We start from the raw sequence: 57357 nt of genomic DNA, 5'->3' as shown, positions 1-57357 counted from the left end.
GTCACGCAATCCATGCCGAGCCTCCAGCACCGAAAACCCGTATGGGCCGACGTTGGCCCTCTTCCTGACGCATGTTGCTATTCGCCATGAGATGGATACGAATCTGAGCGGAATCGGGGGCCGATTTGATGCGGACGACGCTGTGCATACCCTCTCCAGGTGTAGCGCGAAGGGGCTACTTATCCATTGACCACCATCTCACCGTCGATACGGAACTTCGATCGCGTCAAAGACCGTTTCGAACGGACCTGGCGCGATCGTAGGCCACGAGATGATGGCGCAGCGCTCGGCAGGCAGTAAAAGCAGCATCATGGGTCTTCCTTCAATCTCATCTCGGACGACTACCATCTGTCGGCATCGATGATCGGATCGGCAGGACAACAGCAAGTGTCGTACCAGTTGCAAAAACCGCTGAAAGTCGGTCCAAAGCATTGGTTTGGCAGACTCTAGAAATAGCCGCTGATACCGTGGACACGACCAGTCCAGACATGGGTCGGGAATACGACAGGCGCCGCTCGGGTCATGGCGGCAGAGAGTTGACCCGGATGAAGACGAAGGCCCCACATCGGGTTGCCACGGCGCCCCGTCGGGCAAACCTTGCTTGCAGTGGAGCGCGAGATCACTTCAGCTCGCTCAACGGGACAAAGGCCGCGGCCTTCTTAGGCTCTGCGACGGCATCCTTCAAAACCTTGAACACTCGCTGGTCGATCGGTGTCGATGCCACGAAATCGGAATAGGCCTGCTCCAGCATCGCCTTGCACCGAGCTCTGATTTCCGGCTCTGCCGCACCAGTAAATTGCTCTTTGGCAAAATATTGTCCCATGCGCTTTAAGATGTGAAGGCGCGCGACATTCACGATTTTAGGGTCGTAATCGACGCCAAGCAGCGAAAAAAAATCCTCTGCCGACGAGGCCTTGCTGAGCCGATCCAGGATACCGGCTGCCGGGGATGAGTTGAGCATCGAAAATTCTCCTTCGGATTAGCTCTGGACGGTCAATGAGATGGGGTCGCGCCCGTTCACTGCTGCCGTCCTGCCTCGCACAGCTGGTGCGCATCGCCAAAGCCTGACGCCGGAAAGCGATGCCCTCAACTTCGCTGCCCAGATCGGCAGGCCCGCCGGTGACGACGTCAGTCCCGATGAAGATCCGGGATCAATGGCGAGACCACGATCGAGGTTGACGCTCGTCAGGACGGTCGCCGGACCGGAAATCAGCCGCGCGAGAAGACGCCGATTGGCAGTCCGGGGACGGCTCGCCATTGGATAGGAGATCACAGCATGTATGGCGCAACGATAAGTAAGATCTGGAGGTGACATCGCGCCCGGGATCTGCCGTACGAAAGCTGGGCGCCGTTCGTCCCCATCAGCGACATCAAACGCCCTCCTTGCGGCGCGTCTGTTTGCGAATGGTCGACGCAAACGCTGCTGGACACGGCTTTTCACGCGGGGTGGGTTGCTAGGCATCCGCACACGTCGCGCCAGATCGCCGCCACGGTTTCGCGCTCGACCGGCAGCTTGTGCTCGATGGCATATTTGCGGACTCGCGACAGGATCTGTCTGGCTTGATCGGTGCTGGCGACGAGCTGCAGTTCATCGAGTAACGCGGTGATCGCCGCAAGTCCGGAATGCTTGCCGATCACAAAGCGGTTGCAGCGGCCAAGCAAAACGGGATCAAGCGATTGATAGGTGCGTTGATCCTTCAAAAGGCCATCGACATGAATGCCGGATTCGTGCGTAAATACATGCTCGCCGACGATCGCCTTGTTCATAGGAATCGCACGTGCGGCCGCGGCTGCTACCACCGCGGCGACGTTCTCGAGCTCCGGGAGTATGATGCCGGTCTCGCGCCCGTAGAGCTGCTTGAGTGCGACCGCGATTTCCTCGAGCGGTGCATTTCCGGCCCGCTCGCCCAGCCCGATGACGGTCACTGAGGCGTGGCTCGCGCCAGCCTTGATGGCGGAGAGCGTGTTGGCGGTTGCGAGTCCGAGATCATCGTGACCGTGAAATTCGAGTTCGAGATCGGTGGTCGCACGCAAATTCCTGACCAGCGCGTAGGTTGCGTCGGGATCGAGCACGCTAAGCGTATCTGCAATGCGAAAGCGACGCGCGCCCGCGGCCTTTGCGGTTGCCATCAGTCTGATGAGAAAATCGATGTCGGCGCGGGAGGAGTCCTCACCACCGACGGCGACATCAAATCCGCGCTCACAGGCATAGCCTACCACTCGCTTCACCCGTTCCAGCGCCAGGTCGCGATGACCACCTAGCTTGGCCGCGATCTGGACATCGGAGGTCGGGATCGACATATTGATCATGGACACCTTTGCTTCGATCGCCGCGTCGACATCCGATTCCCGCATCCGGCACCAGCCTATGGTGGTCAGCGGAAGATCTGCTTCGACAATGGCGCGGATGGCGGCGATCTCCTCGTTGCCCATCGCGGGCGTTCCCGCCTCGATTTCCGTGACTCCGGCCCGCGCCAGCGCCTGCGCGATCGCCAGCTTTTCCTCTGTGGTGAACGCAACGCCAGGTGCCTGCTCGCCGTCGCGTAACGTCGTGTCGTTGAGCACGGTGGACCAAGACGTTTTGGCGGCGGTGCTGGCGGCAATCACGCGAGAGCTCCTCATTGTTTGACCTACCTAAGCTTCAGCAACCAGCATAATGGGTTGCCTGGGACGACGGGCTGCATGACGAAACTAACGCTTCTGTCCTCGACCTTCTTGCAAATCGATTGTCGCAAATGCGACAGGCTCATGAAGCGGACGCCTTGCCTGCTGCTACGCCGAGTTCGAACGTTAATGCAACTGCGGCGCGCCAGGATGTGAGAATTGTCGCGGAGCACTTGGGCCCGCCGCCGCCTTGGACACATGATCACTCGCTCGCATCAAAACGGCGTCAGCCGCGCCCTCAACCTCCCGCGCGGCTTACCAAATCCGGCAACGCTTTCTCGAATGACTGGGCGACAGCCGACCTTTGTGGCAGTTGAGATGGCCAGTCGCCGGCAACGACCGGCCGGGCCGCCCCCTGCGACAGAAAATCGCGCCGGCGCTCGGCCATCCGGCTCTCACCGCTTTCTTCGCCGAAGCAGATGCTAAAGTCGTCACATTGGTTGCACACGGGTGTTGTGCACATCACGAGGCCTTCATTCTCGCAAAGCATGCGGTAGAAGAAGCGCTTCCAGCGCATATTGTTGACATTGCGCGCGGCGAGCGGCGCGAAATGGCGGCTCAGCAGCCGAGAGAGTTCGCCGCGATTGCGCAAGCCGAGAGCTTCCCACAGATGGTCTGGCTCAATGGCGCGGCGCGCGATCATCGCAGCCAGCCAGCGGCCGATATCCCCTTCCGTCGAGCGTTGTTTGAGCAAGAGATCGCGCAGCATTGCGATCTCGTCGTCCTCTTCGCACTTGAAAGCCGAGAGCTGCTCCGCGAGCTTAATCTCAATCGAGGGAAAGTACTGCTCCAGCAAGGCCGCCAGTTCAAGGCCGGACAGGCCGGCCTTCTCGGGAAGGGAGCCACCATCCATTGTGGCAGCCGCCAGGATAGACGCAAGGACATGGCGATCGAAATTACTGTCGATGGCAATATCGGCATCTGCAGGAGGCACACCGGTGAGCAGACGGTAGGTTGCAATTCCCCTGTGCATCTGGGTGTGGGCATCAACGGCACAAGCCGCCATGAACGGAAGGAAGTGCGCTTCGAACATAATTTTGAGGGTTTCCACAGTGGTCAGGTTTGCGCTGCCGCATCATGGTTTTGGTCAGGGTCGATCGTCAGAATGCCGGCCTCCCGGGATGGGCAAGGGAGACCGGCATCCGTCGCGGCGCCTTCACAAGGCCGCGACTCGCGACCTTTACGAGGCCGCGAGTTCGGCGGCGGTCTTGCCGATGATGGATTCGTCCACGGGCTTCATAATGCCATGCTCCATCAGCATGTCCTCGAGCTCGTCCATGGAGATCGGAGTCGGGATGATGCCTTTGCCGCCATTGTTGTGAACCTTGGTCGCAAGATTGCGATAGTGATCGGCCTGCTTGGAATCGGGTGCATATTCGAGCACCGTCATGCGGCGTAACTCGGCATGCTGCACCACGTTGTCGCGCGGCACGAAGTAGATCAGCTGAGTGCCTAGCTTCTTGGCCAACGCTTCCGCCAGTTCCAGCTCCTTGTCGGTCTGCCGCTCGTTGCAGATCAGACCGCCCAGCCGCACGCCGCCAGAGTTCGCGTATTTCAGGATGCCCTTGGAAATGTTGTTCGCGGCATACATCGCCATCATTTCACCGGACATCACGATATAGATTTCCTGCGCCTTGTTCTCGCGGATTGGCATCGCAAAGCCACCGCAAACGACGTCGCCGAGCACGTCGTATGAGACATAGTCAATGTTCTCGTAGGCGCCGTTCTCCTCCAGGAAATTGATTGAGGTGATGACGCCGCGGCCGGCGCAGCCGACACCCGGCTCAGGACCACCGGACTCCACGCAGCGAATGTCCTTGTAGCCGACCTTCATTACGTCCTCGAGCTCGAGGTCCTCAACGCTGCCGGCGCTCGCTGCAAGGCTCAAAATCGTATCTTGCGCCTTGGCGTGCAGAATCAGGCGGGTCGAGTCCGCTTTCGGATCGCACCCTACAATCAGGATTTTCTGACCCATCTCGGCCAGCGCCGCCAGCGTGTTCTGCGAAGTGGTCGACTTGCCGATGCCGCCCTTCCCGTAGAACGCGATTTGTCTCAGTGAAGACATGTTGCTCTCCATCAACCGATTTGCCAAAAGTTGCGCGCTTCTTGCGCGCGAGCTTGTTTCTCTCTCAGAAACGGGGGCACACGGGATCGAGGGAAGGAGCGCATCGCTCGCCTTACGCGTCGGCGTGCACTCAGCCCTCACTCAGTGTTGCTGCCGCTTATTAGCAACCGCCGTGCCAACGCTTGACCGCGCTCCTTAAGCTTCTGATTACGTTTCATAAAACCAACCAGCCGCTGAGTGATCCCGGCTGTTTTGGATCTGACAGGATCTGCGGCTGTCAGAAATCGAACAACGACCACAACCATCAACGCGAAAAGCCGGTTTAGCGGGACCTGTTCCGATGCGTTCAGGTGTGGAACGTAACTTGCTGCTCTTCTTGCAAGCCGGGCGATTTGAGGAGAGTGAATATGTCGGTCGGGCTCGAAACCTGGCGGCCCAGCGGCGAGTGTTGCAAATACGGTACGGCGCTTGGTGCTTTGACATTGGAGATGATCGGGAAGAAATTCGAATGGGCTCCCGAAAGCAGCAGCGCCGTGCCAATCGTTCAGCTCAGCGCGCCTACATAGGTATATCCTGGCGACAATCATCTTTTATCAGAAGCCCGGCTGCGCCACTAACGCGCGTCAGATTCAAGTGCTAAAGTCCGCCGGCCACGACGTGATCGCCCAAGACATCCTAAAGAAGCTATGGGATGCGGAGGAATTGCGCGGGTTCTTCGGCAACATGCCCGTCGACTCCTGGTTCAACCGAGCTGCGCCCCGTATCAAGTCAGGCGAAGTCAATCCCGATACTATCGACGCGGCAAGCGCACTCGCATTGATGGTGGGCGATCCGCTCCTGATACGACGACCGCTGATCGACGTAGACGGGGCACGATGTGCCGGACTCGATCATGAGCCCGTGCTGTCGCTGCTTAGCCGCAAGACGCAAGATGATCTCGAGGGATGCTTGCACGAAGCAAACTGCACGCGTTGTCCGCAGACGTGAGGAAACGGCGGAGCGCACCCCCAGCCCATCAAACGAGGCAAAGATGACGTTTCCCACTTCCGGCTTCCTTCACGGGCAATAGACGACGGGACCTTCGCTGAGACGGCCCGCGCGAGTGGCGGCTCCGTAATGGGCATCGCCTATATTGCGCTCGAATGCCGCGCTTCTCGACCTTGTGAGAGGCCGCGACAGTTGCCGCCTTATCGCGCATGACGTCCGCGGCCTGGATTGGATCAGAGCACCAAGCCGAGAGGCGGTTTCTTGAAGAGACTCGGCTCTCTTAAATTGAATATCGATCAGAACAGATCACCACGCTTCGCGGCCGTGATCCTTATGCAACTTAGCGACATAATTGCGCTATGACCGCTCCCATTTTGATCGGTATCAAATCCTCCGCCATTCCCCGTGTGTGACAGAGATATCGCGCGGCTCTTCGCGCGGACTTTGGAATGGAGAATTCGATGAGAACAAAGACAGTTCTGACGAGGGCATCGCTCCTCGCGCTAGCGACTTCGTTGGCCAGCATCCCGGTACAGGCTGCGGATCTGGGTCGGGCGCCGATCTACTATAAAGCGCCCCCGATCGAACCCTTCAATCCATGGATGATCCGCTTGCGCGTGCTTGGCGTTTTGCCGGATACCGCAGGCAGCTCGGTCAGCGTCGTCGGGGCGCCCTCGCTGTCCTCACCAAGTTCTGGGCTTTCGATCAGCGATCAAGCCATACCCGAGCTCGATATCACCTATTTCTTCACAAAAAACGTTGCCGCCGAACTCATTCTCGGCGTGACCAGCCATCACATCAGCGGCAATGGCGCGCTCACTGGCCTCGATATCGGCAAAGCCTGGCTGTTGCCGCCAACACTGACCCTGCAATATCACTTCACCGATTTCGGCGCGCTCAAGCCCTATATCGGCGCGGGCATCAACTACACCGCATTCTTCAACCAATCGGCAGCCAACGCGTCGCTCGCCGGTCTTGCCGTGACGGATTTGCGCATCAGCAACCAATTCGGCGCGGCGGTCCAATTCGGCTTCGATTACATGCTTGATCGTAACTGGGGCCTCAACTTTGACGTGAAGAAGCTATGGCTGCGGCCGGAGTACTCCGCGACCGTAAACAACGCGATTGCCGTCACCGGGCGCGCCAACATCGACCCATGGCTCGTCAGCGGCGGCGTCACTTACAAGTTCTGACGCTAGAACAGGACCAGAAAGGGGAATCCCTTTGATCAACCCGGACGCGGCGAGCCTATCGAGCGCGTCCCCTAACCTCACCGCAGTGCAAGCAGAGCGAGATGACGCGTCAAGGACGCATCATCTCGCGAGACGCGGGGAGCCATTCGCAGCATTGCTCTCGCTGTGAGCTGCGGATCGCGCGGCATGGAGTGACGGTACACAACAGATCGACCCAGCATATGATCATATTGCTGTTTCGTCGCGCGTTGCAAAGGCGCCATTTGCATATTGGGCCGGAGAAGAAGGGCGGCAACGTCAATGACCTGCCGTTCGCAGATCCGGGGCGTGAGGGCTACGCTCAACCTCAGACGATCCGAGCTCCGAGCGGCCAGCTCGTCGCCGGACAATCCGTCGATGCTTGCTAGCCCGGGCCAGTGGCCGCTAATCGAAACCTCTAGCTTCGCTTTAGCACCATCACAAGGCGGTCCACACGTTTGCCCTGCTTGAGGTGGGAGTTTACGATTTCGTCAACATCCTCAGGCGTGGTCGCGCGATACCACACTCCATCGGGATAGACGACCATCAAGGGACCAGAGTTACAAAAGCCAAGGCAGCCTGCCATCGTGAAGCCAATATCGTTGATGCCTTGCGCTTCGATCGCCTTGCCCATTCGATCCCACAGGGCTTGCGCGCCGGAGGCGCCACAGCTGCCGTGCGGATGAGTTGGCGGACGCTGCGTGTTGCAGGCAAAGACATGATGCCTATAAAGTTGAGGAAGCTCGAATTCGGTTTCTGAGTTCATGCGCCTATCCTGTGATCAAGGGGCTTCATCTGAGAAGAGACAAGGTGCGAGCACATCGCCCCGACAATCTCTTACGATTAAACGCGGCATCGACCAATTGATGCTACTGATTCCCACTCGCGCTTGCCAAAGCAGGCGAAATGAGCGGGCGCCATCGTGATTGTCGTCGCTGAAGATCAGCGATAGATACCTTCGCGTCCGGAGCAGCCTCCTTGATCAATTCCAACCTCTTCTGCCCTCATCGCGATCTTTCTACTCCTGCATCACTTGCTCACCATCCAACTTCTCCAAAGCAAGTTGCACACCAGATGCGTAACGTTCGTTTCTGCAACGATCCCTTGCTTTGCGCGACTCACAATTATTGCCGAGGTTGCGACAATGTCGTTCGCTTCTGTTTCGGACACGACAAACCTCGCATAGCGTTTGACCTCCCGCTTCAACCTTCTGCAGTTCGTATGCAGAATAACCGAGAGTCTCGGTTATTTTGCCCAGCTCTTGCGCTACCATATCTTGGAATGATCACCGATCTTCATGACCCTCGAGCCGCCTAGCGAGGAGCTCGACGATCGCGCGGTGAATCGAGCGCTCTGTTCTGCCATGGATGATCGGCTAGCCGCATTGACCGACGCGAGCCCACAGCATCTTTTTCGCCCTGAAGCTGGACGCTGCGTTCCGCCGCTGCTCATCTATCGTTTACTCAACAGATATCGCCTGTCGCGAGAGCCCAACGAGGCAGGGACGATCGCCGAGCCAGCTTTGAGGCTGCAGACCAAGCCGGTCGCAATCCCCATCGGCAGCAACGTTAAACCGGCAACACAGCGGCCCCAGATTTGGCCCACGCTTCGCTCGATACACGTCAAGACGCGCTTGCAGCGGCAAATGCGGAACAACGAGCACGTGCTCATTAATGCATTTGCTCCTAACCGGCCCTAGCTCACGATGGTGACGCCATTCGCTAAGGGCGTCGCACGAACGGAGGTTTGGCATGGCAGTTGCACCGCCGGCAGTAACGCCAGCCGCGCCGGCCGGCCTTCTGACACAGGATCGTCATTCCTCCTGCCCAAACGGTCCTGTCAGTCTGGGTCCCGCCATTCTCTCAGCCCAGACGATGCCCTCGGCGAACTTCCAGCCGCCGGGGGCATTTCCCGCTCAAACATATCGCCGGCGGTAGGAAGCATGTCCCGCCTGCCGGCTCGATTTGACGAGCCAGCGCAAGAGCAGCTTGTTGGTGCGGCGGAGGTCGCGGAGTGCAAGGCCGCAATCCGGCGAGGTGCCCGCTTTTTTTCACAAATCAAAAGCCGTGACACGCATCTGCCAACGCTCACGAGTACGATGGCCTCGTCCGACGGCAAAGCGCCTCACGCAGCTTGAGCACAACAATGCGATAGGGCCGTTAGTCCGGATGGATCGTGATATCCATGGTTTCGTCGCTGTCCCCGAACGGGTCGGCAAACCGATCGTCCTCCAGGAGCTTGACGCCGCACAGGCAGACGTCACCTTCGATCACGGCGAGCGCTAGCGGCTCAAGCGATTGTCCATCGCAGGGGCCGTCGATGCACATCCCAGTGTCGATCTCGAATCTTGCACCGTGCCGGCCGCATCTGAGAAAGGAGCGGTCCGCCGAGAAAAACGCACCGCAGCCGATGTTGAGCCAGACGCTCTCATGCGGACAACGATTGACGTAACCAAAATAGTCGTTGCCGAAGGTGCGCACCACAATAATTGGAAACGGCCGGCTCTCGCCCCTATCATCGATCCGCGACAGGCTAAAGCCCATGGCCCCACTCCGCTCGATGGCATCGGCCGGACAGACGACAAAAACCTCGATGTGATCGCTCATCAGGTTGCCGATTATTGGTTCGCTCATCCCAGCCTCGCAGTTTCCTGCTTGAAGGCTTCGATCGCAGTCCGGCTCAGCTGAAAAATCCCACGGCCACGAGCGAGCGGCCGATAAGCCGAGCTGGCACGGGCGTTGAGGACATCAAACCACTGGTTCGGCGTGAGCTTCGCCGGACGCTCGCTGATTTGGATCACCCTCCCGTTCGGACCGAAGCGGACGTGGATGATGACTTGTTGCGAGTTCATACCGATCCCCTGTTTTGGTAACTCGAAAGATCCTGAGCGGACACCGAGAATCTCGACTGTGATGTGCTTGGTTTCAGGCACTTTTTGAGCATTTCTCTTGCGGCCTTAAGACGAGTGCATGCCTCCAGCGGGATCCGGCGCGCTCCCGCCATGTGGATCACGATGTGTGCCCGGCAACGCTGCCACAAACGACATATCCTCGGTCCGTTTGCTCATCTCTCGCGATGAGAAAAACTACGATCATCGCAGTTCAATCCTCGCTCTTCCGTGTCGTGGATGACGAGCATCTCAGTAAATCGCTGCACCCGCTCCCACGTTGATCGACGCATCTTTCATGGTCTCGACGATAAATTCGATCTTCTTGTTCGTGAGATGGGTGTGAAACGGAAGCGCCAGAGCGCGATCGGATATTTTTTCCGCAACCAGGAAATCGCCACGCCGATAGCCGAAGTCAAAGTAGTGGCGTTGCAAGTGCAGCGGCTGGCTATAGGCGGCGCATTCAACCTTTGCGCCGCGCAGATCATCGATAATGGCGTCGCGCCCCGATCGCGTAAAGCGTGTCGACAGATGAACGAGATAAAGCAACCAGTTCACCTCGGTCACATCGGGGCCAACATAAGGCGGCTTGATGCCCTCAAATGATTGCATATGCGCGTTATAAAGCTGCTCGACCAACCGACGCCGCTCCAGAATTTCATCGAGACGCTTGAGTTGCGCTAGACCCAAGGCAGCCGTGAGATCGCTCATGCCGGCCTGATAAGGTGCCGTGCTACCGACAACAACGGAGGATCGCTCGTCCAGGCGATGGGCGCGATGGCGACGCAAGCCGACCGCGATGTCGATATCGTCGGTCACCACCATTGCGCCTTCGCCACAGGTTAGGGCCACCGGCTGAGCAAAGTCGAACACCGCGATGTCGCCAAACCGGCCGGCGAGCTCACCCTTATAGCTCGATCCGATCGCCTCGGTGGAATCCTCCAAAAGCAGCAGCTGATGGCGCTGCGCGACCGCGCGCAGCTCCGACCATGGCGCTGGATGACCGTTGGGATTGCCGGCAACAATCGCCCGCGTGTTGGCCGTGATGCGCTCTTCGGCCTTCGCTGGGACTAATGCTCCCGACCAATAGTCGATATCTGCAAATACCGCTCGTGCGCCTGCGAGACTGATGGCATGCGCGGTCTCACGAAAGGAGTAGGGCGAGGCGATAACCTCCTGCCCCGGGCCAATGCCGAGCGCCCTCAGCGCAAGGAGGAGCCCGATGGTACCACTCGAGACCGCAACGGCATACTTGCGGCCAAGATAGGCGGCGAAAGCGTGCTCAAACGCCTCAGTGATCCGCCCGTTGGAGATTTGCGGCGAACACATCAGCGTTTTCACGGCAGAGAGCTCGGCGAAGGTGATATCAGGATCGGACAGTGGAATGAATGATGCATTCTCTTCCACAGTGTGCGCGCCATCAAGCCGATACTCTGCTAGTTCAGTGGTCACCGTCCAACATTCCTTTTGGCCAATACGATGCCGGTCGCCCGCGTCGGATCGGCCGTAATCTGCACGCAGTGATCCGATCCATCGATCAGATGAAGGTCGAAACGCGGAAACTGCCGGAACGGCTGATCCGCCACATCCGACGCATCACAGCACACCCAAGCAAACTGAGGAAAGCGGCGCCGCAGCTCGACAAACGGACCCATCTCGGCGCCATCGGCTGCAAGCAACCGCTCGATTTCGATCAATTCCTCCGCGGTGAGCGCCATCGTGGCTCCTCTATGACTCGTGAAAGGCGGGGCGTCATTGCCAGAACAGACGCTCCGGATCCGCATTCAATTCGTCGATTGCAGAAGTCAACCGATGGTAAAGGCTGTAAAATTCCCAGATTCCTCGCGCGTGGTTCTTGCGAAACAGCTTCCAGATCCCGCTCACGGCATCATAAAGAATCAGCGCGACATCGATGAGAGCGCCATCCTTGTCGATGTTGCGCGAGCAACAGGGGCTCTCGACGAGGTAGCCGCCCCTCACCGGCGTCACGTTCGGCGAGACGTAGAGATAGCGCTTGCGCGAGCTCAAGCCGCGCTCGATCCGTTTGCGATCGAGCTCGTTGGGGTGAGGCACCAGCCCGGCCTTTACCTTTCTCATCAGCGCAGCATTCATGGCGAAAGCCTCCATTCAAAGCATTGTGATTTCTTCTTCAAGACAGCCGATGAGCAGCTGCTCACCAAAATCGACAATATAGATCGGCATGTTCGCTTCGGTATGGATCGCGACGTTGATGATCTCGCCGGTCGCTCCGGCGGCGAGCAAGACTCCCTCGGGCTCCGTATCGGGAAATGAGTGGTCGTTGATGAGGTCGACTGCGGTTTTGACCCGCTGGCCCCGCCGATATTTCGGAAAGCCGGGCTGCGTCATGACTCCTCCGGCAATGGCAGATCATCGATCTCCTCGCAGGCGTCCACCGGCTCTAGTTCCTTGCGCTTCATGCCAACGCGGTAACCGCTTTCCAAAAACTCGACGCCGTAGATGTAGAATTGCTGCAGGAATGTGCCGATCGAGACGACGTAACCCACCTCTCCCTTCTTGACTAAAACGTCGCCAATCTCCTTGCCGCGATAGGTGCCATCGTTGCGGATGGTGCGATTGGCTCGCACCTTTTGGCCAAAGCTGAAGACAGGCGGCTCGCTGAGCTCGACGACGTCGCTGTCGCGAACGATGCTGTTCATGTACCGCGCCTCATGCATCGCTCCTTTAGAGATGCGGGGGCCGCCTCGCCCAGGCGAGATCCTGGATCACTTCATCCTCGCGCGGCATCGTCAGTCACATTGACGATGGCAGCGCTGCCTAGAAGGCCGCTCTCGGCATCGCGAAGCGCCTTTGGACCGTCGCGCGGAATGAAATGCCCACCAGGGCCGTGCTGCCGACCAGCAACAGCACGATCGCAGGACAATGCAGCGCAGTCGTCGTCCGTGATGGAGGACCGAACGTCGGCGCCTGCGCCGCCGCCAACGCGCAGCACGAAGCTTGCGACGTTTTCAGCACCAGCTCTTGGCATGCCGCTCATGGGGTTCACGCTTTAGGCTGGCGCCTGGTAGCGAGGCAAGGACGTGTCAACTACGCATGTATTGTCGACCGGACAGGCTGCGACACATTGCGGCTCGTCGAAATAGCCTACACATTCAGTGCATTTCGCCGCTTCAATGACAAAGCTTCCCCCCTTCTCCGAGATAGCAACGTTCGGGCATAAGGGTTCGCAGGCTGAGCAGCTCGTACACTGCGAGGCAATGATCTTGAATGGCACATATTCCCCCTTACGCTGCAGAGATCAGAGATCCTTGCCGGATCGCGGCGTCGCCGCGCTGCACGTGCTGGATCTCCCCGCGTTTGACCTTGTCCAGATAGGATTTGAACCAGGCGATCGCCGACTTCTCAATGAACTCATGGGCGTATTGATCGACCGGCTCGATCCCCGCCTTGATCAGATTGCTTTTCGGGCAGCCGCCGATCTTGGACACGAAGACCGCATGGCAGTCATGGATGCCACGCATGATGGCGGAAAGCCTGTCCTCCTCGCCATAACCGCCCAGGCAGTAAACGTCCACGCGGCGGTGGCCGACGAATTTGGCGCCGGATGTAGAAAGTTCGTACACCTGGAATTCCTTTGCATGCCCAAAGTGCTCGTTGATCAACCCCGAGCCCTTGGTTGCGACGGCCACTAGAAGAGTGATCGCGCTCATCTCTCCGGCAAATTCCGCAAGCTCCTTTTGGGCGGCCGCGACTTTGGCGGCACGCTCATCCTCTACCCTGCCCTGATATGCCTTGCGCATCTCTAAGTCATATTGGACGTCCATCTTCATGACCTGATCGGTGGTGAACTCTGCGCTGCGATTCTGCCCGAGTAGACCGACCGCATCGGCGCGGCACTGGCGGCAATGCCGCATCATTTTTATCTCTCCTTCGCAAGCATCTTGCAGCGCCTTCAATTCCTGCGCCGTCGGTCCGCGCTGACCGTTGAGACCAAATACTGTGCCGTGCTCGGGCGCGGAGATCAGCGGCATGATATTGTGAAGGAAGGCACCGCGCGACTTCACCGCCTTGTTGACCTCGACCAGGTGGTCGTCGTTGATGTTTGGGATCATCACCGAGTTGACCTTGCACAGGATACCCCGTTCGCTGAGCATCTCGAGGCCTTGCAGCTGGCGAGAGTTGAGTATCCTTGCCGCGTCGATGCCGGTGTAGCGCTTGTGGTTGAAGAAGATCCACGGATAGATCTTGGCGCCGATTTCGGGATCGATCATGTTGATGGTGATGGTGACGTGGTCAATTTTGGACCTGGCGATGGTATCAATATGGTCCGGCAGAGTCAGTCCGTTGGTTGACAGACACAGCTTGATGTCGGGAGCCGCCTTGGCGACCAGCTCGAACGTCTTGAACGTCTTTGCTGGATTGGCCAGGGGATCGCCGGGACCAGCGATGCCAAGCACCGTCATCTGCGGAATGGTGGTTGCGACCGCGAGCACTTTTCTTACCGCCTGCTCAGGGGTGAGCTTCTCGCTCACCACACCCGGACGCGATTCATTAGCGCAGTCGTATTTTCGGTTGCAGTAATTGCACTGCATGTTGCAGGCAGGCGCGACAGCGACATGCATGCGGGCGTAATGATGATGCGCTTCTTCGCTGTAGCAGGGATGGTTCTTGACCTTTTCCCAGATTTCGGTCGGCAGATCGCCTTGACCTGCCTGCGAGCCGCAGCTCGCCTGCCCGGTCTTGGCCGAAGCGCGGCAGGCGGCGGACTGCATCATCTTGCCGCTATCCACTGCAGCTTTGACATATTTTTCGCGTTCGACGACCGCGTTCATTTTCATTTTTCCCTGCAGGCATCATCGGCCCCCCAGGACCATCCGTGAGCGAGCCTCAAGAAGCTGAGTAGCAACTTGCATGCCATGGCGGAGACGATGAAATTGCAGCCATACGCCAACGAGTTAGCGGAAACGATCGTCGCTGGCGCATGGAAGAACAGCAATGATGCGCTTGTTGACGATGCGACAGATACGTCGTCATTCTCACGCAGAGCTCCATGGCTTGGCATTCATTCTCGCGTTGCGGCTCTCACAATATGCCGATACGAGCTGGGGTATCCGGGCTTCGCAAGGCCACTAATGGGTGAGCAGTATCTCAACCGCGCAAGGGAGCCCAATCGCAAGCGGCGTCAGACCTTGCTCGAGTAGAAAGCGGAGCTCGTTGCGAGAGAGCGCGTCCGGATCAACGATCGCATAGTGGGTGTCGGCCGAGCGCTTGATGATCTGCCGCGCATAGCTACGCAACAGCTGGTCGTTGAAGCGACAGCCGATGAAGAGAAAGGTCTGTCCGGTTCGCCTTTCCTTGATGATGTCTGGAATTGGCGTCTGAATGTCGATTTCGGTCAACGCCTCGACATAGTCAGCGTCGGAGATAAGGAAGTTGTTGGCCGGCTGCACGCTGCCATGCGGCTTGTACAACACCGTCGCCCAGCTGCCGGCCACGGCACTGTCGACCTCTTGGCCACGTGAATCGTAAAAGCGATACCAGCGATTCTCGCCAATGCCGATGCGGGTGATACCCTGCACTTCGCCCCATCCATCGCGCTTACCCAGCGCCGCGCGCATGGCGGCATCATACCACGCGTCGACTATGACGGGCAGCGACAGGGACGCAAGATGATGGTGCAACCGCGTCGGCTCGACTGGCCGAGCGAAGGCCTGCGTCATCAATGCCGTCACGGCGGACCGGTGTTTGCTGATCTCGATATGCTGCGCCGACGCCCATGCATTGCCCTTAGCCCGCCGCGGCAGCGCAACCTTGCTCGCGAAGAAGCTGGCCAACGCCTCTGGCGTGGTCGGCATATCGGATCTGCACAATTCGGCGAGGCCAGGACCGAGATAGGGAATGACGCTCGCGGCCCTCAGGCCGGCAGCGATGTCCACGAGCGTCGCCTTTGCATCGGCAGCATCGACAAAGTCGATCTGCGGGGGCGCCTTCACGGATCGTCCCCGTTCTCGCCCCGTTTTTTGGCGTTGATTGTGATCGGTAACCGTGTGTCGCTCGGCATCTCGGGCAAATCGAGCACCCAGCCATTAGCTACTTTGATCCAGCCGCCCCATAGCGTCTCGTACTCGGATTCCACGATTGGCTCTTCGAGATCCTTTTTTGGCACGTAGATCGACAGGCCCGCGTCCGGAGACCGGCGGATCATGATTTTCACGAGGTCTACTCCCTGACTGCGACGGGGGAGGTGGCGCGCAGGCGAGCCACGACGTCGGACACTGCGCACACGACCTCATCGACCTCCGCGACGGAGGTTTCACGCGACAGAGAAAAGCGCACCGCGCCACGCATCCGCCACGCCGGCACCTGCATGGCACGCAGAACATGCGATGGCTGCATTGAGCCGGCGTTGCAGGCTGATCCGAGCGACACGGCAATGCCCGCCCTATTGAGATGGTGGGCGATGGCTTCGCCTTCGAGACGATCGAAGGCAATATTGGCCGTGTTCGCTAATCGATTGCTGATATCGCCAAGCGCAACGCACTCGCCATTGTGCAAAATTCCCTGCTCAAGGCGGTCGCGCAACGCGCCAATGCGATCGCGCTCGGGTTCAAGCTGCTCCGCCGCAAGCTCGGCGGCCTTTCCCAGGCCGACAATGCCGGGAATATTCTCAGTCCCGCCGCGGCGCCCTCGTTCCTGTGATCCGCCGCAGATCAGCGGCCGGAATTTAGTCCCTTTGCGCAAATATAGCGCGCCGACCCCCTTGGGGCCGTGCAGTTTGTGCGCGGATAGCGACAGCATGTCGATCGCACTGTCCTTTAGGTTCACGCGCACCTTACCGATGGCCTGGACCGCATCAGTGTGAAACAGCGCGCCCGCCTCCCGAGTCAACCCGGCTAGAAACTCCACAGGAAACATCGTTCCGGTCTCGTTGTTGGCCCACATAACCGAGGCAATCGCTGTGCGTGGCCCGAGTGCGCAACGAAACGCCTCGATGTCGAGCCGGCCGCGAGAATCTACGGGTACGATGTGCGTCTTGACTCCTCTTGTCGCCAATTGCTCGGTTAGCGCAAGAACGGCGGAGTGCTCTACCGAGGTGGTGACGATCTCGTCGCGGTCTTCCTGCGTCGCAAGCGCAGAGAGGACCGCGGCATTATTGGCCTCGGTCCCTCCCGAGGTGAAAACGATTTCATGATCGTAAGCGTTCCCTAGCAGGATGCGCAAGCTACGCCGGGCCTGTCTCACAGCGACTGCGACCTCGCTGCCAAAGGCATGCGTGGACGAGGCATTGCCGAACTGCTCGGTGAAGAACGGCAACATGGCTTTCACGACGGATGGATCGGTCCGCGTCGTTGCATTGTTATCGAGGTAAATCGGCACTCGATTTTCGCTCAATTCACTGCCTCGCCTGCAGCAGCGACGGGGATCAGGCGAACCAATTCGCCTAGTTTATCGACCAGCCGCGCCTGAATGCCTTTCAGCGTCACGCTCGAAAGCTTACACAACGTGCAGGCACCGGTCAGCCTGACCATGACCCTGCTGCCATCGATCCCGATCAGGTGACAGTCGCCAACGTCGCGCTGCAGATTAGATCGGATCTCTTCGATTGCGCCGCGAATGCGACGCTCTCGGTCTGTCGCAGTGGACGACGATTGCCTCCGTTGTCCTGGTTCGGCCGGCATGCTTCGATGTCTTCTCCTCAGCAGCTGAACGATTTGTTTCATCAGCTGAACGATTTTCCGCATGAGCAGTTCGCGGTGGCGTTCGGGTTGTGAAAGGTAAAGCCAGAGCTCTCCAGTGCCATCACGAAATCGATGGTCGTGCCGATCAGATGCTCACAGCTCTTGTTATCGACGAACACCTTCAGACCGTCGCATTCGATCACGGTGTCGTCAGGCTTCGGTTCTTCGACCAGACCCATCTTGTATTTGAATCCATTGCAGCCGCCTGCTTCGATCATGACGCGCAGACCGCCGGTCGGATGCGTCGACGATGAAATCGCGCTCTTGATTGCATTCACTGCGCTATCCGTCAGGTTGATCACGGCTTTCCCTCATCAACTTGGATCTAGCAAGGGCAAGTCACGTGCCAGCGCGCAGACGTTTGATGATGCTCACTTTTTCGGATCGCGCCTGTTGGCTTTGGAATCGGTGTCGCGTTCCCGACAAGACTCCTTGACGCGATCGCAGCCACTGACGCGATTTCTTTCTAAGCTACGGCGAAGGCCCCTGCTCATGCGACGGCAAGCAATTTGCATCGCATCTGGCACCGGCCAAGGCGTCGGTGAAGAGCTTAGATCGAGGAAGAATTTAATGACTGCAATCGAGAACACCGCACTCGGCAGACTTGAGAAGGAGGGCCGCTTGCTCAATGCCGTACTCAAGGGCGGGACTACCAAGCCGGGCCGGTTCGGCTTTCGCGGCGACGTGGCACTAAAATTCCAGACTCAGGTCGCGGACGAGAAACGGCCGCCAGACTATTCGATTGAGCAGGTGTTGGCGATCGCGCAGGACGACGAACGCACTATTCCGGTGCTGGCCGGCTACCTGCATTCCTTCGCCTATCTTGCTGACGTCGCGACCGTCCTTGACGGCGCCTTGAGCCCAGCCGGCAGCTACTTCATGTTCTGCAACAACATTGATTTACTGGCGAAGTACCATGTGAAGTTCGGTGATATTAGCTTCCACGTCCTACCGTGCGATGAATCCACGGTTTGGAAGGAGATGATGGACCTGGTCGGGCTCAACAAGGACGAAATCAAGAAGCTCGATCCGGGCGGCAAGCTTGATTACCTCCTCGATGCCGCAAAGGATCTCGACCTATCCTATGAGGAGATCTCGTACGATGACGGGCTAAAGAGGATGGAGCCCGTGAAAAACCGCAACGAGAACCGGCCGGTCTGAGCGCGGCTTCAGTTGTTGGCCGATGCATCGTCTTCGACAAGATGCACACCAACGACGCAGATATCACCATCCAGAACTGCCAACGCGATCGGCGTGAGCGCTCTACCTTGACATGGACCTTCGACGCACCGGCCGGTGCCGAGTTCGAAGGTCGAACCATGCTTGCCGCACATCAGCCGGATACCGTATGGATCGAGGAATTCGTTCCGCTCCCAGTCCAAATTGACGCCGTTGTGCGGGCATTTGTTGACGTATCCAAGCACCTTTTTGCCCCAGCGCACCACAATGATGGACCACGGCCGGTGATTGCCGTGATCATCGACGACCATAAGGTGGAATCCCATGGCCTGGCGGCTCGGAATGTCGTTAAACCTGCAGATCGCGTAGATGGGATTTGGCTTCATTTATCGCCCATTCATTGCAAGACGCTTTTTCATTGTCGCTGTGCAATCAACCTGCAAGAACCGTACACGTGCCGGGCTGATAGTGTCTGTGGTGATCCAACGCGCAAGCCGCCATTGCTGGCTCACCCAATCACCCGACGCATAATTCAGAAGATCGACGCGAAGCTGTCGGATTATCGCGCCATCCTCCAATATCGCCACCTGGGCGAAGGATCGATGGATGTCCATGCGACCAATCAATTCGACAATTTGGGGCTTGCTGCCGTTTCCATGAAGGCCGTGCAGCTGCAGCTTTCGGGTCCAAGCCCTCTACACCATTTGCCGGATAGCTGCCTGCGGTGGCTGGTCGTTGCTGCTCGTTGATGGTCACTCCGTAGGGAGCCCCCGTTACGCCCCCTCGGATCGCATCCAACCGCAGCTTCGTCAGCGCCTTCGGAGAAAGGTTGAACGGACGTTTCAGCCGGCGGGGGCGACGCAGCGAGCGTGCGCCCCCCTTTGAAGCAAGACCGTTGAGCCCGGGATAGACGGTCAAATATCCGTCATTTCAGGCCCACTGCTGCGATTGCGGCCAATTTACTCCATGTGCATCCCCCTAAGAGCGCGCTCCAAGTAAAATGAAGGGTCATCGTCCGACGAATCCGTTTCGTAGCTTCTCTGAGGGCCGACATCACTGCCCCCATCTTTGGAAAGATACTTCGTAGGCTTGCCTACCCGCTGCCACTCGTCGTTCTCATTCTTCGCCCACACATCGGGGCGCTGGTGAGGATCAAGCACCCAGTGGTTACGACCCACGTTAACAAAACCCATGTCCGCTAGACGAGGTTCCATGCCCGCTAGGGCCGGCCGCGACAAGATCAGCGGATGGTCCCCGTCCTCTCGCAGTTGATGTTCTAGCAAGATATCGCCAGCGTTCTCGACAAGCGGATGAGTCACCCTAAGATCTACGACGGATGTGATATCGTTGCGCCCAAACTGCTGCTGAAAATGGTCTCCTTTAATCCGAGCCGGGCCTCCTGCTCTTAGAAGCCCCACAATTTCGTCGCCCAACCGGTAGCTATAAAATCGTGCTGGCTTATTTGGATCGTCGTAGGTGTTGGCGTAACTTCCAGCAACCGTCGCTGCGCGCTCAGCCTTCTGGGAGACGAAGTCCGAGTACTCTTCTGGGTTCTCGGCGATGTGCCTGATATCATTGCGTAAGAATCTCTCAACTCCGCGCAAGAAGGACTCTCGGTCGATCTCTCTAATGGGCGGTTCGGAAACGAGAGAGTATGACGCCGCTGGTTCGGATGACGACCCACCTCGTTCCATTCCTGCAACTGTTTCCGCAAAACGGGGACTATCTCCCGCTTCTGACGAATCGTCAGTTTGGTTACCGGTTGTGAACTGGCTGGATGAGCCGACGCTTCTGCCATACATGAGAGCGCTCTCCTATCGGCAAAGTTGCACGCAATTGAGCTCGTGCCGTGCAAGCCCTCGGCTAGGATAGAATTCCTAGCTGACCACAACCTGACCAAAGCACTCTGCGCGCTTCGGCGTGACTACCCGACGCACTCTGCGCGTGAGTTACAGATAGTCGCTGCGACAAGCCGCGATCTGTTGGTAGCGCACGTAAGATCGCCGGCTGCCGATCCGTCAAAGAGACCGACGTCTAATGATAATGACTCGCAGGTTCCTATCAGCAGATGGGTACCCGGTCCGACCAGGCACCCGCGCAACGACAATTAGAAACCCGCGCGCGAAGTGTTCCGTGTCCTGATTGGCGATGTGCTCTCGATGTCCACCTCCTCTATTGCAACGACTGTGTACTGGGCAGCGAAATGTCGTCCGCCACCGGGCGTGCGCAAAAAGACGAACTAAGGTGTTCCCGGCACATCACGTTCTCTATAGAATCGACCATCTAGGCAGACATCATTGTCCACGATCGGCGGCGCGGCGGACAAGTAAGCTTCTCCTGATCGTAAGCAGACATGCACAGCATCCCCTCGGATCAAATCGCCCGACGTAGTGGCTACCTGCCTTGAACTATGCTCTTCGGACTCCATCATGACAGGCACTTCGATCTACTTAGCGCTGCGGGAGGCGCGGCTCGCCTTCTACGAATAGGCTGACCTTGGAGACGAGTGGTTTGTGAGCAACGGCCATTGTATCGGCATAACATAGCGGGCGCCCAACCATCACCGGGCAATGCTTGCGCTTTAGCTCGCTCGATCTTGCTATTCGATGTTTAATCGAGATCCTTCTGGCGCGCCGTCCTCACCATGAGTTCACCTGATCAAAATTGCACCTTTCCTCACCTATATCTCGCCTGCCGCGACAGGACGAGTGTGTTCGCTCACGCCGCTTCAGGTACGACTGAAGTGTGAGTCTGGCAGTTGGCCGGGCACACCCTGGCGCATGCACCGCAGCCAATGCAGGCGCCTTGATCATTCAGAACCATAATCTTCTTTTCGATCTCATCGTCGTCGTCATCGAGGTTGACAAATTCGCCATCCTCGCTGATTCCTTTCAACGTCATGACATCTCGGCCGCAAACCTTGAAACAGCGGCCACAGCCGATGCACTTCTTGGCATCGATCGAGATCAGGTATTGCGGCGTCCAGTCGCGCCCGTCTCGTGTTTGAAACGACATGCATTGCCCCTTTAAGTCTTTTCAAGCGCCTTCAAGTCGCGGCCCTTGCGCTCAAGTTCGGCATAGGCATCGTACGCCTTCTGCGCCACCACCATGATCGAGGTCCAATTGATGGGCAATTCTTCCGAAAGGTCGTGCAAATCCATCTTGGCTTGCGTCGCCTTGGCCGACACTTTCCTTAGCTCGGCCTTCAGTGTTTCACGATCGCCCATGAGTGAGTATCCTCAATAGTTCGCCACGTCTGGGAATTTCCGAATCAGGTCAATTCCGTCGCTGACATATTTATCCCCCTCCTGAGCCAGATTGACGAAATTATCGAATCCGAAGCGATGCACGTCGCGCAGCTGCTTGTTCACGGCGATCAGCCGGCCTGCGATGAGTACTATCCGTCCGAAGCCTTCATGATGCATCTTCAGAATCGGCTGAATCATAACGCCGGTCTCCCTCTCGATCGACAGCGCGACCGCATCGAAGAACAGCTCAAGCCGCCACAGTGTATCGGGATCGGGATCACCGATAATCGGCAATGCGCGCCGTTTCTTCTTGTCCAGGATATAGGGTTCGAGCAGATCAAAATCGCCCTTCCCGTCCCAAGCTCCGTTGGCATCTTGAGCACGCCAAATCTTGACCAATTCGATGAGGAATGGCGCATTGACCGCGCTGCCCTGCTGCTCCATTTTTGCCGTCATATCACCTCATTCGTCGAACTCGAACGTTCGCCGTTGGTCTTTTGCCATAGCCTTGCGTAGCCATGGAGGTGGCGTGCCCTTCAGTACGCGCTCGAGTTTTTCGAGCAACACCAGAATGCTTTCTGGCTTGTTCACCTTGATAGGATGGATCTTGTTGGCCACCACTCGCGCGGCCCCGGCACCGCCAATGGCGGCGACGTAAAGAATCGCGCAATCCTTGATCGCCTCGATCTTCGGCGCCAACTTATCGTCCTTGCCGTCCTCCTTAAGATCGCCCTCAAACTCAATCGCTTTGAGAAACACGTGCCCGCCAGGCGCGACATCGTAAATTGCTATATTCTTTGCCCAACCAAAATGGGCATCGACTCGTCTCAGGTCCTGAGTGGCAAACGCGACCTTCATGCGATTGACCTCTCAGCCGCGCCGGTGGAGCTGCGATACCCCGAGCATCGTGGCAGTCCGGTCGTAGTCCGCCATCTATCGGGCGTAGGCTGATCGTTTTCCTCGCGGTGCGCGATCACGAGGTTGGCGATTTCGAAGATCAGATTGCGGGTACCACGATAGCCCACGGATAGTTGGTGTCCCGCGCCAAGTCGATCGAACATCGGAAAACCCGTACGATAGAACGGCAATTTCAGCCGAGCCGCCGCTTGCCTGCCATGCGAATGCGTGATCAGCAGGTCGCAATGGTGTGTTTTGGCAAGCCCCTCCAGATCCTCGAGATCGCCAATGAGTACCTCCTTGGTCTTGATCCGCTCGATCACCTCCGACTGGGTGGTCGTCACGGCCGCTGTCACCTGCGCGCCCATGTCGTGCAGCATGCCGGACAAATCGAACAGAAGGTCTGGCTCAGCGCCGATAGCAACTTTGCGACCGCCAATATGGAAGTGCGCGTCCAGCATTGCATCGGCGAGCTGACTGCGCTGGCGCCGATATTTCAAGGGTATGGGGCGGCCGCTGATCTCGCTCAAGAACGTCATGAATTCGTCGTTCGGACAGAGACCACACAGCCGCTCGAAGACGCGAAAAGGCACGCCGGTCTTGACCTGCATGACCTCTGCCGCACGCTGCATCTGCGCCCCAATTGCAATCGTCCATCCGGCGCAGCCCATGCTCGCAATTTCGTCGACGCCGATGCCGCCGATGGTCGTTGGCGTATACTCATCGGGGATATGCCCATCGAGCGATCCCGCCAGGTCAGGGAGGAAGGACGGGCACAATCCAAAATCCTCCACTATGACGCGGAGTTCATCAAGGTCGCCGGGCGTGAGGTGACATCCCGGCAGAATATTCACTTTCGATGGGTCCCGCAGGCCACTGGCGCCGGGCCCTTCCACCAGCACCTCCACAATGCGGGCCACAGCCTTCTCCCAGCCGTCCTGGAACGCGCCCTTGAAATCAGGCGTCGAGACATACACCAGTGGCAACTTTGCGAGTTGCGGTTGCTTGCTCCGGATTAGCTTGAGGTAGGCATCCACATCGTCGCCGTTGGTCTCGGTGACCCCGGTCGAGCAGATTCCGATGATCTTTGGCTTGGCACGGTTGTAGATGTTCAGTATCGCCTGCTCGAGATTCTCATAACCGCCGAATACGGTCGCGACCTCGCTCATCGCGGTGGTCTGTAGCGGTACTGCCTCTTTGAAATGCCGGACAAAGAGCGTGAGCCCGAAGGATGTGCATCCCTGGGAGCCGTGCAGAAGCGGCATCGCCCCACGCAGCCCCATGAAGGCGAATGCGCCGCCGATCGGCTGACTCATCTTCAGCGGGTTGACAGCGCAGGCTTTCGTCGGCGCCGTGACGATGGCCATGACGCCTCCCTATTCTGCGGCCTGTCGCATGGCAGATGGCTCGGACACCAAGATACCTTCGATGCGTTTTTGGCAGCAGCCACCGACCGCATTGGTATGCTCTCTGACCGCTGCGACGCTCCTCAGGCCGTGCGCGTAGATTGCATCCTCAATCGTGCCCAGATCGACCGTGTTACACACGCAGATCTTCCTCGCGCGGCGCGCGGTTTCGGCGAGCGCCGGATCGCAGGCGATCGCGGCCACCGGCGATTGCATCTGCTCCATCGCCTTGGCCAATGCCTGCCATGGTGCGGGTCGACGTAGCTGCTCCCACATGGGACTGGAGAGCGATTTATCGATCTCCTCCACCAGCTTGACCATTCCGACATAGCCCATATAGGCGTGGCAACGCTCCTGGTTGATATCGAGCCACGGCATCGCCGCTTTCAGCGCGACGAACTGCGACTTGCCGCCCGATAGCATGATGTCCGCTTTTGCGTCCTTCAACATCTTGTACAGCTCGCGCGGCGTCATGTCCTCGATCATGTGGGCATCCTGCCCCATGAGCTCCTTGATGCGCTCCTTGTCTTTGCTGGTTGATTTCTTGACGCTGGTTCCGACTAACTCAAGCCCGGCTTCCTGAAGTGCCGCAACGACCGACCATGACTTGACGCCGCCGGTAATCAACAAGGCCTTCTTGCCTTCGAATCGAGGCTTGTACGGCTCTATCGCAGCCCAGGCCCACGCTTCCTCGCGCGCGATCACCGCTTCAGTGCGTCCGAGCAGATCTGTCGGCGCGCCGCGTTTAACCAATAGGCGGGCAAGCTGACGCAGCGATTCGCTCGAATCTTGAATACCGTAGAACGACCCCTCGAAGAACGGGATCCCGTAGCGTTGCTCCATTTTGCGTGCGACGTTGATCATGGACTTTGAGCACACCAACATCGCCGCCCGCGCGCGATGAGATGAAGCGACTTCGCGATATTTGCCATCGCCGGAGATGCAGGAGAGAATCCGTACCCCAAGCTCGTCTAGCAATGGCTTTACTTGCCAGAGCTCTCCCGAAAGATTGTATTCCCCGATTAGGTTGATATCGTACGGGGTGGTGTAGTCCGGCTCTTGCGTCCCGATCACATAGTCGAGCAACGCCTCGCCGGCGAGCTTGTTACCGAGGTTCTTCGAGCCGACGAAGCCCGGGGAATTGATCGGGATCACCGGCTTTGCGAACCTTTGAGATGCTGCCTTACAGACTGCGTTGATGTCGTCGCCGATCATCGCCGGGATGCAGGTTTGATAGACGAAGATGGCGGGCGGGTCGCACTTGTCGATGATCTCCTTGATCGCTTTGCAGAGCCGCTTCTCGCCTCCGAATACAATATCGGTTTCGCTCAAATCGGTTGTGAACGCGGTGCGCCACAGATTGGAGCCTGACGAGGCCGCGCCGCGATTGTCCCAGGAATTACCTTCGCACGCGATCGGACCATGCACCAAGTGAGCGACATCGGTGAACGGCTGCAGCGCAACCTTGGCGCCATCGAAAGCACAGCCGCCGGCAGCGCTACCCGGCTGCAGTTGTTTGGTGCAGCCGTTCTTGCGTTCAGCCTCCGACTTACTGCCATTCTTGGCGCAGCCCGGCTCGTCGAAAATATTCTGGACCGTGGCCGCTAGTGAACTCATCCCTTTTTCCTCTCAGCGCAAACTAATTGCATGGTCAACCGTCGTGTGCTTGTGCCATCGTCGAGTGTTCGGGCGATGGCACGCGCACGGTCGCTCATCAACGAATGATGTCGAAGCTGTAGTCAGTTTTGCCAAGAACGTTTGTCTTCTTGTCGATCTCATCGAAGATCTTGTCCAGGATCTTCACCAGCACATTCAGGCCGCCCTGATAGCCCCATAGGGGGGAGCGGTGATGGTGATGCCGATCAAAAACCGGAAAGCCGATGCGGATCAGTGGCGTTCCAGTATCGCGCTCCAGATACTTGCCATAGGTGTTGCCAATCAGAAAATCGACTGGCTCGGTGAACAGGAGTGAGCGCATGTGCCAGAGGTCTCGGCCCGGATAGGCTTGGCAGCCCTGCCCAAATGGCGAGCTTGCAAGCAGCACCTGCATTTTTTCGTGCCATGCCTTGTTGCCGTTCGTGGACAGCACATGGGTCGGTTCGGCGCCGAGTTCGAGCAGAAACGCAGCCAACCCATAGCAAAGATCCGGATCGCCATAGATCGCGAACTTCTTGCCATGGATATGCGCGCTGGAGTCAGCGATGGCGTCGACCAGGCGGCCACGTTCTCGCGCGAGTTGCTCGGGAATCTCTTTGCCGCTGATGCGTGACAGCGCCACGATAAAGTTATCCGTTGCGGATAGGCCCACCGGGTAGTTGAAGGATACGACGTCCTGCCCATGCTCAGCCACGAATGGCAGCGTTTTTTCGGTGCACCAGTGCTGCATGGAGATTGTCGCCTTGGCGTGAACCGCGTTGGCCGCATCTTCCAGCGTCGTGCCTCCGTCATACATCCGGAATTCGCCGTCTGTCGGAGTATCGAAGACTTCAGAATTATCCGCGAGAATCGTGTGCTGGATGCCCATCAACGCCAAGATGCGCTTGATCTCGCGAAGGTTCCCGACGGTATAGCCATCGAACCCACCAATGATGTTGATCGCCCCGTTCTGCTTGCGCTCCAGCTTCGGCGCTGTTCCGGCCTTACCGTCCCAAAAATGCTCCAGAATGCCCTTGAGCGCATTGTCATAACCGGTGACGTGGCTGCCGACGAACGCCGGCGTATGGGCGAATGGCACGTCGAAGTCCGCCGGAACCGAGCCTTTTTCTTTCGACGTTTTAATGAAGGCGTTGAGGTCATCGCCGATCACCTCGGCCATGCAGGTCGTCGAGACCGCAATCATCTTGGGTTTGTACATGCTATAGCTGTTCGCGAGCCCGTCGATCATGTTGTTCAGGCCGCCGAATACGGCAGCGTCTTCCGTCATAGACGAAGAGACGCAGGAGGAAGGCTCCTTGAAGTGCCGCGACAGGTGGCTGCGGTAATAAGCCACGCAGCCTTGCGAGCCGTGGACGAAAGGCAGCGTGCCCTCAAAGCCAACGGAGGCGAATACGGCGCCGAGCGGCTGGCATGCCTTGGCCGGATTTACCGCTAGCGCCTCCCGCGCAAAGTTCTTTTCGCGATATTCGGCCGTCTTCGTCCATTCCTTGATGCGTTCGACCTCGGCGGGATCGCGAGGATTCTCGAATATCTTCTTCTTGGCCAGCATCTGCTGGTATTCTGGACCGCGGAACAGCTCGAGATGATCGAGCACGTGTTCGGCACTCTGCACCATTGTTGAAATCCTTCACTATCGAGATTGGTGTCGCCCGGCGTTCCCACAGAGCGAGATGAGTTGGTTTATTCTGCAGCTAGGAGCTTGGCTCTCGAAGCTTCCTTCCAGGGTGCCTTCGTTTTCTTCCAGACCGGCGAGTTGATGGCCATGTCCATGTCGCGCGCAAAGATCGCAAAGCCGTCATAGCCGTGATATGGGCCCGAATAATCCCAGGAGTGCATCTGCCGGAACGGCACACCCATCTTTTGAAAAACGTATTTTTCTTTGATGCCCGAGCCGACGAGGTCAGGCTGGAGCTTTTCGACGAAGCGCTCGAACTCATAGCCATTGACGTCATCGTAGATGAGCGTGCTGTCCTTTACGTAATGCTGAGCTGTGCGCTGATAGTCGTCGTTGTGACCGAACTCGTATCCGGTGCCAATAACTTCCATCCCGAGGTCCTCGTATGCGCCAATCACATGACGCGGACGGAGCCCGCCGACGTACAGCATCACCGTCTTGCCCTCCAGGCGCGGGCGATATTTTGCGATCACAGCGTTCACCAGAGGTTGGTACTTTTCAATCACCCGCTCGGCGCCTTCCTTAATCTTGTCGTCGAAATAGCCCGCAATCTTACGCAGCGACTCTGCGATCTTTGAAGGACCGAAGAAGTTGTACTCGCACCAGGGGATACCGAACTTCTCTTCCATGTGGCGTGAGATGTAGTTCATGGAACGGTAGCAATGCAGAATGTTGAGCTTTGCCTTCGGCGTTGCCTCGAGCTCAGCCAGTGAACCGTCGCCGGACCACTGCGCGATCACCCGCAGGCCCATCTCCTCCAGCAGAATTCGCGATGACCAGGCGTCGCCGCCGATATTGTAGTCTCCGATGATCGCAACATCGTACGGCGTCGGCTCAAACTTTGGTTTGCCATCGGACTCGAGCTGGTCGAAAATCCAATCGCGCACCGCGTCGTTGGCAATGTGATGGCCTAGTGACTGCGATACACCCCGAAAGCCCTCACAACGGACCGGCACGATGGTCTTGCCGCCGTATTCCTTGGATTTCGCTCTCGACACGGCCTCGATGTCGTCACCGATCAGTCCGATCGGGCATTCCGATTGGATCGTGATGCCGTTGTTGAGCGGAAACAGCTCCTGGATTTCGTCAAGAATTTTGACCAGCTTTTTGTCGCCACCGAATACGATATCCTTTTCCTGAAAGTCGGAGGTGAACTGCAGGGTCACGAAGCTATCGATGCCCGTCGTGCCAACGTAATAATTGCGTCGCGAGCCCCACGAATACTGACCGCAGCCGACCGGGCCGTGGCTGATATGGACCATGTCCTTGATCGGTCCCCAGACCACCCCCTTTGACCCTGCATAGGCGCAGCCTCTGATCGTCATCACGCCAGGTATGGATTTGATGTTGGACTTCACCCCGCAATCTGACTTGCCGGCTTGGTGAACGTTGAGGTGCTTGGCACGCCGTTTCGCGGTTTTCTCCGGATAGACCTTCAGCACCTCCTCGATCAGCTCTTTGTTGCGAGCCCTGATTTCTGCGATGCTCTGGGTCGTAGCGAGACTCATCTGATGTCCTTCAAAGGTTAGCTGTTGCGAGGGCGGCTTCTTGAGCAAGACTTCTGCAACCAGCATGCCAGCGCCTCGTGAGCACAAAAAACAGAGCAATCAAAATCGCTTAGCGCGCCTCGTGCGGTGACAGGGGGTGTTGTTGCGAACCCGACATCACGCTTTGGGCAGAGAACTCTTGGTTTGGCCCTGTTCGAAATGGAACAGGGGCTGGTTATGCGTGAAATTGCCCGCCCAATTCTCGAGCGTGTCCGCGATCGCAGTACTCTGCCATCGCGCTCGCCGAAGGCGCCAGTACAGCAAGACCGGCTCCAAGGCCGGCTAGCCGACACAGGCTTGAAAATGCTATCTATGCTTGCTGAGACCTACAGGTGCTTACCTGCTGTGATGACGATGAGGTGCATGACCTCATCCTCCAGACCTCAATGCCAGCTGCCTCGCCACCTGGACATCGTAGGCTCGCGGAATCACGAGAACAGCTGCCGCGCCTTGATAAGCGCACGCACGAGCACATCAATCTCTTCACGTGTATTGTAAAGTCCGAGGGACGCACGGCACGTCGCCAGCACGCCGAAGCGCTTGAGCAGCGGCATCGCACAATGGGTCCCCGCCCGCACCGCTACACCGGCGCGGTCGATGACGGTGGCAATATCATGCGCATGCGCACCCTTCACATCAAAGGAAATGATCGGTCCCTTGTCGGCCGGGGTCCCGATCATGCGCACGAAATTGATCTCCGCCAGCCTCTCCTGCGCGTAAGCGAGCAGTACGCTCTCGTGCCTGCGGATCTGCACCTTGCCTATTGAATTGATGTAATCGATAGCCGCCCCTAAACCGATGGCTTCGACGATAGGCGGCGTACCCGCTTCGAACCGGTGTGGCGGATCACCATAAATGACGCCAGAACGCGAGACCTCGCGGATCATCTCCCCGCCGCCATTGAAGGGCGGCATCGATGCCAGATGCTCAGACTTGCCGTAAAGCATGCCGATCCCAGTCGGACCATAGAGTTTGTGGCCCGTCATGACGTAGAAATCGCAATCAATGTCGCAGACGTCGGCGCTCAGATGGACGCAAGCTTGCGAGCCGTCGACCAGCACCGGGATACCACGAGCATGCGCGATCCTCACCACGTCTTTCACCGGCAATACCGTGCCGAGCACGTTCGACATTTGTGTGATTGCAACCATCTTGGTACGCGGGGTCAGCAGTCGCTCAAAATCATCGAGCAAGAAGTTTCCGTCATCATCCACTGGCGCCCATTTGATCACTGCACCGAGTCGTTCCCTGAGAAGGTGCCATGGCACAATGTTGGAGTGGTGTTCCATAATCGAGAGAACGATCTCATCACCCGGGGTAATGCGTTCACGGCCAAAAGTCTGGGCGACCAGATTGATTGCCTCCGTGGCGCTCCGAGTGAAGATGATCTCTTCGTTTAAGCGCGCGTTCACAAACTGCGCCACCTTGGTACGGGCGCCTTCATACGCCTCGGTCGCCGCGTTAGCGAGGTAGTGCAAGCCGCGATGAACGTTGGCGTATTCGCTGGAGTACACCTGCATCATACGGTCAAGCACCGCGTTGGGCTTTTGCGCGGATGCAGCGTTGTCGAGATAAACAAGCGGCTTGCCGTACACCGTCATGGCGAGCGCAGGAAAGTCCGTACGCAGACGGTTGACCTCGTAACTGCCATTGCTCACGGCCGGATGTGCGCTCATCGTCCCGCCTGCAGCCAGTGTTCAACTTGCGCTGTCACAAAATCGCGCAGATTCTCGGAAGTGATCTCCTCAATCGACTGGCCAAGGAACGCTTTAATCAGCAACATCTGCGCATCCTTCTCGGATAGCCCCCGAGCACGCAGATAGAATACGAGAGTGTCGTCGAGCGCACCCGATGTCGCTCCGTGGCCGCAGGTCACGTCGTCAGCCAAGATTTCAAGTTCCGGCTTATTGTCGGCCTCGGCCTGGTCGGATAGGAGCAACGCTCGCGTCGTCAGGGTGGCGTCCGTCTTCCGGGCGGCGGGACGAACGACGATTCGGCCCTGAAACACCGAGCGGCCGCAATCGTCGATGACCGCGCGGAACTTCTCCCGACTGGTGCAATGTGGCACGGCGTGGTCGACCACGATCGTTGTGTCCGCGTGGAGCTTGCCCCTGATGAGATTAACCCCATTCGCCGAGAGCTTGGTTTCCTCGCCGGCCAGCGTGATGAATCCCTGATAGCGGCTGATGGAGCCGCTGCAGGTCATGCTGAAGAGGTCGAGCTTAGCCCTGGCGCCGACTGCGATGATCGCCGACGAGATGTTCACGGCGTCAGAGGCATCGGCTGCCACGCGGATGTGCGAAAGGCTCGCCTCGTCACCAACCAGGGCGATTATCGCATCGTTGGCTTGATAGCCGCTCGCGCCTTCAGCCGGGACGAAACTTTCCACGATAGCCGCATGCGCTCCTTTACCGAGCTGCAGATAGGAGCGTGTAAAGGTGGACACCGACGCTCCGGTTGCGACGTGAACGATTTGAATTGGACGCTTCACCGCATTGCCGTCGGCGACCGTAATCACCAGACCATCTGTCGCCATTGCGGCATTGAGCGAGATCGCCGGATCGCTCGTCGTCGACAGCACCAGACCGGCCATGGCCCCAGTGGCCGAATTCTCCAGAATCTCTCGCAGCGACCGCACAACGACTTCATTTTCCAGCCTGCCGAGATCGGATAGCTCCGGCGCGAATATGCCATCCACCAAAACCAGTTTGACCGCCTGATCGGCAGCCACTTGCTTGACCGACACCTTTGCGCGCACCAGCGCCTCCGCATCCGGTCGCGGAGCGAGTGGCAGCACCTCGCCGATCAGGGCGCGCAGATCTGTGTATTTCCAATCCTCCATGCACCGATGCGGAAGGCCGGCACGCTCGTAGACCTCGAATGCGCTCGCCCGGATTTGGGGGACAAGGCCTGCACCAGGCAGCCGTCCACGCGCCGCAGCGAAAACATTGCCAATTGCGCGTTCGGCGTCGGCTTTCGGCAAAACCTGCTTCATCGGGGAATCCCTAGAGCCGTCAGGCCGCGTCTTCGAATTGGGCGTAGCCACAAGCCTCGAGCTCGAGCGCGAGTTCCTTGCCGCCGCTCTTCATGACCCGCCCTTTCGACATCACGTGCACAACGTCCGGCACGATATGGTCGAGAAGCCGCCGATAGTGGGTGATCACGATCATCGCTCGTTCTGGCGAACGCAAGGCGTTGATGCCGCTAGCGACGATACGCAGCGCGTCGATGTCGAGGCCGGAATCGATCTCGTCAAGGATGCACAGACTCGGCTCGAGCAACGCCATCTGCAAAATTTCGTTGCGCTTCTTCTCGCCGCCGGAGAAGCCGACATTGACGCCGCGCTTGAGCATGTCCTGGGGAATGTTGAGCGAACCGGCCACCTCGCGGACTCTTTTCAGAACTTCGGGGATGGAGAATTCCTTTTGGTCGCGCGCCTTGCGCTGGGCGTTCAGTGCCGCCCGCAGGAAGTTCATGGTGGTCACGCCGGGGATGTCGACCGGATACTGGAATGCCAGGAACACGCCCTTGGCGGCGCGTTCATTTGGCTCCATCCGCAACAGGTTCTCGCCCCTGAACAGGATTTGTCCGGCGGTGATCTCATAACCGGGCTTGCCGGCGATGACATGCGAGAGCGTCGATTTGCCGGAGCCGTTCGGCCCCATGATCGCGTGCACCTCACCCGCATTGACGTTAAGATCGAGGCCGCGAATAACTTCGCGGTCTTCGACACCAACATGCAAATCTCGGATTTCGAGTAGCGCCATTCTGATCTGATCCCTGAAATGGGTCATCTGGCGAGCCGCATTCGAGGGGGCTCGCGGGAGGTTTGGTTATCCGACAGATCCCTCGAGCGAGATCGAGATTAGCTTCTGCGCCTCCACCGCGAACTCCATCGGCAGTTTTTGCAGAACTTGCTTGACGAAGCCGTTGACGACGAGGCCGACGGCCTCTTCCTGCGAGAGGCCACGCTGGACGCAGTAGAACAGCACGTCCTCGGAGATCTTCGACGTCGTCGCCTCGTGCTCGAACGTCGCCGAGGAGTTCTTCGCCTCGATATACGGCACTGTGTGCGTGCCGCACTTGTCGCCGATCAGAAGTGAGTCGCAGGCGGTGAAGTTGCGTGCGCCGGTCGCTTTCCGGTGCGCGGTGACGAGACCGCGATAGGTGTTCTGCGATTTGCCGGCGGCGATGCCCTTGGAGATGATCCGGCTCGACGTGTTCTTGCCGAGGTGGATCATCTTGGTGCCGGAATCGACCTGCTGGAAGCCGTTCGAGATCGCGATCGAGTAGAACTCGCCGCGGGAGTTATCGCCGCGGAGAATGCAGCTCGGATACTTCCAGGTGATGGCGGAGCCGGTCTCGACCTGGGTCCAGGAGATCTTGGAGTGGGCACCGCGGCAGTCGCCACGCTTGGTGACGAAGTTGTAGATGCCGCCCTTGCCTTCCGAGTTGCCGGGATACCAGTTCTGCACCGTCGAATACTTGATCTCGGCATCATCGAGGGCAACGAGCTCGACCACGGCAGCGTGGAGCTGGTTCTCGTCGCGCTGCGGCGCGGTGCAGCCTTCGAGATAGGAGACGTAGGAGCCCTTGTCGGCGATGATCAGCGTGCGCTCGAACTGGCCGGTGTTGCGCTCGTTGATGCGGAAATAGGTCGACAGCTCCATCGGGCAGCGCACACCCGGCGGCACGTAGACGAACGAGCCGTCGGAGAACACCGCCGAGTTCAGCGTCGCATAGAAATTGTCCGAGGTCGGCACCACGGAGCCGAGATATTTCTGCACCAGCTCAGGATGCTCGCGGATCGCCTCCGAGATCGGCATGAAGATCACGCCGGCCTTCTTCAGCTCGGCCTTGAAGGTGGTCGCGACCGAAACCGAATCGAACACGGCGTCGACCGCGATCTTGCGGTTCGGCGTCTGCTCGCCGCCGGGTGGCGGCTCGACGCCCTCGAGCGTCGCGACCTCGCGCAGCGGGATGCCGAGCTTCTCGTAGGTTTTCAGAATCTCCGGATCGATCTCGTCGATCGAGGACAGCGTCTTCTTCGGCTTCGGCGCCGCGTAGTAGTAGATGTCCTGGTACTCGATCTTCGGATAGTCGACGCGCGCCCAGGTCGGCTCGGTCATGGTCAGCCAGCGGCGATACGCCTCCAGGCGCCATTCCAGCATCCAGGCCGGTTCACTCTTCTTTGCGGAGATGAAGCGGACGGTATCTTCCGACAGCCCCTTCGGAGCCTTGTCGGACTCGATCAGCGTCTCAAAGCCATATCGATACTGGTCGACGTCGATGCGCCGGACGCGCTCGACCGTCTCTTGTACAGCTACCATTGCCCGCTCCACTCGCGCAACGACAACTCCCGCCGGCGAGGATTGCGCCGCAATCTCTCCGAGCGGATCGCGCAAGTCGCCGCCAATTCGGGGCCAGCGAGTGAGAGAAACAGGAGACGGATCCAAAAGGCGGCGGCTGTCGATAGCGTCTTCATCATGTTTCGCGCCGGAGCTCCTCTCATCGGCTACTCCAGCTATGCCGGCACGCAGGTATCGGGCACCGGGCAGACGACGGCGCATTGCGGCGCGTCAAAATGCCCCTCACATTGGGTACACTGGGTCGGATTGATCACATATATGTCGTTCTTCAAGCTGATCGCGGCATTGGGACATTCGAACTCACACGCGCCGCAGACGGTGCACTGGGATGCGATTATCTTGTAGGCCATCACTGCGATTCCATGAGCAAAACTTGCGGGACGGTTTCTTGCTTTCAAGTCTTGTGCCAGACAGTCTAACCTTGATTTGTCTGGGCTATTTTCGATAACGCAAGCCGCCTCGACACGGTGTCGCAAATCCTACAACGGGCATGACAGCAGCTTGATCTCGATGCCGTGGTTTACGCATGGTCGATCTCACGGCAGTCGGCCGATCAGGTGAACCGCGTTCGTCAGCCTCAGGGAACGATCTGCGATCCTTCCCAAGGCGGCCGTGCCGCGGCTATGATCGATGCGCCGCGCGACTTCACAAAGTTCTCCACCGGTGTGTCAGGTCGACCCCGAGCCGCATCTTGTTGGTTCCACTCACCGGGACGGCGGCGGATTCGGCGACAGCACCCCGATGAACAACCCGCGCAGTCATCACCGGTCCAGTCGGCGTCTCACCCAGTCAGAAAGCGTCGCGGCGATCGCGCCAGATAAAGTCGCTCCGGTGATGGCAGGTCCCCTGCGGACTCGCGGGACGCATTCTCAATTGCCTTCGATTACCTGGCAAAACCGGCATTCATATGCGCTGTATGGAGCGAAAGTACATTGTCTCGCATCGTGCGGGCGACTGAAGCCAGGCGTTCGTCTGGTGATCCTCCGCTTCGCTCCGCGTTCGAAATAAATGCCGGCGGCGGCCAGCAGATCGATGGAGCCGAAAAAAAGCCACCCCGAAGGGTGGCCTAAGTCAGGGAGGAAACGCCCATAAGGGCCTCTGGGATCAGGCCGCAGCCTGTTCGATCGGTGAGAAGGGCAGCCCGAGGCTTTCGGCCACCGCTTTGTAAGTTAGCCGGCCCCGATGGACGTTGAGGCCTGCGCGCAAATGCGGATTTTCGAGCACGGCGGAAAAACCCTTGTTGGCCAGAGCCAAGCCAAACGGCAGCGTCGCGTTGTTCAGTGCCTGGCTCGAGGTCAGCGGCACGGCGCCGGGCATATTGGCCACGCAATAGTGAATGACGTCATCCACTTCGTAAGTTGGATCAGCGTGAGTGGTTGGGTGCGATGTCTCAAAGCAGCCGCCCTGATCGATAGCGACGTCCACGAGCACCGCCCTCTTGCGCATCGAGTTCAGCATGCTCCGGCGGACCAGCTTCGGCGCGCTCGCACCTGGAACGAGCACGGCACCAATCACCACATCCGCCGCAAATACCTCTTCCTCCACGGAGTCGATGGTCGAAAACCTGGTGCGAACGCGTCCTTCGAATAGCTCGTCCAACTCGCGGAGCCGGGGTATCGAACGGTCGATGATGGTCACCTCTGCGCCCAGACCGACCGCCATGCGTGCCGCGTGCGTACCAACGACGCCACCTCCGATCACCACGATTCGGGCCGGCTGAACACCGGGCACCCCACCGATTAACAGCCCTCGTCCGCCTGCACTCCGCTTCAGGGCGCTACCCGCCGCTTCGATCGCAAGCCTACCCGCGACCTCGCTCATCGGCGCCAGCAGCGGAAGACTACCATGCGCATCAGTTACGGTCTCATAGGCGATCGCAGTGCATCCAGATTTCAGGAGGCCCTTGGCCTGATCCGGGTCGGGGGCCAGATGCAGATAAGTGAACAGGATCTGATTTTCCCGCAGCTGACACCATTCGGACGGCTGAGGTTCCTTAACCTTTACGATCATCTCGCTCGATGCGAATACCTCAGCTGCGGAAGTTAGAATCGTTGCACCAGCATTGCGATAATCGTCATCGGTTGCACCAATGCCAGCGCCTGCATTGGTCTCGATCATCACGCGGTGGCCCGCTGCCACATATTCGCGGACAGCTCCCGGGGTAAGGCCCACGCGATATTCGTGCGCCTTGATTTCCTTGGGGACTCCGACCTTCATTTGAAAACTCCCTGCCTGGAGCGCCTTTCTAATCGAAAGCGAGCAGCGATATTGCGACGCAGCCGCCAAAATGGCGCAGAAATTCAACGATATTTGGCAGGCTTCGCAGGATTTCAAACCCACTTGTGCCGAGCGGATCGTGTGACCATGCTCGCTGAGCTTAACCGTCGAAAACTGCGCGATGGCGATGAATCGTTTCGAATTGCGTTCTCGGCTCGTGGAAAGCTAACAACCGAAATTCAGCCTCGCCGAAACTTCTTAAAGAGCGAAGTCGCAGTCTGCCGGTTGGGCAGGATTGCCCATAGAAGGGATCGTTTGCAGAGCTGATGGCTGATGGCTCATGACCATTGATCATAAATTTGGTTTCCAAAAACTGGATGATGCGCAGCGTGTTCAACAGATCCGAGGCAATTGTTCGCCCCACAACCAGTCGACGATTCGTCGACCGCCGAAACCGGTCGCCATCTGCACAAATTTCCGATCGTCAGCCACCGCCTCGCCAATATCAGCTGCATCGGACCCGAGCGGGTGCGCCTTCATGGCTGCCAGCACGGCATCGGCCAAATCAGGCGCGACGATCGCAACGAGCTTGCCTTCGTTGGCGACATGGATGGGATCGAGTCCAAGGAGTTCGCAAGTAGCCTCAACCGCCGGCTTCACCGGAATGGATGCTTCCTGCAGACGGAACCCGAGCTCGGATTGATGCGCAATCTCGTTGAGGGTCGCGGCAAGCCCACCGCGCGTGGGGTCGCGCATCACCCGGATGCCGCTACCGCCGGCGGCAACCATGACCGCTACGAGGTTATGCAACGCTGCGGAATCCGAGACGACCTCGGTTTGAAAAGCGACGTTCTGACGTTTTGACATGATCGCCACCCCATGATCGCCGAGGCTACCGGACACCAGCACACGGTCCCCGACCCTTGCCTTGTCGGCGGAGAGATCGAGCCCATCGGCCACAATCCCGATCCCGGTCGTAGAGATGAACAGACCATCCGCCTTGCCGCGCTCGACGACCTTGGTGTCTCCGGCAATGATGTAAACGCCGGCCCCGCGCGCTGCCGCGCCCATGGAATCCGCGATCGCCTTCAGATCAGAAAGCCGGAAGCCCTCCTCGATGATAAAACTGGCCGAAAGATAGAGGGGACGCGCGCCGGACATCGCGACATCATTGATCGTGCCGTGCACAGCCAATGACCCGATATTGCCGCCGGGAAAGAACAGCGGCGAGACCACATAGCCGTCGGTCGTCATCACCATCCTGCCTGCAGCAACGTCGAACGCCGACTGATCATTGCAGCGGGCGAGCCATTCATTACCAAAGGCTTGGTGAAAAAGGCCGGAGATCAGCTGTGCCATGGCACGCCCCCCGGATCCGTGGGAAAGATCAACGCGTCCGTTCTCGACGTCGAGCTTGCGTTGATAGGCCTTTACGCTCATGACGTCTGCCTCAACGGTTCATCGCGAACTCGGCCATAGGTCCAATGCGCCGCACACGCGCCTTCCGATGATACCATGCAGGACCCTATGGGAGTTTCCGGCGTGCAGACGGTTCCAAACAGCTTACACTCGACTGGCCGCTTGGCGCCACGCAGGATCGCGCAGCACTCGCACGCCGGATTGTCTGCGACACGCAGGTCGTGGATCGCAAAACGCGTCTCGGCGTCGAATTGCGCGTAAGCCTGCCTCAGCTTCAGTCCGCTGTTGGGTACGAGTCCGAGCCCACGCCATTCAAACTGCTCGCGCAGTTCGAATATCTGCGATACCTCCTCCTTGGCGCGCCGATTGCCTTCACGCGTCACCGCACGACTGTATTGGTTCTCCACCTCGTAGCGATCTTCGTTCACCTGCCGCACCAGCATCAGGATCGCCTGCATCACATCGAGCGGTTCAAATCCCGCGATCACGATCGGCTTGCCGAATTGTTCCGCCAGGGGCTCGTAAGGCTGCGTACCGATAATGGTGCTGACATGTGCAGGCCCGATGAAGCCGTCAATTGGAACCCCGCCGGTGTTGCGGATCTTCGGGTTCTCGAGAATGCTGTGCATCGCAGAGGGTGTAAGCACGTGGTTGCAGAACACGCTGAGGCCTTTCAGCCGCTTCTTCTCGGCAATTCGGATCATCACCGCCGTCGGGGGCGTCGTGGTCTCAAATCCGATGGCAAAGAAGACCACCTCGCGGCTCGGCGCCTGTTCGGCGAGCCGGATAGCGTCGAGCGTTGAGTAGACCATCCGAATGTCGGCGCCGAGGGCTTTGGCTCGCAACAGGGACTGTCCTTGCGACCCAGGCGCGCGCATCAGGTCGCCGTAGACGCACAGAGTGACCTCTGGTCGGTCGACGAGCCGGATCGCCATATCGATTCGGCTGGCGGGCAGAACGCAGACGGGACAACCGGGCCCGTGGATCATGCGGACGTTCGCGGGCAGCAGATCCTCCAGGCCGTAGCGGGAGATCGCGTGAGTGTGTCCGCCGCAGAATTCCATGAACCGATAGGCTCTTTGCGAACTGACCTCGGCGCTAATCGCACGCGCAATTCCCTGCGCGATGGCCTTGTCGCGAAATTCGTCGGCATATTTCATGATCGGCGTTCCCCTGCCCTGCCTAGCTCCTGCAGCAGCTCCAGCGTGCGCTTGGCTTCCGTCGGATCGATCTTGGCCAGCGCATAGCCGACATGGACAAGGACGCAATCGCCGACCTCGAGCTCGTCGATAAGAGCAATCGATATCTCCAGGCTGATGCCATCGATGGACACTATGGCCATGTCGTTGGGAAGAATTTTCGCAATCTTTGCCGGAACCGAAAGACACATATCAGGCTGTTCCTCCCCTGGCGGACGACTGTTGAGCCATCTGCAGAGCGGCAATCCAGGCCTGGCCAAGGCTCAAACCGCCATCATTGGGCGGCACCCGCCGTGGCATGAGCGGGCTAAGGCCGGCAGCGCTGCAACCGCGCGGGATTTCATCCGCCAGCACCGCGTTCAGGAAGCAGCCGCCGCTCAGAACGACGGTGCTAACGCCGGTTGTCCGCGCAGAGCGCGTGACCCAGTCAACGCAGGCGGCGGCAAAAGTGCCATGAAACAGCCCGGCTGCGCCCAGGGCGTCAATGTCATCTGCAATCAACCGCGCAAACAGCGGACGAAGCGACAGCACGCCGCCATCGATGGTCCAGCCAGCTTCGACAATCGCAGTCCGCCGCACCAGCGCCTCGAGCTTCATCGCTGCTTCGCCCTCATAGCTCTGCAAACTCGCAATCTCCAGCAGCGCCGCTGCCGCGTCGAACAATCGGCCCGCACTGGTCGTGGTGGCCCCGCCCGGCTGATCGAGCAAGGCCGACACACATCCAGCCTGCCGTTGCGCCGCAAAGCGCTGCCCGATTTCGTTACCCCGGCCGAGCCCGTGTAATACTGCGCTGGCCATACGCCACGGCTCGCGGGTTGCACGATCTCCCCCAGGCATTTGCAGGGGCGCTAAGTGCCCGATGCGTCGGCACCTCGTCCCTTCGCACAACAATAGTTCGCCACCCCAGTTACCGCCCTCGGAGCCAAGGCCATGGCCATCGAGCACCAGGGCAAGCGCAGGTCCCGCATGGCCATGCTCGGCGATCACTGCGGCAGCGTGTGCGTGGTGATGCTGGACAGCGACCAGCGCGCGGCCATTTGCTTGCGCAAACCGGGTAGAAGCCATATCGGGATGCAGATCATGGGCGACGGCGACAGGCTCCACATCAAGGCTCGATGTGAGGTGTCGGATCGTCTCCTCGAACGCACGGATGCCTTCGGCCGTATCCAGATCGCCAATATGCTGGGAGACGAACGCTTGGTTGTCCCGCGTGATGGTGACGGTCGATTTCAGTGCGCCGCCGACAGCGAGCACGGGCGGCACAGACTTCGCAAGCCTGATCGGTTCGGGAACATAGCCACGGGCACGACGAATGAATTGCGGCCGGCCAGCCACCACCGACACCACGGAGTCATCAGCACGCGTCAGGATATCGCGATCATGGGTCACGATAAGGTCGGCGATCCCCTTGAGCCGCTGCAGCGCCTGCGCGTTGTCGATCAGGAGCGGTTCGCCGCAAAGATTGGCACTGGTGGCGACGATGACCGGGCCGGCCCCCGCACATGCTCCTGCCGAGCGAAGCGCATGAAAGATGAGGTGATGCAGCGGTACTACAGGCAGCATGACACCCACGCGCGATAAGCCAGGAGCTATGGCAGGCGACAGATTATTGCGCGAACGCAGAAGGACGATGGGACGTGCTACAGATTCGAGCAGCGCAAGCTCGGGCGCGTTCGCCTCCGCGATGTCGCTGACGCACTCTATGGAATCGACCATAACCGCGAACGGCTTCTGAAGGCGCCGCTTTCTCCTGCGCAAACGCTGCACGGCGTCCTGGTTACGCGCATCGCAAAGCAGCTGGTATCCGCCCAGCCCCTTAATCGCCACGATTTGGCCCCTCGCGATTGCCGCGACAATGGCGCTGATCTCATGGCTGAGCTGAGGACCGCATGTCGGACACGCGATCGCCTCCGCATGAAACCTGCGGCTCGCCGGATCGGCATATTCGGCCGCGCAGGCGGCGCACAGCCTAAAAGCCCTCATCACGGTGTTGCGGCGATCGTACGGAAGCTGTTCGGCGATGGTGTAGCGTGGGCCGCAATGGCAGCAACTGATGAAGGGGTAGAGGTAATGCCGATTTTCTGGATCGAACAGCTCACTGAGGCATTGCTGGCAGACCGCAGCATCAGCGACGATCTGCGTTGACAATTTGCCGCCTTCGCTCGTACCGATCGAAAAGTCTTTCGCCGCGAGCGCCGCAGTCTCCCGAACGCTGATGTGGTCGATGCGTGCCAATGGAGGCGCCTCGAGCGGCAACGTGGCGACAAACTCCGACGCACGGTGGCCCTCGACCTCGATCGTAACGCCCTCGGGGCCATTGATGACAAACCCCGCCAATCCGTACCGCATGGCGAGTCCATAGACGTAAGGACGAAAGCCGACCCCTTGCACGGCCCCACTCACGCGCACGCGCAGCCGTGTTCGGTCGCAGGTGGTTGCGGCGCTCATCGCCTTGTGTCCTCTACGGCGCGCCTCTGATGCCCCGCCTGTCTATCGATCCAGGCGTAGAGCGCGCCAAAACCCTCGCCCGTACGAGCCGAAACTACAAGCACGTCGATCTTTGGATTGACGCGTCTGGCGTATTCGATCGTCTTGCCGAAATCGAACTCAAGCAGCGGGGCCAGATCAATCTTGTTGATAACCATGAGCGAAGAAGCGGCAAACATATCAGGATATTTGAGCGGCTTATCTTCACCTTCGGTAATCGACAGCACTACGATCTTGCAGGCCTCGCCAAGATCGAACGCTGCGGGACAGATCAGATTACCGACGTTCTCGATGAAGAGAATACCGCCCGTGAGCAGCGGCAAGCGGCGATAAGCCTCGCCAATCATCGCAGCGTCGAGATGGCAACCGTTGCCGGTGTTGATTTGAATGGCTGGCACGCCGGCGGCCCGAATGCGTTCGGCATCGTTCGAGGTCTGCTGGTCGCCTTCGATGACCCCGACCGGCCGGCTACGCTTGAGCTCGGACACGGCGCGGACGAGCAGCGTCGTTTTACCTGCACCGGGACTGGACAAAAGATTAAATGCAAGCAGGTCATCGGCGACGAAGAGCGCGCGGTTGTCCGCCGCAATCCCATTATTCTTGCCAAGAATATCGCGCTCGATCTGAATGACCCGCTCTCTGCTCACGCCCGCGACCTTCAAGCCAGCCGGCCCGGCGCCGCCGCTCAGAAGCGCCTGCACGCCATGAGCCTTTTGATGGGCAGAGCGAGCATGGCGACTATGACTATCGCCAGCATGGTTTGAACGCTGCGGGCCTTGGTCGCCATGCGGATGGGCATAATGGCGATCGCAATCGTCCTGCACATGGGCATCGTATCGCTGATGGCTCTCCGCATCATGCGCCTTGGCGCCTTTGGTCGACGGCGTCCCTTCGGTGCAGCCGCAAACGGTACACATCAATCGATCTCCAGCTCTTTCACGCGCATCTGTTCGCCCGCGGTTACCTGCAACTGATAGCTGCCGCAGCAAGGGCAGCACTCACCGCGCCGCGCAATTTCGACGCTCTTCGAACAGTTCATGCACCACGCAACGCCTGGCAGTCCGACGATATTAAGGACTGCGCCCTCGGCAACGGTCCGCCTTGCAACGAGAGCAAAGCAGAACCTGATCGCTTCAGGCGCGGCATGACTCAGCGCTCCCATCTCTAGACAGATGCTCCGCACCCGCGAAAGCGATCGGTGACGCACCTCCTCCTCGACGATTTGAATGATGCCAAGACAAATCGCCATTTCATGCATCGCCAACTTCGCGAAAATTGAGAGTGAACCCGACGCAGGGATCGAGCGATGCAATCACCGCATGGACCGCATCCCGACGTCGTCTAGCCATCAGCACCGCGCCCTGCAGGCTGCGGACAAGCGGTCCGCGTGGGTGGAAATTCCACTCCGTCGGTGCAAGGAATTCGAAGCGGGATATCCGGCCCTGAGGATCAAGCTCAACCGCGTGGTAGAGACGCCCCCTGGCACATTCGACCGCGGCCGCCGCACGGCCGGGCCCTAACTTATATCTTTCGATAATCCCATGCTCCGCCGAGTCAATCTGAGCACCGGCCTTGAGCCAGGCGCATAGCCGGAGGGTTTCAGCAATTCTCGCCCTCAGCCGCTCGGCCGCACCGGAGGGGCTCGGCGAGAGCCGATCACGCGTCATTTGGCGCGCCCATGGACCCGTCTCGGGCACATGTCCGTCAAGATCCGGACAATAGCAAAATGTCGCGCCATCCACGAGCAGCCGTTTAATGATGTTGAGGTCGTCAGCAACGGACAGGAACGAGTGCTCCGCCGGAATTGACTTCAGGCCGATCTCATCAAGCGCTGCAATGCGAAGCGCCAATGGGCTACCGGACCTCAACGCGCCCCCCTCATTTGACATGCCGAGCGCGGTCAGCGCAGCCACAATCCGCGCTGTTGCTTCGCATTGAGCGGAGCCCCAGGCTGGCTGTGCGCTGCCGAGAAGCGCTGACATTCCCCGCATTAGGGAGCGGATTGCCGCCGCACTGGCGATGTCTTGCGCAAGATGTCCGACAAAGAGGCCCCGTACCAAATCCGCGATGCGCTCGGTAACGATAAGCGCAATACGATGCTGTTTTGTTGTGCGGGTGATCACTTCGTCGCGCGCCGCCTCGACCGCGGACAGCAGTGCGGTTTGCTGCGCAGCGGCACACAACGCGAAGAGCCGCGGCAGCACCTTGAGCAGCGACGAGGCTTGTTTGCCAGCGAACAGCCGCGCCAGCGGCGGCCGGACTCGCGGCAGGATCTCGACCGCGGCGACTACGTCGGCAGCTAGCGATACGGTGACATCGATCTTGTTGCGGGCAGCGAGGCTCATGCGCACCGCTCCGCCATCCCCTGCAAGGTATGCCGGCGGTCGCTGCGCACGCGCGGTCTACGGGATCCCACCGGACGCCAGGTGTTCTCCAAGCTCTTCATGTGAAGTACACTTTAATAATTTCCTGCATGCGCTCGGCAGAGTCCTGAAAATCCTCGTCGGCAGCCAACGCAAAAATCGGCACGCTGCCGACCTCCAGCGTATCAAGGATGATATTGTCCGTAGAATTGAAGAACTGCACCGACCAGACGTTCCTGATCCCGGTCGCCTGCACTCGGCACGTGCCGTAGCCGCGGAAGATGAGTTGGACCGGGCCATTGCCCACGCTTTGCTGCAGGAATGCCAGGTCGATAACGCTCATCGGAAGCAAGGTGAGATTGATGACATGCGCGCGCATGCCAAAGCGCCAGACGCGCGCCCGCTCGCGTATTTCGGCGAGCACTGGTTGCACGTTCATCGCGCCGTCCGGCGCCGCGCCGATCACAATATCGGCGGACGTCAGGTCAGTTGCGGCGCTCCGTACAATCTGCGGAATCGCCCCGACCTCAAGATATTCGTGCGCCGGATCGCTCCCGATGCGCACGCGCCAGATTCCCGCAAGCACGGACTCCCGGATTTGCGCCAAAGAACCATCTGGCAGCGCAACCACTCCGCCGACCTCACCTTCTCCGAGCACTTCGCCAATCAGCTTTCGCTCGGGATCGCTGAGATTCGCGAGTCCGTACAGCTGCGTCCGAGCGCCGCTTCTCTGGCTGCCAACGGCAGCAGCGGCATTCGATAACAGCGCGGTGGCATTCGGATAGTTCCTTGCAAGCTCGTCGCCATCGCGCCAGGCGCGCTTGGCGAGCGCACTCGTCAACCCGCTATGGAATACATCGAGACTTCCAGAGCCCGTGGCAAGATCACTCGCCGCCCGGTCGGCGGCGTCGGACACAACGCGGATCGCTGTTTTCATGATGCGATGTTCCGTTGGCTGTATCGAGAGGCAATGCACTTGCCAACACAAGCGCTGCCGGCATGTGGCCGAACCATCGGTACCGAGATGCGATTGATGGTGACCAAACGAACCGGTCTCTTGCCGATCAGGCGGAGTTTATCGTGCCGATGGCACAGGATCGGCGTCGACGGGCCAGGCAGGCCGAGCCACTCAACCAGTTCGCCACCTACGCCGCGTGCAGGCACTGCACCTTGCATGCGCCGCCGAAACGCCTTGACCATTTCAGGTCGGAAGAACGCGGGCTGGATGATCCGGAGCAAATATAGGGGATCGGCTGCCGACTGCGGCATCACGGCCGCCCTCACGGGAGCGTGCGCGACCAGGCGCGCATCGACGCCGACGCTCTCCACGTCGGACGGAGCGGGCCGCGCCAGACGATGCTGCGCCGGCTGCAGCTTCATCACACGCCTTTCTGATAATGTTCGGTTCTGCTGGCAGGGTAATAGCAAGGCGCATGCCAATCACCGTCTGGCCGCGACTTCTGCTCGAACCAACGGCTCGAAGCGCCTGACATTTTCCATGCAAAGGTTACGTGCGGCTGGAATTCGATTTGTGAGCAAGCCTGGTCGGCGCAACCCGCGAGCGGAACTGCTAGCGTAGGTGCTCCGGCAATTGCGGCTCATGACCGATCAAGTCCGCAAAGAAGCGATCGCAGTCCTGGCCGTTGAGGCTGGCCTCAAGCCCGTCAAGTGCTTCCGAGATCAGCCTTGCTTCATTTTCGTCCAAAAGCCGCACCGCGCTGTCGATATGAACGAGCACCTTGGCACCGACCGAGGCGTCGGAGAGCAGCATGACCGAGACGCGCCGCTGTTCATTGCCATACTTGCACAGCGCCGTGATGCCGTCGGTCTCGACAATCGTCATTGGCAAGCCAAGGCACATGGTCAGTCGCGGGCCGCTAGATCGGCTGCGCCCTCATCTCATAATTTGCATGGTCGATATTATTCGCCAACAGCCGTTCTGATGCAGGCAGCGGCGCGGTCCGCGGTTTTGCCGGCGAGTCCCACTGCGCCAGGAGTTTGCAAGCCAGTTCAATCGCAGGCGCAATCTGAAAGCGTACCGGGGCGGTCAGCGGACCGCCCCAATGCTCCAGGTCCAGCGGCTGACAGCCGATGAGAGCGAGCTCTCGCGGACGGCGGCCAAGCAGGTCGGCCGCACTCAAGACCTCCTGAAAGCCGGTCTGATGCAGGCTCACCTTCTTGGCGGCGGTAAATTTTGGCACTTCGTCATCTCGCACAAGCTTCAACTGCCCGGGCAGCAATCCATAGTCGATGGCATCGAACACGATCAGGCAATCGGCCTGCTCAAGAAAACTGACGAGGTAGAGCCCCTGTGTGCCGCCATCGAGGACGGTTACGTTGTCATCGATGGCGTAGCGGCGATGAAACTCCTCGACCACCCGCACGCCGAATCCCTCATCGGCCCACAGGATATTGCCGATGCCGAGCACCAGGATCCTTTTCTTGTTTTCCGGATTCAGCATCCGTTTCCCAGTCAATCGCGAAACCCGCGCTCACCCGATATCATAGAAGAGATGCTCCGGCGCGACATGAGTCTTCCCGGACCACCGCGTAGATGTGGACCAGCGCAAAAGTCACGATCACCCACAGGCCGAGATGATGCCAGGTATGGACGTCCTGACTGTTCGGCCAAATTGAAAATACCCGGCCGAATAGCTTGTGCTGCCAGCTGTCAGTACCGGCACCTTGCCCATAAAGTGCAAAGCCTGTGACGACCATGAACGTGATCGTCTGCGTAAACATGAAGAACATTGCGAGCTGAGCAAGACGGTTGTGCCCGACGCGCCTCTCGGGCTCAACTGTAAGGAACGCATACCAGCGAATCTCGTGGTACACTTCGCGCCAAAAGCACCTGCGCCAAAGCGGCACCCAAAAGATCTGCATGGCATGCGCGTTTCCAATTAACGCCCAGTAGATCCGCAGAAGAAAGCCGATACTGAGCACATATCCCGCCGAGAAATGAGCAAAGCGGATATAGCCGAACAGGAAATTGCCGCTTGCCTCTCCCGACATCGCCGGTGTCCCGGTTCCAATGACATAGCCGGTTAAACTCAGCATCAGAATGGCCGCCGCATTAACCCAATGCCACAGTCGCACCGGCGCGTAGGCGATGCCAGCGCCGATGCTCCGTTCAGTCGGTTCCGCATCGACGGCGGCAAGGAGCTTCCGAGCTCTGTCCAGCATGTCGTTAACGAACATTGACTGAAGCCATCTCCTGGCCGTCGGGACTCATCACGTGGGTCGAGCAAGCCAAGCACGGATCAAAGGAATGGATCGTGCGCAAGATCTCCAGGGGCCGCTGCGGATCGGCCATCGGGGTACCGATCAGCGAGGCTTCAAAAGCGCCAATATTGCCCTTGGGATCGCGAGGAGATCCGTTCCACGTCGTCGGCACGACACATTGATAATTGTCGATCTTGGCGCCCTTGATCTTGATCCAGTGCCCAAGCGCACCGCGCGGGGCCTCACTGAACCCGTAGCCCTTGGCCTCCTTGTGCCAGCTTTCCGGCTTCCACCTGCTGACATCGGCAGTTGCCGTATTGCCTGCCTTGATGTGGATTACCAGCTTATCCTGGAAATAACGCATCTGACGCGCCGCCCACTGGCATTCGAGCGCCCGCGCCGCAGTACGGCCAAGCGTCGAGAACAGCGCAGTCAGGGGAAGATTGAGCCCCTTGAGCAGTCTCTCGGTCGGCTCCTTGAACTCGGCTTTGCCTTGCGCATAACCGATGATGTATCGCGCCAACGGCCCGACCTCCACGGCGTGGCCGCGCCAGCGCGGCGCTTTGATCCAGGAATACTTGCCGCCTTCGTCGAGTTCCTTGATATCTGTCTTGCTGCCTTTGAGTTTTGGCCCAAGTTCGAAACGCGGCTCGGTGATACCGTCCCAGGGATGCAGTCCACAGCAATCGCTGGGGTATTTATACCATGCATGCGAGACGAATTCCTGGATCTGCTCGGGATCACCATGGTCGATCGGCAGTATCTCCCTGAGATTGCCACCAAGAATGACCCCGCGCGGCAGCTTGAAGCTTTTGGCGGAACAGTCATTTGCGTTTTCGGGGATGTCGCCATAGGACATGACGCTCTTGCTCGAAAGTCCGCCGCCATGGAGCCAGTCCTTATAGAACGAGCAGATCGCGACAATGTCGGGCAGGTAGACCTGCTCGACAAACTCGATCGAACGGTCGATGATCGAGGAGACGATGTTCAGTCGCTCCATATTGATCGCACCCACCGCACCAGTTCCGTCGATGTTGATCGCGCAGGGCACGCCGCCGACCAGCCAGTTCGGATGCGGGTTCTTGCCACCATAGATAGCTTGGATCTTGACGATCTCCTTCTGGAAGTCCAGCGCTTCCAGATAATGCGCTACAGCCATCAGGTTCGCTTCCGGTGGCAGCTTGTAGGCCGGATGCCCCCAATAGCCATTCTTGAACGGACCGAGTTGCCCTGATCCGAAGAATTTGGTGAGCCGTATCTGCAAATCCTTAAAATAGCCAGGGGACGACAGGGGCCAGGGCGAGATAGACTGCGCGAGCGCGGAGGTCGACTTGGGATCGGCCTTGAGCGCGGAGACCACGTCGACCCAATCCAGCGCGTGCAGGTGATAGAAATGTACGAGGTGATCATGCACGAGCAGGCACAGCTGCATGATGTTGCGGATCGAATTGGCATTCTCCGGAATCGCAATTCCTAGTGCATTTTCAACCGCGCGCACGGAGGTGAGCGCATGGGTGCCGGTGCAGACCCCGCAAATCCGCTCGGTGAACGCCCAGGCGTCGCGCGGATCGCGCCCGCGCAGGATGACTTCGATGCCACGCCACATCGTCCCGCTTGAGACCGCATTGCGGATCACATTGTCGGAATCGAGATTGGCTTCGACACGCAGGTGGCCTTCGATCCGCGTCAGCGGATCGATGACGATTCGCCTGCCTGAACGATCGAGATTGAACCCATTCGGTGTCTGGACGGCCACCGTCGCCCCTCCTCAACTCGGTTTGCTTTTGTGGGCTGAGCGATCCGGCTTGTGGGTCAACCGCTTCACGGCGGTGACCGCCGCATGGGCAGCGACGGTTAGCCCAACTACGCCGGCAGCGGCCATGCCGATCTGGTCGGCGTTCTCCTCGATGCCGAACTGCTTGATGGTTGTAAGTCGGTCGTAAAATGACCCCTTATCCCAGAAGCCGTCTTCGGAGCAGCCGAAGCAGCCGTGGCCGGATTGAATCGGAAATGAAACGCCGCCGTTCCACCGAAGGGCCGAACAGGCATTGTAGGTGGTTGGCCCCTTGCAGCCCATTTTGTACAGGCAATAGCCCTTGCGTGCGTACTTATCGTCCCACTCTTCGACGAATTGGCCAGCGTCGAAATGGGAACGCCGATAGCACTTGTCGTGAATGCGCTCGGAATAGAACATACTTGGACGCCCTTGGCGATCGAGCTCCGGAAGCTTTCCGAACGTGGTGATGAAAGTCACGAGGCCACTCATGACCTCTGCGATAGGCGGGCACCCGGGCACCTTGATGATCGGCTTGTTGGTGATCACCTTATCGATCGGCGCCGCGCCAGTCGGATTGGGCTTGGCCGCTTGCACGCATCCCCATGACGCACACGTGCCCCAAGCGATGATCGCCATGGACTCTTCCGCCATGGACCTGAGCTTTTCAACGAACGGCTTGCCGCCGTCAATGCAGAACATACCCCCCTCGTTCAGCGGCGGATTGCCTTCGACGGCGAGCACATACCTGCCTTTATACTTGGCACGAGTTTCCTCCAGGATGGCTTCGGCCTGGTGTCCCGCTGCCGCCATGATCGTATCGTCATAGTCGAGCGAAATCATCGACAGCAGCGCGTCCTTGATCAAGGGATGGGCCGAGCGGATAAAGCTTTCCGAGCAGCAGGTACACTCGAGCCCGTGCAGCCAGATGACGGGCACACGCGGTTTGGTCTCCAGGGCGTTGGCAATACTGCTTGCGGCGAGTGGACCAAGTCCCAAGCTCGCGGCAGTCAAACTGCAGAATTTGTGGAAACTACGACGCGTCATACCCTGACGTCTGATCACGCTGTAGAACGTTTCCGTTGCACCACCCATGAAGCCTTCCATGTGAGTTGTCGTCGGCCGTAACGAATTACTGACGTTCAGCAAGAAACAAGCCACCGAAGCGAAACACTTGATAAATACCAAGCCACCGCTTGGGGATTTGCGGACTGTCGAAACCAGCCAGCGAGCCACGAGCTGCGCCATTGATCTGTCATGCTAATGGTGTCCGGTTTTGGACGTCGATGTGAGCACTTCAACAGAGCAGAACGATGGTTCACTACTGCACGGCGACTACGTCATGCTTGCTCTTGCACGAGCGCGACACTGACGCGTCATGCCGATTGTTGAATAGAATTGGTGCAGTTGACGGGCGCCGGACTGCCCTCCAGTCTTAATCAGACTTGCCGATTGCTGACCAAATGGAGCGTTAAAGCCGCTCATAGTCGCAACTGCGCAAGCAGCCCGTACCAAAGCGGCTGTCGAGCGACGAAGAGAAGCCGCAATGTGAGCCGGGATGCCACACTGCCTTCTTTTTAGGTCTGATCGATCCGACCGCCTTTGATTCAAAGCGGCTCGCCGCATGGCATCGCTACAGGATCGTGGGCGTGAGCCTAGACGTGCAGAGCTATCACAGGAGCGTTCATCGCGCGAGCCGATCGATAGCAATGCGCGATCGTCTTGGCGCATCGCGACACCAAACCCGCTTGCAAGAGCTTCTTCGCGATAGCGGAGGCGATCTCGTTGTTGAAGCACTGGCGCGATCCGGCCAACGCGGATAGCAGGTGACGGCGCCGACTTTCAGTCGACATCGATGCGTACTAGCAACACTGTCTGCCTACCACCCAAAACGGTTGACGAGACTTTCGACGGAAAGCGGATTATTGGATTATTGCAGCATAGACGATATATTGGACTTGTTCGCGGTAATACTTCCGGATTTCTCCGGGCGCCGCCGTTCCGACCACCACGACGAGACGCTCCTTTGGGTCGCAGAAAAATTGTGTCCCGTAGGCGCCGGTCCAGGTGAACTCACCAGGATTGCCCGGAACCGCCGAGAAACCCTCGTTTATGCGTACAGCCACTCCGAGCCCGAAGCCGAAGCCGGCACGGTGCGCCTCCACATTGGCGACCTTATTTTTGATCTCTGGCCCGAGGTGGTCGGAGATCATGTGGCGCACCGTCTTCGGACCGAGAATGCGCTGCCCATCGAGCTCCCCGCCGTTGAGCAGCATTTGTCCAAAGCGCACGTAGTCACCGACTGTCGCAAATGCGCAGGCTCCCCCGCAGTCAAACTTCGTCGGACTTTCGAGGAGTTCGATGCCTTGTGGCTTTCCTGTCAGCGGGTCGTCTGGAAATGGATGCGCGAGGCGCTCGCGTTGTGATTCCGACAAATGGAAAGTGGCATCCTGCATTTCGATGGGCTTCCACAGGTTGCTGGCAAGATAGTCGCCCAATCGCTGTTCGCTGACCTGTTCCACGACAGCTCCCAGCACATCGGTCGAGAAGCCGTATTCGAATTCCGTCCCCGGTTGGTGCGCCAGCGGCAGCTTGGTAATGGCTTCGATGAACGCCTGCTTATCGCCCCTTAGTGGCGGAGCGGCGAAATCGGGATAGAGACGCGCCACTTGGTCTGAGCTGTCGGGGGGCGCGCCATAGGTGAGCCCGGATGTGTGGCGATATAGATCGTGAATGTAGATCGGAGAACTCTGCGTTTGAAATTCCAATGAGCCGTCATGCTGTGGCACTCCCACCTTCATGTTTGCGAATTCCGGGTAGTAATCCGTAAGCTTGGCCTGTAGAGGCAGGCGACCTTGCTCCATGAGGATAAGCCCCGCAACGGCCACCATCGGCTTGGTCATAGACGCAAGCGCGAACATCGCGTCGAGCCGCATCGACTTTCCTTTTGCAGGATCGAGTTGCCCGTACGCCTTGTAGTGAATCAGCTTGCCGTCTCTGGCGATTGCAACCACCGCACCCGGCACGCGTTTACTCGCGATTTCGCGAGCGAAGAACTCGTCTAGCTTGGTGAGGCGCTGCTGAGAAACGCCGACGTCATCGGCCGTCGCTTCGGGCAGAGGCGAGGAGTGCACTGAATTGAAGCCGATTCCAGCAACCGCCGCGGCCATAACAAGCTTGTTCATTGTAGCCTCGCAAGAATGGATGGATCCGGCTTGCAATACTGCTGCTCGGTCGTGATCGGATATGTCCGGCCGGCAAGCCTAAGACGGTTCGGTGCCTCTCCTGGCACAGTGTCTGTCGATGAGGGCTAGGGTGAAGATTGCCGCAAAGGCGAACATCACCATACCGCCGGCAACCACACTCGCCTCGCGCCAGCGCGATGCTTGGACGTAGTCTACGACGTAGGCTGACAACACCTTGGTGCGCCCAGGAATGTTGCCGCCGATCATCATCACGACGCCGAATGTGCCGATCGTATGAGAAAAGCCAACCACGGCGGCTTTGACAAACTCCAATCGCGCCAGCGGCCCGCTGATGGTAATGAAGGCATACAACGACGAAACGCGCCCCGTAGTTTTCAACGGGCGATCGCCTATTGCAACAAAGGCGTTACGGATCGGCTGCACCACCAACGGCAGCGCCGATAGGACCGATCCGATCACGATTCCTGCGAAGGTAAAAGCGAGCGTGCGCTCGCCCCACAAAGAGGCGAGAACGCCACCCGGCCCGTTGGGGCCGAGCAACACGAGTACGCAAAAACCGAGAGCCGCCGGCGGTAACACTAGCGGCAGGGCGATCATCGTCGCCACCGCCTCGCTCAAAAGAGTCTTTGAGCGCGCTAGCCACCAAGCGAGGGGCACACCAATCACGAGGAGGATCACGGTCGTCACGCTGGCGAGCTCAATCGTGAGCGCAACGGATTGCGAGATCTCTGCCGAAAAGACATCCATGTGCGTCAGCCTAGAAGTGAAAGCAGGTCGCCTTACGGGCCCAGTGATCGGCTGCACGTCCGACTCGTCCAGGTATGTGGCGCGGATCGACCTTTAGTCGCGCCGCACTTCGTGGCGGCCGCCACATTCTCGCGCGTCGTTTCTGCGAGCAAGAGCAGCATCGCAAGTCTCATCGGCAACTCCTGTGACAGGGCCGCTTGCATCCATCTGACGGCGGCACCTCCTCGTTCGTCATCAGCAATTCCTGTGCCGCGCACGAACTGTGGCGCTCTATGCTCAACGTGAGAGAAATTCGCATAGACGTCGATGTCACTGTGGCGTGGACCTAACGCTGTGTCAGATTTCTGGCATCTTTGTTGCCGAGCAGACAGCGACAGCCGCGCAACGAAACGGCAGAATTTGACGCCGCGAGAGATGCCTATTTGGTTTGTCGGCGACTCAAACGCCGCACTCGCCGCGCCGGCAATGGAACGGATCGTAGGAACCCTGCCCTTTGGCAGCAACAAAATCTAGCTGAGCAATCATCGTAACGCTGCTTCTGCGACGCGGCAAAAGGCGCGAGGAGCCGAGAGCGAAGGCCGCCTCTCGACCAACCTGCCTAATGCGTATCGTTAGCACAGGCCTGGCGACAAATGCCCCGTGCACGAACGAGCTTTGCCGCTAGCGACAACGCAGTGCATCGATTCAAGATTATTGCCGCGCAATCGAGCTCCTAAACCAGGCTTCCATCGCGTGGATGAGTACAATCCAAACTATCAATTTTACCAATGTCACCTACTGTTGCATCCATCTCAGCAGTCGGCGCATATCGATCACGCTCGGGCCTCCATCCCGAGACGGGACTCCGCTAATGCGCCCAGCGATCAAGTTACGCGTCTCGCTGCAACTTTTTGTTCGACCTTGCGAACGCGGTCCGAGCACTCAAACCGATGCCGCCCGGAGACAGACGGATTGTCCGAGACTGCCTAATCGGGCGCACTTTGGGCATCTGGTGCATATCTTGCTTAACGAGAAAGGATAACGCAACTGAACGCCTGCCTTTGGAACGACGCGCCGGCTCTCGGAACCGTCCTTCAATCGGACACGGCTAAAATGATGAGTCTCGTATGACGCTGTCGTCTCTCAACGACGCGGCGGCTCACATTCGAGTATATTCGGGAAGGAAGCGTCATGACCACCATGGCAACTGCGGCGCCCGCGCGCGCGTCGCAAGCTTGGTATAAGATTCTCTACGTGCAGGTGCTGATCGCGATCTTGATTGGCGCCATGGTCGGTTGCCTATGGCCTTCTGTCGCGACCAGCGACTGGGTCAAGGCGCTCGGTGACGGGTTTATCAAGCTCATCAAGATGGTGATCGCGCCGATTATTTTCTGCACCGTCACATCTGGTATTGCGCATATTCAGGATGCGAAGAAAGTCGGGCGCGTCGGCGTCAAGGCGCTGATCTATTTCGAGATCGTCTCCAGCTTTGCTTTGCTGTTGGGCCTTCTTATGGGCAATCTGGTCCAAATCGGCCATGGCCTTGCTGTCAAGCCGGATGCTGCGGCGGTCGCCAGTTACGTCAAGCAGGCGGAAGCCTCGAAGACCATCGATTTCTTTCTTAACATCATTCCCGATAGCGTGGTCGGCGCCTTCGCCCGCGGCGATGTTCTGCAGGTTCTCCTGTTCGCGGTCCTATTCGGCTTTTCGCTGATGGCGTTGGGAAACCGTGGGGAGCGGCTGCGAGGCATGATTGACGACGTCGCGCACGCGGTGTTCGGCGTAATCGCTATTATCATGAAAGCGGCCCCGATCGGCGCTTTCGGCGCCATGGCCTTCACTATCGGCAAGTTCGGGCCGGCAGCACTCGGCAATTTGATCGGTCTGATCGCGCTGTTTTACGCGACGGCGGCGTTATTTGTCGTGGTGGTGCTCGGTTTGATCGCGCGCCTTGTCGGCTTTTCAATCTTCAAGTTCATTGTTTATATCAAGGACGAGATCCTGGTCGTGCTCGGCACTTCGTCCTCTGAAAGCGCGCTGCCGCAATTAATGGAGAAGCTCGAGCGGCTGGGCTGCTCCAAGCCCGTGGTCGGCCTGGTGGTGCCAACTGGCTACTCCTTCAACCTCGACGGCACCAATATCTATATGACACTTGCGACATTGTTCATTGCCCAGGCACTCGGGGTCGATCTCACCTTTGGCCAGCAGCTCACGATCCTGCTCGTGGCAATGCTAACGTCGAAGGGAGCAAGCGGCGTCACCGGCGCGGGCTTCATCACGCTCGCTGCGACGTTATCGGTGGTCAACCCAGCGCTGGTGCCGGGCATGGCAATCGTGTTTTCGATCGACAAGTTCATGAGCGAGGTGCGCGCCCTTACTAACATCACCGGCAATGGCATCGCCGCCGTGTTCGTATCCTGGTGGGAGGACGAGCTCGAGCACGCGACGCTGCAGGCTCGGCTCAACCAGCCCACTGTTTCCAACACTATCGACACGATGAGATAGGCCCCGGATGTTAACCGCCGCCGTTCGAAGACGCATCGAATGCAAGCGCAGCCACATTTCTCGTGGTTCGAATCGACACAGCCGACTTGACAGGAGCCGGAACTTTCTCGCGCGATCTCCGGTGGGCAACCCTTGCCCCGCGTCGCCCCCCGGCAGCCGCCCTCAAAAACATGCTAGCCTAGCAAAAGAGTAGGAGTTTTTTTAACAGTCATTTTCAAGCGCGTCTTTCGCCGCCTCGCTCCTGGCCATCTGAACGCTTCTGCAACATTTTGCCGGGCCAGATAACAGGACTGCGACAGAACGTGTTTAGCCGGACGGACCTAGGTGTTGGTCCGCCCACAATTGCCCATGTGCGCGGTCACTGCGTTTGCCTCGTCCGACCAACGACGTGGTAGCGGTCTTGCTGACGCAACTCGTCATCCCTTGTTACGGTCCGCGCTGCCGCCTCAGATCGTGATGGGTGTGATCAGCACGGATAAGATGGCGCCTCGACAGAGCCGTGGCGGCTCGCACACGGCTAGTGCCGGTTCGGCGTCGCTGCGCGCGCTCGTTTCCGGCCAACGACTCGGAGACAAGTCCTTCGCACTTAGGCGCGATGGCCCTAGGGCATACAAAGCAGTCGCGCAACATCGCCTTCGTATCTCGGCACATGACCATTGCGCTTTCTTCCGCGTGACCGATCGTACCGGCGAGATGAGTGGTCCGGCAGCTTGTCTTTGTTTCCGGTTCGGCGAGGCGCGCCTGATTGTTCCGGCTCAATGTCTTGACTGAACTGCAGCCGCTGTCCTCGTGCGGCTGGCGTAAGGGCGTTGTCCTCGGCAGCAGCCTCGAGCGCCTGCCCGGAGTAATCGCCAGCGGAAGAAACCGGAGTAATCGCCAGCGGAAGAAAGCAGACATCTGAGCTTCGATTGCCCTCGTGTCAGCACGCCATATTGAAAGGTTTAGGACAACTATACGTAGGTCTGTGATGCATTTTTTCGCCGCGCGTGCTCAGTTCAGCACCAAGCAATCGATCTCGGAAGCGCTCGCCAGCGGGTGCTGGTGCCGAGTATCGCCCTATTTTTGCCTAAAATGTTATAGCTCCCCCGCCGGAGAACAGGCCGGACGGTATCAGAATGCGTAGCCAAATCAGCAGTTTAGAACGTTCTGCCCTTCAGTTTACCTTCGGCAGCATTACGCTCGCCGTGGTAACACTGGCATGCTTGTACCTTCACGCGCATTTCGCCGCGACGGCGTTCGCCTATTTGTTAGTGGTCTTGCTGCTTTCTGTGATGGGCAGCTTCATCGCGTCGTCCGCGCTTTGCATCGTAGCCATCGCTGCTCTCGCTTACTACTTTGCGCCGCCGGCATTCAGCCTACGAATCGATGACCCCCAAGATCTGCCGGTGGTTGTTGCATTCTTTATTGCCTCGATTGTGGGAGCGCACCTGATCGGAAAGCTCCGCCAGGAAAGAGAGGCTGCGCGTGTGGTTGCGGCCAAGCTTCAGCGGAGTGCGGCCGATTTGGAGGATCGCGAAAAACGGTGGCGCGCCATCTTCGAGCACAATCCGGCCATGTACTTCATGGTCGATGAAGCCGGCACTGTCCTCAACGTGAATACATTCGGCGCCACACAACTCGGCTATGCTTGTGCTGAACTGATCGGTCAATCCGTGCTGGACGTATTTCTGGAGGAGGATCGCGCGTTCGTTCGCGAATGCGTTCGGACGTGCCTTGAGGATGTCGGACAA

Annotated in this window: 58 protein-coding genes and 1 pseudogene; 8 read left to right on the top strand and 51 right to left on the bottom strand. The window is 58.8% G+C overall.

The window, feature by feature from the left end; all coding sequences use genetic code 11:
- Positions 1–619: 619 nt before the first annotated feature.
- The 4 genes from nifW to nifH all read right to left on the bottom strand — a co-directional run bounded on the left by nifW (position 620) and on the right by nifH (position 4729).
- Positions 620–961, bottom strand: a complete 342-nt coding sequence (gene nifW / locus MTR72_RS21545; RefSeq protein ID WP_341510924.1) for a nitrogenase stabilizing/protective protein NifW — start codon at positions 959–961, stop codon at positions 620–622.
- A gap of 476 nt (positions 962–1437) precedes the next feature.
- On the bottom strand, positions 1438–2622 hold the full coding sequence (gene nifV, locus MTR72_RS21540) for a homocitrate synthase (protein WP_341510923.1): 1185 nt from the start codon (positions 2620–2622) through the stop codon (positions 1438–1440).
- A 280-nt stretch (positions 2623–2902) separates the two neighbouring features.
- Positions 2903–3697 carry a nitrogen fixation protein NifQ gene (locus MTR72_RS21535; RefSeq protein WP_341510922.1) on the bottom strand — a complete coding sequence of 265 codons (795 nt, stop codon included), beginning with the start codon at positions 3695–3697 and terminating at the stop codon, positions 2903–2905.
- Between the two features lie 147 nt (positions 3698–3844).
- Positions 3845–4729 (bottom strand): nitrogenase iron protein, encoded by an 885-nt coding sequence (gene nifH, locus MTR72_RS21530; protein ID WP_027571409.1) that lies wholly within the window; start codon positions 4727–4729, stop codon positions 3845–3847.
- Between the two features lie 407 nt (positions 4730–5136).
- Between nifH and MTR72_RS21525 the strand changes: the two genes are divergently transcribed.
- From MTR72_RS21525 to MTR72_RS21515, 3 genes are all read left to right on the top strand, one after another.
- Positions 5137–5295: a hypothetical protein gene (locus MTR72_RS21525; RefSeq protein WP_341510921.1), complete on the top strand. Its 159-nt coding sequence runs from the start codon at positions 5137–5139 to the stop codon at positions 5293–5295.
- Between the two features lie 7 nt (positions 5296–5302).
- On the top strand, positions 5303–5716 hold the full coding sequence (locus MTR72_RS21520) for an ArsC/Spx/MgsR family protein (RefSeq protein WP_341511019.1): 414 nt from the start codon (positions 5303–5305) through the stop codon (positions 5714–5716).
- 449 nt (positions 5717–6165) lie between these two features.
- Positions 6166–6909 (top strand): OmpW/AlkL family protein, encoded by a 744-nt coding sequence (locus MTR72_RS21515; RefSeq protein WP_341510920.1) that lies wholly within the window; start codon positions 6166–6168, stop codon positions 6907–6909.
- 436 nt (positions 6910–7345) lie between these two features.
- Here the strand turns inward: MTR72_RS21515 and MTR72_RS21510 are convergent, their stop codons facing one another.
- A complete protein-coding gene (locus MTR72_RS21510; protein WP_341510919.1) occupies positions 7346–7693 on the bottom strand; it encodes a (2Fe-2S) ferredoxin domain-containing protein in 348 nt (115 codons plus the stop codon).
- A gap of 531 nt (positions 7694–8224) precedes the next feature.
- Between MTR72_RS21510 and MTR72_RS21505 the strand changes: the two genes are divergently transcribed.
- Complete coding sequence (locus MTR72_RS21505) at positions 8225–8626, top strand: hypothetical protein (protein WP_280968657.1); 402 nt, start codon at positions 8225–8227, stop codon at positions 8624–8626.
- A 460-nt stretch (positions 8627–9086) separates the two neighbouring features.
- Here MTR72_RS21505 and MTR72_RS21500 read toward each other — a convergent pair whose 3' ends face one another.
- The 14 genes from MTR72_RS21500 to MTR72_RS21435 all read right to left on the bottom strand — a co-directional run bounded on the left by MTR72_RS21500 (position 9087) and on the right by MTR72_RS21435 (position 17834).
- Positions 9087–9560 carry a Rieske (2Fe-2S) protein gene (locus tag MTR72_RS21500; protein ID WP_280968656.1) on the bottom strand — a complete coding sequence of 158 codons (474 nt, stop codon included), beginning with the start codon at positions 9558–9560 and terminating at the stop codon, positions 9087–9089.
- The gene (locus tag MTR72_RS21495) at positions 9557–9859 is read right to left on the bottom strand and encodes a hypothetical protein (protein ID WP_341510918.1); all 303 of its coding nucleotides are present in this window, start codon (positions 9857–9859) and stop codon (positions 9557–9559) included. The genes MTR72_RS21500 and MTR72_RS21495 overlap by 4 nt, the downstream gene beginning before the upstream one ends.
- Positions 9860–10066: 207 nt before the next feature.
- On the bottom strand, positions 10067–11221 hold the full coding sequence (locus tag MTR72_RS21490) for a DegT/DnrJ/EryC1/StrS family aminotransferase (RefSeq protein WP_341511018.1): 1155 nt from the start codon (positions 11219–11221) through the stop codon (positions 10067–10069).
- 41 nt (positions 11222–11262) lie between these two features.
- Positions 11263–11532, bottom strand: a complete 270-nt coding sequence (locus MTR72_RS21485) for a hypothetical protein (RefSeq protein WP_280968655.1) — start codon at positions 11530–11532, stop codon at positions 11263–11265.
- A gap of 34 nt (positions 11533–11566) precedes the next feature.
- Positions 11567–11926: a DUF3024 domain-containing protein gene (locus tag MTR72_RS21480; protein ID WP_280968654.1), complete on the bottom strand. Its 360-nt coding sequence runs from the start codon at positions 11924–11926 to the stop codon at positions 11567–11569.
- 15 nt (positions 11927–11941) lie between these two features.
- Positions 11942–12181, bottom strand: a complete 240-nt coding sequence (locus MTR72_RS21475; protein ID WP_280968653.1) for a nitrogen fixation protein NifZ — start codon at positions 12179–12181, stop codon at positions 11942–11944.
- Positions 12178–12492: a nitrogen fixation protein NifZ gene (locus tag MTR72_RS21470; RefSeq protein WP_341510917.1), complete on the bottom strand. Its 315-nt coding sequence runs from the start codon at positions 12490–12492 to the stop codon at positions 12178–12180. Before MTR72_RS21470 ends, MTR72_RS21475 begins: the two co-directional genes overlap by 4 nt.
- Before the next feature lie 350 nt (positions 12493–12842).
- Positions 12843–13067, bottom strand: coding sequence for a 4Fe-4S binding protein (locus MTR72_RS21465; protein WP_091881697.1), 225 nt, complete (start codon positions 13065–13067; stop codon positions 12843–12845).
- A 10-nt stretch (positions 13068–13077) separates the two neighbouring features.
- Positions 13078–14568, bottom strand: a complete 1491-nt coding sequence (gene nifB / locus MTR72_RS21460; RefSeq protein WP_341511017.1) for a nitrogenase cofactor biosynthesis protein NifB — start codon at positions 14566–14568, stop codon at positions 13078–13080.
- Positions 14569–14922: 354 nt separating this feature from the next.
- Complete coding sequence (locus MTR72_RS21455; RefSeq protein ID WP_280968651.1) at positions 14923–15786, bottom strand: SIR2 family NAD-dependent protein deacylase; 864 nt, start codon at positions 15784–15786, stop codon at positions 14923–14925.
- Positions 15783–16007, bottom strand: a complete 225-nt coding sequence (gene nifT / locus MTR72_RS21450) for a putative nitrogen fixation protein NifT (protein WP_280968650.1) — start codon at positions 16005–16007, stop codon at positions 15783–15785. Before nifT ends, MTR72_RS21455 begins: the two co-directional genes overlap by 4 nt.
- A 5-nt stretch (positions 16008–16012) precedes the next feature.
- A complete protein-coding gene (gene nifS, locus MTR72_RS21445) occupies positions 16013–17185 on the bottom strand; it encodes a cysteine desulfurase NifS (RefSeq protein WP_280968649.1) in 1173 nt (390 codons plus the stop codon).
- A complete protein-coding gene (locus MTR72_RS21440) occupies positions 17182–17472 on the bottom strand; it encodes a NifU family protein (RefSeq protein ID WP_280970860.1) in 291 nt (96 codons plus the stop codon). Before MTR72_RS21440 ends, nifS begins: the two co-directional genes overlap by 4 nt.
- A gap of 41 nt (positions 17473–17513) precedes the next feature.
- Positions 17514–17834, bottom strand: a complete 321-nt coding sequence (locus MTR72_RS21435; RefSeq protein WP_280968648.1) for an iron-sulfur cluster assembly accessory protein — start codon at positions 17832–17834, stop codon at positions 17514–17516.
- 268 nt (positions 17835–18102) lie between these two features.
- Between MTR72_RS21435 and MTR72_RS21430 the strand changes: the two genes are divergently transcribed.
- Positions 18103–18693: a hypothetical protein gene (locus tag MTR72_RS21430; protein WP_341511016.1), complete on the top strand. Its 591-nt coding sequence runs from the start codon at positions 18103–18105 to the stop codon at positions 18691–18693.
- An 8-nt stretch (positions 18694–18701) separates the two neighbouring features.
- Here MTR72_RS21430 and MTR72_RS21425 read toward each other — a convergent pair whose 3' ends face one another.
- Positions 18702–19097, bottom strand: coding sequence for a Rieske (2Fe-2S) protein (locus MTR72_RS21425; RefSeq protein WP_280968647.1), 396 nt, complete (start codon positions 19095–19097; stop codon positions 18702–18704).
- Here MTR72_RS21425 and MTR72_RS21420 point away from each other — a divergent pair.
- Entirely contained in the window at positions 19005–19460 is a 456-nt protein-coding gene (locus MTR72_RS21420; protein ID WP_341511026.1) for a hypothetical protein, read from the top strand. The two genes, MTR72_RS21425 and MTR72_RS21420, sit on opposite strands and share 93 nt — an antisense overlap.
- 210 nt (positions 19461–19670) lie before the next feature.
- Here the strand turns inward: MTR72_RS21420 and MTR72_RS21415 are convergent, their stop codons facing one another.
- The 31 genes and pseudogenes from MTR72_RS21415 to MTR72_RS21265 form a co-directional block, all read right to left on the bottom strand.
- A complete protein-coding gene (locus MTR72_RS21415; RefSeq protein ID WP_280971323.1) occupies positions 19671–20513 on the bottom strand; it encodes a host specificity protein in 843 nt (280 codons plus the stop codon).
- Between the two features lie 916 nt (positions 20514–21429).
- A complete protein-coding gene (gene fdxB, locus MTR72_RS21410; RefSeq protein WP_280968645.1) occupies positions 21430–21726 on the bottom strand; it encodes a ferredoxin III, nif-specific in 297 nt (98 codons plus the stop codon).
- A gap of 11 nt (positions 21727–21737) precedes the next feature.
- The gene (locus tag MTR72_RS21405; protein WP_341510916.1) at positions 21738–21938 is read right to left on the bottom strand and encodes a CCE_0567 family metalloprotein; all 201 of its coding nucleotides are present in this window, start codon (positions 21936–21938) and stop codon (positions 21738–21740) included.
- Positions 21939–21950: 12 nt separating this feature from the next.
- Positions 21951–22415, bottom strand: coding sequence for a NifX-associated nitrogen fixation protein (locus MTR72_RS21400; protein WP_280968643.1), 465 nt, complete (start codon positions 22413–22415; stop codon positions 21951–21953).
- Between the two features lie 6 nt (positions 22416–22421).
- Positions 22422–22817 carry a nitrogen fixation protein NifX gene (gene nifX / locus MTR72_RS21395; protein ID WP_280968642.1) on the bottom strand — a complete coding sequence of 132 codons (396 nt, stop codon included), beginning with the start codon at positions 22815–22817 and terminating at the stop codon, positions 22422–22424.
- Positions 22814–24223, bottom strand: a complete 1410-nt coding sequence (gene nifN / locus MTR72_RS21390; RefSeq protein ID WP_341510915.1) for a nitrogenase iron-molybdenum cofactor biosynthesis protein NifN — start codon at positions 24221–24223, stop codon at positions 22814–22816. Before nifN ends, nifX begins: the two co-directional genes overlap by 4 nt.
- Positions 24224–24232: 9 nt before the next feature.
- Positions 24233–25879, bottom strand: coding sequence for a nitrogenase iron-molybdenum cofactor biosynthesis protein NifE (gene nifE, locus MTR72_RS21385; protein WP_341510914.1), 1647 nt, complete (start codon positions 25877–25879; stop codon positions 24233–24235).
- 97 nt (positions 25880–25976) lie between these two features.
- Complete coding sequence (nifK, locus tag MTR72_RS21380; RefSeq protein ID WP_341510913.1) at positions 25977–27533, bottom strand: nitrogenase molybdenum-iron protein subunit beta; 1557 nt, start codon at positions 27531–27533, stop codon at positions 25977–25979.
- Positions 27534–27598: 65 nt separating this feature from the next.
- Positions 27599–29101 (bottom strand): nitrogenase molybdenum-iron protein alpha chain, encoded by a 1503-nt coding sequence (gene nifD / locus MTR72_RS21375; RefSeq protein ID WP_280970858.1) that lies wholly within the window; start codon positions 29099–29101, stop codon positions 27599–27601.
- Between the two features lie 467 nt (positions 29102–29568).
- Positions 29569–30816: a cysteine desulfurase gene (locus MTR72_RS21370; protein ID WP_280968638.1), complete on the bottom strand. Its 1248-nt coding sequence runs from the start codon at positions 30814–30816 to the stop codon at positions 29569–29571.
- The gene (gene sufD / locus MTR72_RS21365; RefSeq protein WP_341510912.1) at positions 30813–32135 is read right to left on the bottom strand and encodes a Fe-S cluster assembly protein SufD; all 1323 of its coding nucleotides are present in this window, start codon (positions 32133–32135) and stop codon (positions 30813–30815) included. Before sufD ends, MTR72_RS21370 begins: the two co-directional genes overlap by 4 nt.
- A gap of 19 nt (positions 32136–32154) precedes the next feature.
- Positions 32155–32907 carry a Fe-S cluster assembly ATPase SufC gene (gene sufC, locus MTR72_RS21360; protein WP_341510911.1) on the bottom strand — a complete coding sequence of 251 codons (753 nt, stop codon included), beginning with the start codon at positions 32905–32907 and terminating at the stop codon, positions 32155–32157.
- Between the two features lie 66 nt (positions 32908–32973).
- A complete protein-coding gene (gene sufB / locus MTR72_RS21355; protein WP_341510910.1) occupies positions 32974–34470 on the bottom strand; it encodes a Fe-S cluster assembly protein SufB in 1497 nt (498 codons plus the stop codon).
- 194 nt (positions 34471–34664) lie between these two features.
- The gene (locus MTR72_RS21350) at positions 34665–34859 is read right to left on the bottom strand and encodes a 4Fe-4S binding protein (protein WP_035730311.1); all 195 of its coding nucleotides are present in this window, start codon (positions 34857–34859) and stop codon (positions 34665–34667) included.
- A 754-nt stretch (positions 34860–35613) separates the two neighbouring features.
- Positions 35614–36726 (bottom strand): alanine dehydrogenase, encoded by a 1113-nt coding sequence (gene ald / locus MTR72_RS21345; protein WP_341510909.1) that lies wholly within the window; start codon positions 36724–36726, stop codon positions 35614–35616.
- Positions 36727–37119: 393 nt separating this feature from the next.
- Positions 37120–38166 carry a hydrogenase expression/formation protein HypE gene (hypE, locus tag MTR72_RS21340; protein ID WP_341510908.1) on the bottom strand — a complete coding sequence of 349 codons (1047 nt, stop codon included), beginning with the start codon at positions 38164–38166 and terminating at the stop codon, positions 37120–37122.
- Entirely contained in the window at positions 38163–39305 is a 1143-nt protein-coding gene (hypD, locus tag MTR72_RS21335; protein WP_341510907.1) for a hydrogenase formation protein HypD, read from the bottom strand. Before hypD ends, hypE begins: the two co-directional genes overlap by 4 nt.
- Positions 39302–39487: a HypC/HybG/HupF family hydrogenase formation chaperone gene (locus MTR72_RS21330; protein WP_341510906.1), complete on the bottom strand. Its 186-nt coding sequence runs from the start codon at positions 39485–39487 to the stop codon at positions 39302–39304. Before MTR72_RS21330 ends, hypD begins: the two co-directional genes overlap by 4 nt.
- A gap of 49 nt (positions 39488–39536) precedes the next feature.
- Positions 39537–41792 carry a carbamoyltransferase HypF gene (gene hypF, locus MTR72_RS21325; protein ID WP_341510905.1) on the bottom strand — a complete coding sequence of 752 codons (2256 nt, stop codon included), beginning with the start codon at positions 41790–41792 and terminating at the stop codon, positions 39537–39539.
- On the bottom strand, positions 41789–42748 hold the full coding sequence (gene hypB, locus MTR72_RS21320) for a hydrogenase nickel incorporation protein HypB (protein ID WP_341510904.1): 960 nt from the start codon (positions 42746–42748) through the stop codon (positions 41789–41791). The genes hypF and hypB overlap by 4 nt, the downstream gene beginning before the upstream one ends.
- On the bottom strand, positions 42748–43089 hold the full coding sequence (hypA, locus tag MTR72_RS21315) for a hydrogenase maturation nickel metallochaperone HypA (protein WP_341510903.1): 342 nt from the start codon (positions 43087–43089) through the stop codon (positions 42748–42750). The genes hypB and hypA overlap by 1 nt, the downstream gene beginning before the upstream one ends.
- Positions 43082–44176: a hypothetical protein gene (locus MTR72_RS21310; protein WP_341510902.1), complete on the bottom strand. Its 1095-nt coding sequence runs from the start codon at positions 44174–44176 to the stop codon at positions 43082–43084. Before MTR72_RS21310 ends, hypA begins: the two co-directional genes overlap by 8 nt.
- Before the next feature lie 97 nt (positions 44177–44273).
- Positions 44274–45131 (bottom strand): hydrogenase expression/formation protein, encoded by an 858-nt coding sequence (locus MTR72_RS21305; RefSeq protein WP_341510901.1) that lies wholly within the window; start codon positions 45129–45131, stop codon positions 44274–44276.
- Positions 45128–45574, bottom strand: a complete 447-nt coding sequence (locus tag MTR72_RS21300) for a hypothetical protein (protein WP_280968625.1) — start codon at positions 45572–45574, stop codon at positions 45128–45130. The genes MTR72_RS21305 and MTR72_RS21300 overlap by 4 nt, the downstream gene beginning before the upstream one ends.
- 190 nt (positions 45575–45764) lie before the next feature.
- Positions 45765–46055, bottom strand: a complete 291-nt coding sequence (locus tag MTR72_RS21295; RefSeq protein ID WP_341510900.1) for a HypC/HybG/HupF family hydrogenase formation chaperone — start codon at positions 46053–46055, stop codon at positions 45765–45767.
- A gap of 16 nt (positions 46056–46071) precedes the next feature.
- Positions 46072–46656 (bottom strand): HyaD/HybD family hydrogenase maturation endopeptidase, encoded by a 585-nt coding sequence (locus MTR72_RS21290; protein WP_341510899.1) that lies wholly within the window; start codon positions 46654–46656, stop codon positions 46072–46074.
- Between the two features lie 11 nt (positions 46657–46667).
- Positions 46668–47377 (bottom strand): annotated as a pseudogene (gene cybH / locus MTR72_RS21285) (Ni/Fe-hydrogenase, b-type cytochrome subunit).
- 4 nt (positions 47378–47381) lie between these two features.
- Positions 47382–49172, bottom strand: coding sequence for a nickel-dependent hydrogenase large subunit (locus MTR72_RS21280; RefSeq protein ID WP_341510898.1), 1791 nt, complete (start codon positions 49170–49172; stop codon positions 47382–47384).
- A gap of 12 nt (positions 49173–49184) precedes the next feature.
- Positions 49185–50285 (bottom strand): hydrogenase small subunit, encoded by a 1101-nt coding sequence (locus tag MTR72_RS21275; RefSeq protein WP_341511015.1) that lies wholly within the window; start codon positions 50283–50285, stop codon positions 49185–49187.
- An 827-nt stretch (positions 50286–51112) separates the two neighbouring features.
- Positions 51113–52375, bottom strand: coding sequence for a serine hydrolase domain-containing protein (locus MTR72_RS21270; protein ID WP_341510897.1), 1263 nt, complete (start codon positions 52373–52375; stop codon positions 51113–51115).
- A 78-nt stretch (positions 52376–52453) separates the two neighbouring features.
- Entirely contained in the window at positions 52454–53143 is a 690-nt protein-coding gene (locus MTR72_RS21265) for a molybdate ABC transporter permease subunit (RefSeq protein ID WP_280968620.1), read from the bottom strand.
- Positions 53144–54313: 1170 nt separating this feature from the next.
- On the opposite strand from MTR72_RS21265, the gene dctA reads away from it, so the two are divergent.
- Entirely contained in the window at positions 54314–55627 is a 1314-nt protein-coding gene (dctA, locus tag MTR72_RS21260) for a C4-dicarboxylate transporter DctA (RefSeq protein WP_341510896.1), read from the top strand.
- A 1115-nt stretch (positions 55628–56742) separates the two neighbouring features.
- Positions 56743–57357: PAS domain S-box protein (locus MTR72_RS21255; RefSeq protein ID WP_341510895.1), on the top strand; the 615-nt coding region annotated here is incomplete at its 3' end.

Origin of the sequence: Bradyrhizobium sp. ISRA442 (genome assembly GCF_038085055.1) — a bacterium.
Lineage (GTDB): Bacteria > Pseudomonadota > Alphaproteobacteria > Rhizobiales > Xanthobacteraceae > Bradyrhizobium.
This window is presented reverse-complemented; position numbering and strand designations above follow the sequence as displayed.

Bases quoted from the DNA above. Each gene is read 5' to 3' on its own strand.
- nifW (WP_341510924.1), bottom strand. From the start codon at position 961: ATGCTCAACTCATCCCCGGCAGCCGGTATCCTGGATCGGCTCAGCAAG.
- nifV (WP_341510923.1), bottom strand. From the start codon at position 2,622: ATGAGGAGCTCTCGCGTGATTGCCGCCAGCACCGCCGCCAAAACGTCT.
- MTR72_RS21535 (WP_341510922.1), bottom strand. From the start codon at position 3,697: ATGTTCGAAGCGCACTTCCTTCCGTTCATGGCGGCTTGTGCCGTTGAT.
- nifH (WP_027571409.1), bottom strand. From the start codon at position 4,729: ATGTCTTCACTGAGACAAATCGCGTTCTACGGGAAGGGCGGCATCGGC.
- MTR72_RS21525 (WP_341510921.1), top strand. From the start codon at position 5,137: ATGTCGGTCGGGCTCGAAACCTGGCGGCCCAGCGGCGAGTGTTGCAAA.
- MTR72_RS21515 (WP_341510920.1), top strand. From the start codon at position 6,166: ATGGAGAATTCGATGAGAACAAAGACAGTTCTGACGAGGGCATCGCTC.
- MTR72_RS21510 (WP_341510919.1), bottom strand. From the start codon at position 7,693: ATGAACTCAGAAACCGAATTCGAGCTTCCTCAACTTTATAGGCATCAT.
- MTR72_RS21505 (WP_280968657.1), top strand. From the start codon at position 8,225: ATGACCCTCGAGCCGCCTAGCGAGGAGCTCGACGATCGCGCGGTGAAT.
- MTR72_RS21500 (WP_280968656.1), bottom strand. From the start codon at position 9,560: ATGAGCGAACCAATAATCGGCAACCTGATGAGCGATCACATCGAGGTT.
- MTR72_RS21485 (WP_280968655.1), bottom strand. From the start codon at position 11,532: ATGGCGCTCACCGCGGAGGAATTGATCGAAATCGAGCGGTTGCTTGCA.
- MTR72_RS21480 (WP_280968654.1), bottom strand. From the start codon at position 11,926: ATGAATGCTGCGCTGATGAGAAAGGTAAAGGCCGGGCTGGTGCCTCAC.
- MTR72_RS21475 (WP_280968653.1), bottom strand. From the start codon at position 12,181: ATGACGCAGCCCGGCTTTCCGAAATATCGGCGGGGCCAGCGGGTCAAA.
- MTR72_RS21470 (WP_341510917.1), bottom strand. From the start codon at position 12,492: ATGAACAGCATCGTTCGCGACAGCGACGTCGTCGAGCTCAGCGAGCCG.
- nifB (WP_341511017.1), bottom strand. From the start codon at position 14,568: ATGATGCAGTCCGCCGCCTGCCGCGCTTCGGCCAAGACCGGGCAGGCG.
- MTR72_RS21440 (WP_280970860.1), bottom strand. From the start codon at position 17,472: ATGCCGGCCGAACCAGGACAACGGAGGCAATCGTCGTCCACTGCGACA.
- MTR72_RS21430 (WP_341511016.1), top strand. From the start codon at position 18,103: ATGACTGCAATCGAGAACACCGCACTCGGCAGACTTGAGAAGGAGGGC.
- MTR72_RS21425 (WP_280968647.1), bottom strand. From the start codon at position 19,097: ATGAAGCCAAATCCCATCTACGCGATCTGCAGGTTTAACGACATTCCG.
- MTR72_RS21415 (WP_280971323.1), bottom strand. From the start codon at position 20,513: ATGTATGGCAGAAGCGTCGGCTCATCCAGCCAGTTCACAACCGGTAAC.
- fdxB (WP_280968645.1), bottom strand. From the start codon at position 21,726: ATGTCGTTTCAAACACGAGACGGGCGCGACTGGACGCCGCAATACCTG.
- MTR72_RS21405 (WP_341510916.1), bottom strand. From the start codon at position 21,938: ATGGGCGATCGTGAAACACTGAAGGCCGAGCTAAGGAAAGTGTCGGCC.
- MTR72_RS21400 (WP_280968643.1), bottom strand. From the start codon at position 22,415: ATGACGGCAAAAATGGAGCAGCAGGGCAGCGCGGTCAATGCGCCATTC.
- nifX (WP_280968642.1), bottom strand. From the start codon at position 22,817: ATGAAGGTCGCGTTTGCCACTCAGGACCTGAGACGAGTCGATGCCCAT.
- nifN (WP_341510915.1), bottom strand. From the start codon at position 24,223: ATGGCCATCGTCACGGCGCCGACGAAAGCCTGCGCTGTCAACCCGCTG.
- nifE (WP_341510914.1), bottom strand. From the start codon at position 25,879: ATGAGTTCACTAGCGGCCACGGTCCAGAATATTTTCGACGAGCCGGGC.
- nifK (WP_341510913.1), bottom strand. From the start codon at position 27,533: ATGGTGCAGAGTGCCGAACACGTGCTCGATCATCTCGAGCTGTTCCGC.
- nifD (WP_280970858.1), bottom strand. From the start codon at position 29,101: ATGAGTCTCGCTACGACCCAGAGCATCGCAGAAATCAGGGCTCGCAAC.
- MTR72_RS21370 (WP_280968638.1), bottom strand. From the start codon at position 30,816: ATGAGCGCACATCCGGCCGTGAGCAATGGCAGTTACGAGGTCAACCGT.
- sufD (WP_341510912.1), bottom strand. From the start codon at position 32,135: ATGAAGCAGGTTTTGCCGAAAGCCGACGCCGAACGCGCAATTGGCAAT.
- sufC (WP_341510911.1), bottom strand. From the start codon at position 32,907: ATGGCGCTACTCGAAATCCGAGATTTGCATGTTGGTGTCGAAGACCGC.
- sufB (WP_341510910.1), bottom strand. From the start codon at position 34,470: ATGGTAGCTGTACAAGAGACGGTCGAGCGCGTCCGGCGCATCGACGTC.
- MTR72_RS21350 (WP_035730311.1), bottom strand. From the start codon at position 34,859: ATGGCCTACAAGATAATCGCATCCCAGTGCACCGTCTGCGGCGCGTGT.
- ald (WP_341510909.1), bottom strand. From the start codon at position 36,726: ATGAAGGTCGGAGTCCCCAAGGAAATCAAGGCGCACGAATATCGCGTG.
- hypE (WP_341510908.1), bottom strand. From the start codon at position 38,166: ATGAGCGTAAAGGCCTATCAACGCAAGCTCGACGTCGAGAACGGACGC.
- hypD (WP_341510907.1), bottom strand. From the start codon at position 39,305: ATGAAATATGCCGACGAATTTCGCGACAAGGCCATCGCGCAGGGAATT.
- MTR72_RS21330 (WP_341510906.1), bottom strand. From the start codon at position 39,487: ATGGCCATAGTGTCCATCGATGGCATCAGCCTGGAGATATCGATTGCT.
- hypF (WP_341510905.1), bottom strand. From the start codon at position 41,792: ATGAGCGCCGCAACCACCTGCGACCGAACACGGCTGCGCGTGCGCGTG.
- hypB (WP_341510904.1), bottom strand. From the start codon at position 42,748: ATGTGTACCGTTTGCGGCTGCACCGAAGGGACGCCGTCGACCAAAGGC.
- hypA (WP_341510903.1), bottom strand. From the start codon at position 43,089: ATGCATGAAATGGCGATTTGTCTTGGCATCATTCAAATCGTCGAGGAG.
- MTR72_RS21310 (WP_341510902.1), bottom strand. From the start codon at position 44,176: ATGAGCCTCGCTGCCCGCAACAAGATCGATGTCACCGTATCGCTAGCT.
- MTR72_RS21305 (WP_341510901.1), bottom strand. From the start codon at position 45,131: ATGAAAACAGCGATCCGCGTTGTGTCCGACGCCGCCGACCGGGCGGCG.
- MTR72_RS21300 (WP_280968625.1), bottom strand. From the start codon at position 45,574: ATGAAGCTGCAGCCGGCGCAGCATCGTCTGGCGCGGCCCGCTCCGTCC.
- MTR72_RS21295 (WP_341510900.1), bottom strand. From the start codon at position 46,055: ATGTGCCTTGGCTTGCCAATGACGATTGTCGAGACCGACGGCATCACG.
- MTR72_RS21290 (WP_341510899.1), bottom strand. From the start codon at position 46,656: ATGCTGAATCCGGAAAACAAGAAAAGGATCCTGGTGCTCGGCATCGGC.
- MTR72_RS21275 (WP_341511015.1), bottom strand. From the start codon at position 50,285: ATGGGTGGTGCAACGGAAACGTTCTACAGCGTGATCAGACGTCAGGGT.
- MTR72_RS21270 (WP_341510897.1), bottom strand. From the start codon at position 52,375: ATGAACAAGCTTGTTATGGCCGCGGCGGTTGCTGGAATCGGCTTCAAT.
- MTR72_RS21265 (WP_280968620.1), bottom strand. From the start codon at position 53,143: ATGGATGTCTTTTCGGCAGAGATCTCGCAATCCGTTGCGCTCACGATT.
- dctA (WP_341510896.1), top strand. From the start codon at position 54,314: ATGACCACCATGGCAACTGCGGCGCCCGCGCGCGCGTCGCAAGCTTGG.